At 38.5% G+C, this 57,671-nt stretch carries 55 protein-coding genes and 4 pseudogenes (2 of these 59 cut by a window edge); 28 read left to right on the top strand and 31 right to left on the bottom strand.

The genetic code is table 11. The features are described from left to right. From zwf to PUW25_RS27050, 12 genes are all read left to right on the top strand, one after another. Nucleotides 1–1,109: the 3' portion of a glucose-6-phosphate dehydrogenase gene (zwf, locus tag PUW25_RS26995; protein WP_066194379.1), read on the top strand. It extends 364 nt beyond the left edge of the window; the window shows 1,109 of its 1,473 coding nt (coding positions 365–1,473); its start codon lies beyond the left edge, outside the window; the stop codon is at nt 1,107–1,109. Nucleotides 1,110–1,307: 198 nt separating this feature from the next. Next, on the top strand, nt 1,308–2,201 hold the full coding sequence (gene gnd / locus PUW25_RS27000) for a phosphogluconate dehydrogenase (NAD(+)-dependent, decarboxylating) (protein WP_031538333.1): 894 nt from the start codon (nt 1,308–1,310) through the stop codon (nt 2,199–2,201). Nucleotides 2,202–2,547: 346 nt separating this feature from the next. Continuing rightward, nucleotides 2,548–3,039, top strand: coding sequence for a hypothetical protein (locus PUW25_RS27005; RefSeq protein ID WP_031538332.1), 492 nt, complete (start codon nt 2,548–2,550; stop codon nt 3,037–3,039). A 240-nt stretch (nt 3,040–3,279) separates the two neighbouring features. Continuing rightward, nucleotides 3,280–4,617, top strand: coding sequence for a glucose-6-phosphate isomerase (locus PUW25_RS27010; protein WP_066154493.1), 1,338 nt, complete (start codon nt 3,280–3,282; stop codon nt 4,615–4,617). Between the two features lie 204 nt (nt 4,618–4,821). Continuing rightward, the gene (locus PUW25_RS27015; RefSeq protein WP_066154495.1) at nt 4,822–5,388 is read left to right on the top strand and encodes a recombinase family protein; all 567 of its coding nucleotides are present in this window, start codon (nt 4,822–4,824) and stop codon (nt 5,386–5,388) included. Nucleotides 5,389–5,477: 89 nt separating this feature from the next. Further along, nucleotides 5,478–8,411 (top strand): Tn3 family transposase, encoded by a 2,934-nt coding sequence (locus tag PUW25_RS27020; RefSeq protein ID WP_274338791.1) that lies wholly within the window; start codon nt 5,478–5,480, stop codon nt 8,409–8,411. A 101-nt stretch (nt 8,412–8,512) separates the two neighbouring features. Then, complete coding sequence (locus PUW25_RS27025) at nt 8,513–9,235, top strand: ubiquitin-activating E1 family protein (RefSeq protein ID WP_274338792.1); 723 nt, start codon at nt 8,513–8,515, stop codon at nt 9,233–9,235. 394 nt (nt 9,236–9,629) lie between these two features. Further along, nucleotides 9,630–10,403: a phosphoadenosine phosphosulfate reductase domain-containing protein gene (locus PUW25_RS27030; protein ID WP_205055073.1), complete on the top strand. Its 774-nt coding sequence runs from the start codon at nt 9,630–9,632 to the stop codon at nt 10,401–10,403. A gap of 39 nt (nt 10,404–10,442) precedes the next feature. Then, nucleotides 10,443–10,823, top strand: a complete 381-nt coding sequence (locus tag PUW25_RS27035; protein ID WP_205055053.1) for a hypothetical protein — start codon at nt 10,443–10,445, stop codon at nt 10,821–10,823. 129 nt (nt 10,824–10,952) lie between these two features. Beyond that, nucleotides 10,953–11,198 carry a type II toxin-antitoxin system HicB family antitoxin gene (locus tag PUW25_RS27040; RefSeq protein WP_090728210.1) on the top strand — a complete coding sequence of 82 codons (246 nt, stop codon included), beginning with the start codon at nt 10,953–10,955 and terminating at the stop codon, nt 11,196–11,198. A gap of 155 nt (nt 11,199–11,353) precedes the next feature. Continuing rightward, nucleotides 11,354–11,641 carry a helix-turn-helix domain-containing protein gene (locus PUW25_RS27045; RefSeq protein ID WP_205055054.1) on the top strand — a complete coding sequence of 96 codons (288 nt, stop codon included), beginning with the start codon at nt 11,354–11,356 and terminating at the stop codon, nt 11,639–11,641. 66 nt (nt 11,642–11,707) lie between these two features. After that, the gene (locus PUW25_RS27050) at nt 11,708–12,010 is read left to right on the top strand and encodes a hypothetical protein (protein ID WP_205055055.1); all 303 of its coding nucleotides are present in this window, start codon (nt 11,708–11,710) and stop codon (nt 12,008–12,010) included. A gap of 165 nt (nt 12,011–12,175) precedes the next feature. On the opposite strand, the gene PUW25_RS27055 is transcribed toward PUW25_RS27050, so the two are convergent. Beyond that, a complete protein-coding gene (locus PUW25_RS27055) occupies nt 12,176–13,123 on the bottom strand; it encodes a tyrosine-type recombinase/integrase (protein WP_090728215.1) in 948 nt (315 codons plus the stop codon). A gap of 217 nt (nt 13,124–13,340) precedes the next feature. Between PUW25_RS27055 and PUW25_RS27060 the strand changes: the two genes are divergently transcribed. Both PUW25_RS27060 and PUW25_RS27065 read left to right on the top strand, forming a co-directional pair. After that, a complete protein-coding gene (locus tag PUW25_RS27060; protein WP_249436123.1) occupies nt 13,341–13,538 on the top strand; it encodes a hypothetical protein in 198 nt (65 codons plus the stop codon). A 152-nt stretch (nt 13,539–13,690) separates the two neighbouring features. Continuing rightward, nucleotides 13,691–14,419: an NPCBM/NEW2 domain-containing protein gene (locus PUW25_RS27065; protein WP_205055056.1), complete on the top strand. Its 729-nt coding sequence runs from the start codon at nt 13,691–13,693 to the stop codon at nt 14,417–14,419. A 680-nt stretch (nt 14,420–15,099) separates the two neighbouring features. On the opposite strand, the gene PUW25_RS27070 is transcribed toward PUW25_RS27065, so the two are convergent. Next, nucleotides 15,100–15,360 (bottom strand): hypothetical protein, encoded by a 261-nt coding sequence (locus tag PUW25_RS27070; protein ID WP_205055057.1) that lies wholly within the window; start codon nt 15,358–15,360, stop codon nt 15,100–15,102. A gap of 787 nt (nt 15,361–16,147) precedes the next feature. Between PUW25_RS27070 and PUW25_RS27075 the strand changes: the two are divergent. From PUW25_RS27075 to PUW25_RS27570, 4 genes and pseudogenes are all read left to right on the top strand, one after another. Beyond that, a pseudogene (locus PUW25_RS27075) lies at nt 16,148–16,313 on the top strand (family 1 glycosylhydrolase); the annotation flags it as partial. A gap of 514 nt (nt 16,314–16,827) precedes the next feature. Beyond that, entirely contained in the window at nt 16,828–17,301 is a 474-nt protein-coding gene (gene tnpA, locus PUW25_RS27080; protein WP_205055058.1) for an IS200/IS605 family transposase, read from the top strand. Nucleotides 17,302–17,681: 380 nt separating this feature from the next. Then, nucleotides 17,682–18,098, top strand: a complete 417-nt coding sequence (locus tag PUW25_RS27085; protein ID WP_249436124.1) for a GNAT family N-acetyltransferase — start codon at nt 17,682–17,684, stop codon at nt 18,096–18,098. Continuing rightward, nucleotides 18,023–18,193: an IS3 family transposase gene (locus tag PUW25_RS27570; RefSeq protein ID WP_397376447.1), complete on the top strand. Its 171-nt coding sequence runs from the start codon at nt 18,023–18,025 to the stop codon at nt 18,191–18,193. The genes PUW25_RS27085 and PUW25_RS27570 overlap by 76 nt, the downstream gene beginning before the upstream one ends. A gap of 179 nt (nt 18,194–18,372) precedes the next feature. Here the strand turns inward: PUW25_RS27570 and PUW25_RS27090 are convergent, their stop codons facing one another. After that, the gene (locus PUW25_RS27090) at nt 18,373–18,804 is read right to left on the bottom strand and encodes a hypothetical protein (RefSeq protein WP_205055060.1); all 432 of its coding nucleotides are present in this window, start codon (nt 18,802–18,804) and stop codon (nt 18,373–18,375) included. Nucleotides 18,805–19,224: 420 nt separating this feature from the next. Here PUW25_RS27090 and PUW25_RS27095 point away from each other — a divergent pair, with 420 nt between their 5' ends. Then, complete coding sequence (locus PUW25_RS27095) at nt 19,225–19,827, top strand: matrixin family metalloprotease (RefSeq protein WP_211750043.1); 603 nt, start codon at nt 19,225–19,227, stop codon at nt 19,825–19,827. Nucleotides 19,828–19,843: 16 nt separating this feature from the next. After that, the gene (locus tag PUW25_RS27100) at nt 19,844–20,467 is read left to right on the top strand and encodes a hypothetical protein (RefSeq protein ID WP_205055062.1); all 624 of its coding nucleotides are present in this window, start codon (nt 19,844–19,846) and stop codon (nt 20,465–20,467) included. A 331-nt stretch (nt 20,468–20,798) separates the two neighbouring features. Here PUW25_RS27100 and PUW25_RS27105 read toward each other — a convergent pair. From PUW25_RS27105 to PUW25_RS27130, 6 genes and pseudogenes are all read right to left on the bottom strand, one after another. Then, nucleotides 20,799–20,915: pseudogene (locus tag PUW25_RS27105) on the bottom strand (IS3 family transposase); the annotation flags it as partial. A gap of 599 nt (nt 20,916–21,514) precedes the next feature. Further along, nucleotides 21,515–21,664 (bottom strand): hypothetical protein, encoded by a 150-nt coding sequence (locus PUW25_RS27110; RefSeq protein WP_205055063.1) that lies wholly within the window; start codon nt 21,662–21,664, stop codon nt 21,515–21,517. Between the two features lie 209 nt (nt 21,665–21,873). Beyond that, nucleotides 21,874–22,419 carry a sugar O-acetyltransferase gene (locus PUW25_RS27115; RefSeq protein WP_205055064.1) on the bottom strand — a complete coding sequence of 182 codons (546 nt, stop codon included), beginning with the start codon at nt 22,417–22,419 and terminating at the stop codon, nt 21,874–21,876. 162 nt (nt 22,420–22,581) lie between these two features. Continuing rightward, nucleotides 22,582–23,142 carry a DUF4367 domain-containing protein gene (locus PUW25_RS27120; protein ID WP_205055065.1) on the bottom strand — a complete coding sequence of 187 codons (561 nt, stop codon included), beginning with the start codon at nt 23,140–23,142 and terminating at the stop codon, nt 22,582–22,584. Nucleotides 23,143–23,309: 167 nt separating this feature from the next. Next, entirely contained in the window at nt 23,310–24,602 is a 1,293-nt protein-coding gene (gene ltrA / locus PUW25_RS27125; protein ID WP_274338793.1) for a group II intron reverse transcriptase/maturase, read from the bottom strand. A gap of 663 nt (nt 24,603–25,265) precedes the next feature. Further along, nucleotides 25,266–26,168: an MORN repeat-containing protein gene (locus PUW25_RS27130; protein WP_205055338.1), complete on the bottom strand. Its 903-nt coding sequence runs from the start codon at nt 26,166–26,168 to the stop codon at nt 25,266–25,268. A 1,011-nt stretch (nt 26,169–27,179) separates the two neighbouring features. Between PUW25_RS27130 and PUW25_RS27135 the strand changes: the two genes are divergently transcribed. After that, complete coding sequence (locus tag PUW25_RS27135; RefSeq protein ID WP_205055337.1) at nt 27,180–27,356, top strand: hypothetical protein; 177 nt, start codon at nt 27,180–27,182, stop codon at nt 27,354–27,356. 109 nt (nt 27,357–27,465) lie between these two features. Here the strand turns inward: PUW25_RS27135 and PUW25_RS27140 are convergent, their stop codons facing one another. The 5 genes from PUW25_RS27140 to PUW25_RS27160 form a co-directional block, all read right to left on the bottom strand. Further along, nucleotides 27,466–28,338, bottom strand: a complete 873-nt coding sequence (locus PUW25_RS27140) for a M56 family metallopeptidase (protein WP_205055336.1) — start codon at nt 28,336–28,338, stop codon at nt 27,466–27,468. After that, entirely contained in the window at nt 28,331–28,753 is a 423-nt protein-coding gene (locus PUW25_RS27145; protein WP_205055335.1) for a BlaI/MecI/CopY family transcriptional regulator, read from the bottom strand. The genes PUW25_RS27140 and PUW25_RS27145 overlap by 8 nt, the downstream gene beginning before the upstream one ends. A 294-nt stretch (nt 28,754–29,047) precedes the next feature. Continuing rightward, complete coding sequence (locus tag PUW25_RS27150; protein WP_090727165.1) at nt 29,048–30,328, bottom strand: murein hydrolase activator EnvC family protein; 1,281 nt, start codon at nt 30,326–30,328, stop codon at nt 29,048–29,050. A gap of 525 nt (nt 30,329–30,853) precedes the next feature. Continuing rightward, nucleotides 30,854–31,189 (bottom strand): hypothetical protein, encoded by a 336-nt coding sequence (locus tag PUW25_RS27155; protein ID WP_205055334.1) that lies wholly within the window; start codon nt 31,187–31,189, stop codon nt 30,854–30,856. Nucleotides 31,190–31,212: 23 nt separating this feature from the next. After that, nucleotides 31,213–31,707 (bottom strand): hypothetical protein, encoded by a 495-nt coding sequence (locus PUW25_RS27160; RefSeq protein ID WP_205055333.1) that lies wholly within the window; start codon nt 31,705–31,707, stop codon nt 31,213–31,215. Between the two features lie 160 nt (nt 31,708–31,867). Here PUW25_RS27160 and PUW25_RS27165 point away from each other — a divergent pair, with 160 nt between their 5' ends. Together PUW25_RS27165 and PUW25_RS27170 are read left to right on the top strand one after the other, a co-directional pair. Then, nucleotides 31,868–32,824 (top strand): IS30 family transposase, encoded by a 957-nt coding sequence (locus tag PUW25_RS27165; protein WP_205055332.1) that lies wholly within the window; start codon nt 31,868–31,870, stop codon nt 32,822–32,824. 155 nt (nt 32,825–32,979) lie between these two features. Then, a pseudogene (locus PUW25_RS27170) lies at nt 32,980–33,157 on the top strand (ATP-dependent DNA ligase); the annotation flags it as partial. A 272-nt stretch (nt 33,158–33,429) separates the two neighbouring features. Here PUW25_RS27170 and PUW25_RS27175 read toward each other — a convergent pair. The 10 genes from PUW25_RS27175 to PUW25_RS27220 form a co-directional block, all read right to left on the bottom strand. Further along, nucleotides 33,430–34,500: a copper resistance D family protein gene (locus tag PUW25_RS27175; protein WP_205055331.1), complete on the bottom strand. Its 1,071-nt coding sequence runs from the start codon at nt 34,498–34,500 to the stop codon at nt 33,430–33,432. Continuing rightward, nucleotides 34,497–35,099 (bottom strand): copper resistance CopC family protein, encoded by a 603-nt coding sequence (locus PUW25_RS27180; RefSeq protein WP_205055330.1) that lies wholly within the window; start codon nt 35,097–35,099, stop codon nt 34,497–34,499. The genes PUW25_RS27175 and PUW25_RS27180 overlap by 4 nt, the downstream gene beginning before the upstream one ends. A gap of 238 nt (nt 35,100–35,337) precedes the next feature. Further along, the gene (locus PUW25_RS27185) at nt 35,338–37,512 is read right to left on the bottom strand and encodes a heavy metal translocating P-type ATPase (RefSeq protein WP_205055329.1); all 2,175 of its coding nucleotides are present in this window, start codon (nt 37,510–37,512) and stop codon (nt 35,338–35,340) included. Nucleotides 37,513–37,669: 157 nt separating this feature from the next. Then, a complete protein-coding gene (locus PUW25_RS27190) occupies nt 37,670–38,044 on the bottom strand; it encodes an ArsR/SmtB family transcription factor (RefSeq protein WP_205055328.1) in 375 nt (124 codons plus the stop codon). A gap of 111 nt (nt 38,045–38,155) precedes the next feature. Continuing rightward, complete coding sequence (locus PUW25_RS27195) at nt 38,156–39,211, bottom strand: flavin-containing monooxygenase (RefSeq protein WP_205055339.1); 1,056 nt, start codon at nt 39,209–39,211, stop codon at nt 38,156–38,158. Nucleotides 39,212–39,346: 135 nt separating this feature from the next. Further along, complete coding sequence (locus PUW25_RS27200; protein ID WP_205055327.1) at nt 39,347–39,757, bottom strand: disulfide oxidoreductase; 411 nt, start codon at nt 39,755–39,757, stop codon at nt 39,347–39,349. Between the two features lie 14 nt (nt 39,758–39,771). Continuing rightward, on the bottom strand, nt 39,772–40,455 hold the full coding sequence (locus PUW25_RS27205) for a thioredoxin domain-containing protein (protein ID WP_205055326.1): 684 nt from the start codon (nt 40,453–40,455) through the stop codon (nt 39,772–39,774). Between the two features lie 70 nt (nt 40,456–40,525). Continuing rightward, entirely contained in the window at nt 40,526–41,362 is an 837-nt protein-coding gene (locus PUW25_RS27210; RefSeq protein ID WP_205055325.1) for a cytochrome c oxidase assembly protein, read from the bottom strand. Nucleotides 41,363–41,526: 164 nt separating this feature from the next. Next, entirely contained in the window at nt 41,527–41,904 is a 378-nt protein-coding gene (locus tag PUW25_RS27215) for a hypothetical protein (RefSeq protein ID WP_205055324.1), read from the bottom strand. A 442-nt stretch (nt 41,905–42,346) separates the two neighbouring features. Further along, nucleotides 42,347–43,270 carry a cation diffusion facilitator family transporter gene (locus PUW25_RS27220; protein ID WP_205055323.1) on the bottom strand — a complete coding sequence of 308 codons (924 nt, stop codon included), beginning with the start codon at nt 43,268–43,270 and terminating at the stop codon, nt 42,347–42,349. Nucleotides 43,271–43,563: 293 nt separating this feature from the next. On the opposite strand from PUW25_RS27220, the gene PUW25_RS27225 reads away from it, so the two are divergent. The 3 genes from PUW25_RS27225 to PUW25_RS27235 all read left to right on the top strand — a co-directional run bounded on the left by PUW25_RS27225 (nt 43,564) and on the right by PUW25_RS27235 (nt 48,057). Then, nucleotides 43,564–44,958 carry an alkaline phosphatase gene (locus PUW25_RS27225; protein ID WP_205055322.1) on the top strand — a complete coding sequence of 465 codons (1,395 nt, stop codon included), beginning with the start codon at nt 43,564–43,566 and terminating at the stop codon, nt 44,956–44,958. Nucleotides 44,959–45,572: 614 nt separating this feature from the next. After that, nucleotides 45,573–45,941: an ArsR/SmtB family transcription factor gene (locus PUW25_RS27230; RefSeq protein WP_205055321.1), complete on the top strand. Its 369-nt coding sequence runs from the start codon at nt 45,573–45,575 to the stop codon at nt 45,939–45,941. After that, nucleotides 45,928–48,057 (top strand): heavy metal translocating P-type ATPase, encoded by a 2,130-nt coding sequence (locus PUW25_RS27235; RefSeq protein ID WP_205055320.1) that lies wholly within the window; start codon nt 45,928–45,930, stop codon nt 48,055–48,057. The genes PUW25_RS27230 and PUW25_RS27235 overlap by 14 nt, the downstream gene beginning before the upstream one ends. A 178-nt stretch (nt 48,058–48,235) precedes the next feature. On the opposite strand, the pseudogene ltrA (PUW25_RS27240) reads toward PUW25_RS27235, so the two are convergent. The 5 genes and pseudogenes from ltrA (PUW25_RS27240) to PUW25_RS27260 all read right to left on the bottom strand — a co-directional run bounded on the left by ltrA (PUW25_RS27240) (nt 48,236) and on the right by PUW25_RS27260 (nt 53,665). Beyond that, a pseudogene (ltrA, locus tag PUW25_RS27240) lies at nt 48,236–49,527 on the bottom strand (group II intron reverse transcriptase/maturase). A 560-nt stretch (nt 49,528–50,087) separates the two neighbouring features. Then, the gene (locus tag PUW25_RS27245) at nt 50,088–50,333 is read right to left on the bottom strand and encodes a glutaredoxin family protein (protein WP_205054954.1); all 246 of its coding nucleotides are present in this window, start codon (nt 50,331–50,333) and stop codon (nt 50,088–50,090) included. 29 nt (nt 50,334–50,362) lie between these two features. Further along, nucleotides 50,363–50,983, bottom strand: a complete 621-nt coding sequence (locus tag PUW25_RS27250; protein ID WP_205054955.1) for an NAD(P)/FAD-dependent oxidoreductase — start codon at nt 50,981–50,983, stop codon at nt 50,363–50,365. A gap of 28 nt (nt 50,984–51,011) precedes the next feature. Beyond that, complete coding sequence (locus tag PUW25_RS27255; protein ID WP_211750140.1) at nt 51,012–53,438, bottom strand: heavy metal translocating P-type ATPase; 2,427 nt, start codon at nt 53,436–53,438, stop codon at nt 51,012–51,014. A gap of 26 nt (nt 53,439–53,464) precedes the next feature. After that, entirely contained in the window at nt 53,465–53,665 is a 201-nt protein-coding gene (locus tag PUW25_RS27260) for a copper ion binding protein (protein ID WP_205054957.1), read from the bottom strand. Between the two features lie 317 nt (nt 53,666–53,982). Here PUW25_RS27260 and PUW25_RS27265 point away from each other — a divergent pair, with 317 nt between their 5' ends. Next, nucleotides 53,983–54,675 carry a response regulator transcription factor gene (locus PUW25_RS27265; RefSeq protein WP_205054958.1) on the top strand — a complete coding sequence of 231 codons (693 nt, stop codon included), beginning with the start codon at nt 53,983–53,985 and terminating at the stop codon, nt 54,673–54,675. A 57-nt stretch (nt 54,676–54,732) separates the two neighbouring features. On the opposite strand, the gene PUW25_RS27270 is transcribed toward PUW25_RS27265, so the two are convergent. Together PUW25_RS27270 and PUW25_RS27275 are read right to left on the bottom strand one after the other, a co-directional pair. Next, nucleotides 54,733–55,326 (bottom strand): YdhK family protein, encoded by a 594-nt coding sequence (locus tag PUW25_RS27270; protein WP_205054959.1) that lies wholly within the window; start codon nt 55,324–55,326, stop codon nt 54,733–54,735. A 224-nt stretch (nt 55,327–55,550) separates the two neighbouring features. Next, nucleotides 55,551–56,930, bottom strand: coding sequence for a sensor histidine kinase (locus PUW25_RS27275; RefSeq protein ID WP_205054960.1), 1,380 nt, complete (start codon nt 56,928–56,930; stop codon nt 55,551–55,553). A gap of 459 nt (nt 56,931–57,389) precedes the next feature. Between PUW25_RS27275 and PUW25_RS27280 the strand changes: the two genes are divergently transcribed. Further along, on the top strand, nt 57,390–57,671 hold the 5' portion of the coding sequence (locus PUW25_RS27280; RefSeq protein ID WP_205054961.1) for a four-helix bundle copper-binding protein. 48 nt of this gene lie beyond the right edge of the window; only the first 282 of its 330 coding nucleotides appear in the window; its start codon is at nt 57,390–57,392; its stop codon lies beyond the right edge, outside the window.

Below are 57,671 nucleotides of genomic sequence, written 5' to 3' on the forward strand. Positions count from 1 at the left end.
CTGAATTCTTTGATGTAATTGCTTTAAACATAAAGGAGAGTGGCTTAGGTTCGACAAAGGGATGGAAACGATTGATTATCGAAAAACCATTTGGGTATGACTTAAAATCTGCTGAAGATTTAAACGAAAAATTAAGCAAAGCTTTTGAAGAAGATGAAATTTTCCGGATTGACCATTATCTCGGAAAACCAATGGTTCAAAACCTTGAAGCCTTGGAATTTGCCAATCCTGTGCTGCAATCACTTTGGAACAATCGGTTTATTGCCAATGTGCAAATTACGGCTAGTGAAACGGTTGGTGTAGAAGAGAGGGCTGGTTATTATGACCAAGCAGGCGCTATTCGTGATATGGTTCAAAATCATATGCTACAGCTGTTGATGATGACAGCCATGCATCTCCCAAAACAGATTAGTGCAAAAGATATCCGTAATGAGAAAAGAAAAGTTATGGAATCTCTGCGACCATTACAGAAAAATACTGTAGGTATCCACGTCGTTCGTGGCCAATATGGATCAGGTGAAATAAACGGTACACCAGTAGTCAGATACTTAGAAGAACCTGGCGTTGATGCTTCTTCTAAAAACGATACATTCGTCGCTGCTCGTCTATGGATTGATAATTCCTTCTGGGACGGGGTCCCATTCTATATCCGGACAGGAAAAAGAATGACGGAAAAATTAACGCGGATTGTGATTGAATTCAAAAACCCATTAAAGAATTTGTATACCAATGAAATCCAAAATGCTGAACCCAATCTATTAGTTATTAATGTAAGTCCTAATGAAGGTGTTTCGTTGCAGTTAAATAGTAAAAACCCGATAAATGGAAAATTAGAACCTATTGTTGTTGATTTTTCAGCGAGTAAAAAAGACGTGCCCGAAGCATATGAACTCTTAATATTTGATGCTCTGCGTGGGGACTCTACCTTCTTTGCTCATTGGGACGAAGTTGAATTATCTTGGAAATGGGTACAGCCCGTTTTAGAGGCGTTTGAGGAAAATGCCCTTCCACTCCACCTATATCAAGCCGGTTCGATGGGGCCACAAGCTGCTTCGCAATTATTGGAGGAGGATGGTTTTAAATGGTGGGAAACTAGGGGGGGAGTTTAATCCGCACCTCCCTGGAAGGCTATTGGTATGAAGAGAGCAAACCGAGGTTGGATTTGACAGATAATTGTTACGCGATTTACCCAAGGAACTTAAAGTATTTGTTGAATCCTTATGGTTCCATAAGGAGACCATGAAGAACAACAAATGGGTAGCATAATAATACAGGCTATTTATTGTAATTTAAAGGAGGAAACTCAAGTGAAAGTAGGATTAATTGGATTAGGGAAAATGGGTATGAACTTAGGAAAAAACTTAATTGACAATAAACACCGTGTAATGGCGTTTGATCTAAATACAAATACTATTGAAGAAATTAAAAAATACGGAGTTGAAGGAGCATCCAGTTTACAAGATCTTGTTCAATCATTAGAAAAGCCACGAGTTGTTTGGATAATGGTCCCACACTCCGTCGTTGATTCAGTTATTAGTGAAATCACACCATTTCTAAGTGAAGGAGATATCGTCATTGAAGCTGGTAATTCGCATTATAAGGAATCCATTCGTCGTTACGAACAGTTGAAGAAAGTTGGAGTGAGCTTTATGGATGCCGGTACTTCTGGGGGGATGGAAGGTGCTCGCTATGGTGCTTGTTATATGATTGGTGGAGATCCTGAAGCATGGAGCATTGTCGAGCCGATTTTTAGAGATACAGCTGTAGATAATGGGTATTTATATGCTGGGAAATCTGGTAGTGGCCACTTCTTAAAAATGGTCCACAATGGAATAGAATACGGAATGATGGCCGCCATTGGTGAAGGATTCGAAGTCCTGGAAAAAAGCGATTTCGATTTTGACTATGAAAAAGTGGCACGGGTGTGGAATAACGGTTCTGTCATCCGCTCATGGCTCATGGAATTGACAGAACGCGCATTTTCTAAAGATGCAAAATTAGATGAAATTAAGGGCATTATGCATTCTTCTGGGGAAGGGAAATGGACAGTTGAAACCGCTTTGGATCTTCAAACAGCTACCCCTGTTATCGCTATGTCTTTACTAATGCGTTACCGTTCATTAGACAATGATACATTTACAGGTAAAGTGGTAGCTTCCCTTCGTAATGAATTTGGCGGACATGCTGTGGAAAAATCATAAAGTCATCTGCTGTATATGTCTTTCGTTAAAATGAGCCGGAAATTCATTGGATTTTTAGTTTGGTATATCCCAAAAATTGGTAGATTTACTTAAGTCGTTGATAGTGCTAACTATGTTGATTGAAGCGGAAGGAGCGAGACTCCTCGAAAATGCATTCACATTTTCTCGTGCGGTGCCTATTCACGGATGATGATTCAACGTCCTGCGGGAAAAACATGACAAGGGAGACCCCGCAGCCGCACAGCGCCGAGGAGGCTCCCGGCTCGCCCGCGGAAAGCGAGCACCTGGAGCCAACAGACAAGTTTAACAGAGCCAAAAAAATAAAACAATATTGAGGTGTGACATCATGAACGTATTGGATGCAAAAATCATTAACACACAATATGGTTTAGAAACCTATTTAGACATGGTGAAGAATATCGAAGTAAAAGAACTCCATTCTCCATCAGATAATGAGCCCTTTTATGAAATAGTATTAGGGATAGAGTATTTTCTTCTAAGGGACGGAAAATATTATGATAGTGAAAGGAATTATTTTCGGATTCAAATGAGCGAAGATTTTAATTCAATCACGTTAAGAGAGACAGATACCGAAAGTTTATTTGCTGTCAAAACCGAACACGAGAGAGACTCAACTAAGCTACTGGTTGGAGAATGGCTTATAAAAACCAATGCTTTCAAGCAAGTAATAAGTGAACTGATCCAACAAAAGAAAATGGAGAATGTTCAAAATGAGGGAGACACTCGAAAAGTATTAGGAACGATAAGATTCTTGGAAATATTACTTGAAATCAAAACAGAAGACATACTAAGTGCCGATGTAGAGAGGGACCATTGAGTTTTCTTAATACTAACTGTCTTTTAATGTACGCTATTGATAATTACACGGTCCCACTAAGGATTTTTCAAAATTGAAAAGGGGGAGTTTAAATGTGTTTTTAAAAACTTCCCTTATATACTGTAGAAAAGGAGAATGCACTAACATGAAACGTTTTACTATGCCGAGAGATCTTTTTTACGGAGAAGGATCTCCGATTGAAGCAGCTAAGCTAAATTTGATTGAAAGGGGAAGTAATGTATGACTATTTCGTTTGATTACTCCAATGCATTAGCATTTATGAAAAAGAGTGAAGTAGATAATCTAAGTGAATTTGTAAAAGTGGCTCATAAAATGCTACATGAAAAAACAGGCCCCGGCTCTGATTATCTTGGTTGGGTCGATTTGCCACTAAACTATGATAAGAGTGAATTTGAAAGAATTAAACAAGCTGCTGAAAGAATCAAGAAACATTCAGACGCAATGGTTGTAATTGGTATTGGTGGTTCGTATTTGGGTGCAAGATCAGCTATAGAAGCTTTGTCCCATAGCTTTCATAACCAAATGAACGATAAGACAAAAGTGTATTTTGCCGGTCACAATATCAGTTCTACTTATATATCTCATTTATTTGAACTATTAGAGGGGAAAGATATCTCTGTTAACGTCATTTCCAAATCAGGAACAACGACAGAGCCAGCCCTTGCTTTCCGTATTTTTCGTGACTATATGGAGAAAAAATACGGAAAAGAAGAGGCGAGAAAACGTATTTTTGCCACTACTGATCAGGAAAAAGGCGTATTAAAAAAGCTCGCGGACAAAGAAGGATATGAAACGTTTGTTATTCCGGATGATGTAGGTGGAAGGTATTCTGTGCTAACAGCAGTTGGTCTCTTACCAATTGCCGTAGCAGGACTTGATATTGATCATATGATGGAAGGGGCAGCAGCAGCAGCCCGTAAATACAACAATCCTGATTTATTGACAAATGAGAGCTATCAGTATGCTGCGGTCCGAAATGTACTCTACAATAAGGGAAAAGCAATTGAAGTGCTTGTTAACTATGAGCCCTCCCTTCACTACGTATCGGAATGGTGGAAGCAGCTGTTTGGGGAAAGTGAAGGAAAAGATCAAAAGGGGCTATTCCCTGCTTCCGTTGATTTTTCAACGGATTTGCATTCCATGGGGCAATATGTACAAGAAGGTCGACGAAACCTTTTAGAAACGGTTTTACAGATTAAGAAACCTCGAATTGAAGTGACTATTCAGGAGGATCCAGAAAATATTGATGGATTAAACTTCCTGGCAGGTAAGACGATGGATGAAGTCAACAAAAGTGCATTTCAGGGTACCCTTATGGCCCATATAGATGGAGAAGTACCTAATCTCGTGATTGAACTGGATGAAATGAATGAATACACTTACGGTGAGATGGTTTACTTTTTTGAGAAGGCATGTGGGATTAGTGGCCATCTATTAGGAGTTAACCCATTTGACCAGCCTGGAGTCGAAGCATACAAGAAGAATATGTTTGCTTTACTTGACAAACCTGGTTTTGAAGCAGAAAAAGCTACTCTCATGGAGCGTTTATCAAAATAATTATATCTGATTGGTTTTGTATTAATAAAAAGATTGTTACCAAAAACCATATTTTTTGTAACAATATTTATGAGAAATACTGATGCTTGATTTTACTAATTTTATAGGTTACCAAAAATAATTACCAAAAGTTTTACCAAATACTTTTACAAAAATGATGTCTCTTGTACAATTAGATTATTAAATTGTGCAGGAGGCTTCTTTATGATAATCGGTTATGCTCGAGTTTCGACAGTTGACCAAAATTTAGACCGACAAATTATATTACTTTCTGAGTACGGCTGTGAAAAAATGGTTCAAGAGAAATTTACTGGGACTACAAAGGATAGAGATGGACTTAACTCATTGCTAGATGTAATAAGGAAAGGTGATACCGTTGTAGTAGAAAGTATTTCACGCTTAGGGAGAAAAACACTTGATATTCTTTCTATTATTCAGCAATTCGAGGATACTGGTGTAAAGTTCGTTTCTATTAAGGAGAACATGGATACAAGAACATCAACGGGAAAAGCCATGTTTCAAATGATGTGTGTCATCGCAGAGTTAGAAAGAAATTTAATTGTAGAAAGAGTTAAAGAAGGGTTAGAAGCGAGTAAAAGAAGAGGAAAAAAACTAGGAAGGCCTAAAGTGGATCAAGGGAAAATTGAAATAGCCTTGAGGATGTATGACAGTAAAGAATACTCGGTAAAAGAAATTGTAGAAGGTACAGGACTTTCACAGGGATCATTATATCGAGCGATTAATAAAAGAAAACTAGTAGAAGCAAATTAATAATCTCTTATATTTTTAGGGAATTATGTGACGGACTAGGGCAGCTACTCTGTCACCACCCCCAACTTAATTTGAATGGAGTTGGTAATTTGGCATCTATAGAACGTACGGCTTATCCAAGATTTAAAAAACGTCCTACTTCAAAAGAACTTCGTGATGTTTACTCCCCTACACCTGAAGAAAACCAATTTGCGCATAAAGTTGCTAGAGGACCTGTTTCAGTTCTAAGTCTATTAGTTATGTTAAAGTCTTTCCAACGACTTGGTTACTTTCCTCGACCGAAAGATATTCCTGTAGAGATCATGATTCATATTCGGACCTGTTTGAATCTCTCTGCTAGTGTTGAACCGAATTACAATAGTAAATCAATTTACCGACATCAAAAAGCAATTAGAGATTACCTCAATGTACGTCCTTATGGAAAAGAAGCCTTACATATTGCAACTACTTCAATTTATAAGGCTACACAGGTAATGGACAATCCAGCCGATCTTATCAACGTATCCATTGAAATATTAATAAAAGAAAGGTGTGAATTACCTGCTTTTAGTACATTAGATCGATTGGCTCGTCGTATAAGAACATTAGTGAATCACCAGTTATTTAATTCAGTATTTTCAAAATTGACTCCTGAAATTGAGCGAAAATTAGATCAATTACTAGTTACTAAAAATGATAATCGGACTTCTGAATATAACTTATTAAAAGAAATTCCAAAAAGCGCAACACTTTCGCATATGAAAGAAATACAAAATAGGTTACTTCTGTTAACTGATTTTATAGAAGAAATTGATAGCTTACTAGAGGATATTCCAAATTTAAAAATTAAACACTTCGCTTTAGAAGCAAAAGCGCTTGATGCATCAGAATTAAAAGACTTTAATTTAGCTAAAAGATATATGCTGCTACTTTGTATGATTTATCGCTCAAAAATTTCAGCTATAGATAGTTTGGTAGAGATGTTTCTCAAAAGAGTCAGAACAATACATAACAAAGGCAAAGAGGAGCTAGAACTTCTTCGAGAAAAACATAGATCAAAAACTGAAAATCTTATATCTGTTTTGGCGGAAGTCTTAAATGCCACAAGTATAAATGAGAACGATACCTTGACTGGTCAGAAAATAAGGGAGTTATTAGGGAGAAGAGGTGGTATCGACGCATTAAAAGAAGATTGTGAATCAATTTCATCATATAATGGCAATAACTACCTTCCTCTTTTATGGAAGTTCTATAAAAGCCACAGGAAAACTCTTTTTAGATTGATTAGTATGATTGAAATTAATTCAACCACACAGGATCAATCACTTTTAGAAGCTTTACAATTTTTACGTGATAATGAGAACCGAAAAATTGAAAATCTACAAATAGATTTGGATCTTTCATTTGCTAGTGAACAGTGGAAAAAAACGATTTATGTACCTAAAGAAAATAACTTAATCCATCGTAAACACCTTGAAATCTGTATTTTTTCCTATCTTGCAAGCGATTTAAAAACGGGAGACCTTTGTGTAAAAGGATCAGAGAATTTTGCTGATTACCGTGAACAGCTCCTTTCTTGGGATGAGTGTAAACCTATGGTAGATGAATACTGTAAGGAACTTGGCTTTTCTTCAAATTCAGGGGATTTTGTTCAACAATTAAAGCTCTGGCTAGGAGATACTGCACAAAAAGTAGATTTAAACTACCCTGATAACGGCCAGGTAATCATTAATGAAAATGGAGAACCAACGTTGAGAAAAATAATGAGAAAAGAACAACCTCAGACAAGTAAGGCGTTAGAGGTAGTTATTTCTCAACGGTTACCTGAACGAAATGTCTTAGATATTCTTTGTAATGTAGAACATTGGACAAATTGGACACGGCATTTTGGACCATTATCTGGTTCAGATCCTAAGCTTGAAAATGCAATGGAACGTTATATCATTACTTCTTTTGGATACGGATGTAATTTAGGACCAACACAGACTTCTAAGCACATGAAAAAAGCAGTAACCCCACACATGATTTCATTTGTAAATCGGCGACATATTAATGCATCTAAAATAGACGAAGCTATTCGTAATATTTTAAATCAATACAATCAATTTAGTTTGCCTAGACTATGGGGTGATGGAAAAACGGCTGCTGCAGATGGAACAAAATTTGATCTCTACGAAGAAAACTTAATCTCTGAATACCACATTCGATACGGAGGTTATGGGGGGATTGCATATCATCATGTTTCAGATACTTATATTGCACTCTTTAGTCACTTCATTCCATGTGGAGTTTGGGAAGCAGTTTATATTATTGATGGTTTGCTGAAAAATAAATCAGACATTCAGCCCGATACGTTACATGCTGATACGCAAGGTCAATCAACGCCTGTTTTTGCACTTGCACATTTATTGGGGATTAATTTAATGCCTCGTATTCGAAATTGGAAGGATTTAAAATTTTACAGGGCTGATAAGGACACAAAATATCACCACATTGATCAGTTGTTTAGTGATACCGTTGACTGGGACCTAATTGAAACACACTGGCAAGATCTTTCTATAAAAGCTGGTAAAATATTACCCTCTACACTACTTAGAAAACTAAGTAACTATAGTAGAAAAAACCGATTATATCAAGCTTTTAGGGAATTAGGAAGGATTGTAAGAACTGTATTTTTGCTTAAATATATTTCTGATATAAAACTAAGAGAGCAAATTGGTGCTAGTACAAACAAAGTCGAAGCATATAACGGCTTTTCCAAATGGCTATTTTTTGGTGGCGATGGGATCATTTCAGAAAATGATCCAGAAGAACAAGAAAAGCGAATTAAATATAATGATTTAGTTGCCAACGCAGTAATATTCCAAAATGTATGTGATATAACACTTATTTTGTGGGAACTTTCTAAAGAAGGCTATGTATTTTCAAAAGAAGATATTGTCATGCTTAGCCCTTATCTGACTAGGCATATAAAACGTTTCGGAGACTATATGATCGATTTAGAAAATATTCCACAACCAATCGAGGGAGATATTCCTGTATAGTATATAAGAAAGTAAAGAGCAAGAAAGGGTTATAAATGGTAAACAATACCATACTATGACCCTTTTTTACATGTATCTCGGTCGTACCCCTAACTAAGATGATGAGTGCATTTAATAATGTTCCATCCTTTCTTATGATTGCTGATCCGGATACTGTAGAGGAAAAGAACATTCTGCGGCAGCCTTTTATCCCGTCTGATATTGGGCTCAAGAAATCCGAGGTATTAGCTAAGCGATATGGCGGTACATATGGATTAAAGATCGGTTCTTTCTCAGATTCATATATTGAGTCGGTAGAACAAATAGAAAAACTTTTTTCTCTGACGGATTACCGGCATAAGCCTGGACAATACATTCAAAAGGTACTTATAGGTGCTGTAGATAATGATTTTTCAAGAAACATCATGAATGATTACTTCAATCGGACGGATGATATCATTTATATTGATGCCGGCATCGAAGGGGTTTTCATGCCAAGTGAGCAGCCACAAGATCAGTGGTCTACCGAGGAACTAAAGGACCACATGGATAGTGGCTATTCCGGTCAGATTGTTGTAGGACTAAAAAAAGACGGGAAGGAGATCTTACCGCCTCTAAATGTGGTTTACCCTATAAATGCGGAAGATGCTATCCCTCCGTCTCACAACTGTGGGTTAGAGCCTTATCAACCACAACGGATGATCGCCAATGAATATGCTGCCATGCATATATCTACAGTTCTTAATGAGCTTTTTAGCTCAAATTCGATTCATATTCATATATCGAACTTCTCAGCAAGGAATGGTAGCTGCCGTCCTATTTATTTTGAAGAGGTACAGGAATAGCCGCCCAATTGTCACATTTAAAAAGGGGGCATAATAATTACCCCCTTTTTTCTACAATGAAACACTAGGCAATTGACGAATTTTGTCTTTTTTGCTATAACTAAAGTATTACATGAGTTATAAATTTTTCTTTATCGTTGACTATTCGATAAAGAGAGAGTTAAACCGATAATCGGCTAATAAATATTTTGGGCTTAATTTGCCATGGAGAACATAGACACCGGAGGTGTCTATTTGTGTTTCTATGGCTTTTTTTGTGCCTTACGGGAGGTCATACATAATTAACGAGTACAGAGATCCTTATCAAGTTAGTGATGAATTGTTGATCCCTGCAGAAGACTAGGTTGAAACGCTATGTGCCGAGCAATTTGTGCTTCCCACACTTCCACCAGAGATGTACGCTGTGGACCAGTATGACCACTATCATATTAACTTTTCAGGGGGTGCCGACTCACTTGCGCTCGCCTTGATTATGAAATATGGATACAAAATACCATCCGAAAAGATGGTTCTTGTCCATATGCGAGTTGATGGAAATCCGGAAGAGAAGCAGCAACTCTTTGATTGGCCGCAGACCGATGAATACTTGCGATACGCAAGTGAAAAGCTGGATATTCCATTGGTCGTTATTTGGGGTGACAAGTCACTTGAAGAACGTATTCGAGATCGCAAAATGTTTCCGGATAAAAGCTGCAGATTCTGCACTTCTTATACGAAGCGAGACGTTTACGCAAAGTGGGTTCGTCAGTTCGATGACTGTAAAATTCTAATGCTTACTGGGGAACGCTCAGAAGAATCATCTGATCGAGCGAAGGAGCCAATATTTGAGTATCATCCTGCCCATGCAACTAAAAGAAAGAATCGTGAAGTGCATTGGTTCCGACCGATCAAGAATATGCTTAAATCCCAGGTTAAGCAGCTGGCCGCCAATTACAGTATTGAACTACACCCTTGTTATCAATGGGTTTCACGTTGCAGCTGTCGTTTCTGTATCTTTAATACCGCTTCGGAAATGGAGCGTGTCGCTCAGCTCTACCCTGATGATTGGGAGTACTTAAAACGTATGGAGTTACATCTTGGCCATACCATGAAAACCAAAAGGGGTAAACCAGTCCTTCTTTCTGAATTTGTGAATGAATCTCAAGTCACCATATCAGACTTCATCTGAAGAGAATCGATAGAACTAACTATAAAGGAGGCAATAAACATGCAGACAATTTTCAAAGAAAATCATAAACAACGTATGAACCCGGAGCTTATTAACCAGATGGAATCTGTAGTTAAAAGCGTTATAGTTAACGAAAAATTTCATGCAGACTTTTATTTACATGACCTTAAAGTAATGGACTCTTCCAATGGAGGAATATTTGCCTGGTATGTCTATGATTGCGGTACTCATTTAATTCAACTGAGTAATTATGATGAAGTAATCGCATTTCAAAAGGAATGGATCCAAAGCATGCCTAGCATCCGTGATAAGCATTGGAGAGATTGTTTATATGTTTGTGATACCGCCAAAAGTGAACTCAAAATCGTTAAGAGTTTTAGCGAGGGTAACTTGGTAGAGCAGCTCAAATTAGTCGTCTGACTTTGGAGGGCCTTGAGAAGAGTGGAGGGTTAGCTGTCTGCAGCTAACACCTTCACTCCTCAATTAGGCTGTCCAGAGTGACACCTTTTTTAATTCATAACCCCCATACCGGAAGGAGAAATTTCAAAAATGTCGCAACAATTCCACAACCAAGGTTTTATTATTATGATTGAACAGGACGCAGCAGAAAAGGATTACACAGCATATATACCAGCACTTCGACTTGGAGCCAAAGGTCATACTCTTGAAGAAGTCCGTGACAATGCTCGAGACCTAATTCTTATGGAAGTCGAGGCAATGCAAAAAAGTGGAAAATCCATTCCATCTGACGACAACTGTATTGTAGAAACACTTTCAGTTTCCCTCACAGTGTAATTTTCGAAACAATAAAAGGAACGCCTTCATTCGATTGGAAGCGTTCCTTTTCAATGTTGAAATTCAAGAGTCTTGCTGCTGGTTCATCTGTGTTGTATTTCAACACAATAACTACTATACTATGGTTAAATTAAGTATAGAGGAGTAAGACAAGTATGTTATTCGGTGATTATATACGTGAACTACGAAAAGCAAGAGAACTTACACAAGACCAATTATCTAATTTAACAGGGATAAAAAAGCCTTATATTAGCCGTCTAGAAAATAATCACGATAATCCACCTAGCGAAGAGTTGTTGATTCGTCTTGCTGAAGCATTAGAAGTAGAAACGTATGAATTGATTCTTAAGGCCGGTAAAGTTCCAGAGGATTTCAAAAATCTTATAATTTATGATCCTGAGGTATATAGATTCCTGGTTAAAAAAATTAAACAAAGTAAATGAAAAAATATATAAAAAACAACCAGATAATAAGGTGCTTTTATCTGGTTGAAACATAAGGAGGCATTTATGCTGAAAAAGATAAACTTCAGAGGCTCAGATTATTTCATACATAAAATTAAATATCCGGACAATAAGAATACTTGTATCATCCTAGACCCTAATGAGCAGCTTATCAATAATGAAGATTTATACGTAGTCTCCGTTAACCTTGATTTAGGAGAACCATTTCTTGATTTTATCCCATTTGATGTTAATAAACTACCTATGTACTTGATGTCTGATCTTATTGAAATGGAAGTATTGGCAGCCCCAACTCACCAAGTGAAGTCCGGTTTTGTTACATACCCACTTTGTAAAGTATTAATTTAATTCAAACAGTGATTGTTACAATCACTGTTTACATGCATGCAGCGATCACGATCAGCTGCTATTCCCCTATAAATTGATCCTTGAAATGATGAAATCTGCATTTACTTGCGAAAGAGTAATAGACTTTGAAGTGAGAGCAACCTACTTATAGACCGGTTGCTCTTTCTAAACTTGCTTTTTTTCTTTTGATGTTATGATGGAAGGGATCGAAGGTTTTATTTTATGCATTGCTCTTTCCTTCACCTCATCCATAACGTGAGTATATATTTGAGTTGTAGAAATGGACTCATGACCAAGAAGATCCTGTACTGCACGAAGATCAGCCCCATTCCGTAAAAGATCCGTCGCGAATGAATGTCTAAATTTATGGGCAGATAATGACATTCCGGAAAACTGAGGATATTCTGCTATAAGTGCATCAAAAGTTTTTTCTGCGATAGTCTGCACCATTCGCTTGCTAATACGCCTGCGAAATTGAGAAACAAAGAAAGCAGGCTCCTTGCTATTCCAGGGAGTTATTCGTTCCGTCAAGTATAACTCTAACAGTTGATTTAACTCAGCTGGAAGAGGGATATATCTCCATTTCCCCCCTTTACCTAAGACACCAATATTTGAGTTATCTTTATCATAATTAACTATATCTAATCTAACTATCTCGCTTACACGAAGTCCAGCGTACGCCATTAAAGCGACGATCGTAATATCCCTTAATTGATGTCTTCCTTTAATGAGCTCCAGGGAGGCATCTAAAAACTGTTTTTGGAGGTAGGTAGGTTGCCTTTTCTTTTCAACTTTTGCTTTTTCAATGTCCAATGTAGGATTATGATCTATTACTCGGAATCTAACCATCACTTTATAAAATAATCGAATTGCTGACTGACACCGATTTCGGTAGCGTGCTCCTGCACCATTTTCTCTAACCTGGGTGAGATAGGTCATAATTTCAATATCCGTAACATCATTGATGGGTTTATCATCTAAACTTAGGAGAAAATGCTTTAAATCATGAAGATAAGCATTTTGGGTATCTTTCGAATATTCACGATCCTTCATATAGGAAACAAACAGCCTTACTTCTCGATCGTAACGCTCGAATATTTCTATATAACCCATTAACTCACATCCTAAAATTCGTTTTAAATCAAAATTGCATTAAATGCTTATTTAATGCAATTTTATTATAGCAAAAGTGCAGTCATTTACAAAGAAACAGAATAGCAGGAGCTATGGTGCTCTTAATAATATTAAAGGCGAAATATGTTTATTCATCCAAAATAGAGACTTGCCGATATATATTAGAAACACGCTATAAAAAGGAGGTATTGGTATTATGTCAATTCGTTTCATGAAGCCATTAAAATCTGATATTCAACTGCATACAGCAAAATTGGACCAGGAGCCAATATTAGTCTTTAATTCATATGAGCTTGTCGGTAGCGGCAGTATTGAAGAAATCACAGAGTATTCGGTCAAAGTTCGTGGAAATCGCTATTTTAAGGGAGTGCATACGTTCAAGTATGCTCAATAACAGTTGAAATTTGAGTAAGTTTAGCGAAAAATCTTATTTTTTCAAACATTAAAAGAAGTAGTTCAAAATAATTAACATTTAAAAAGGATTTTATAGGTAAATAGTCGAATGGATATATGAGATAAAATAACTACACGAGAGAGGTTAGGAACATGAAGGATAAGCTTAAAGGCATGGTTTTAGGAGTTTTAATTAGTTCATTAGTATTGGGTGGTACTGTGACATATGCTGCTACTAATACAAAGTTGAGTGTTGTTTTAGAAAATATAAAGTATATGTTTGACGGTGTCCATAAACAAACGACTCAGTCCATCATTTATAATGGGACATTGTATGTTCCAGCTAAGAAAGTAGCTCAAGGATTTGGAGAATCTTTTACATATGATGGAAAGAACAAGACAGCTTGGTACGGACAAAAGAACGGAACATTTAAATATCTAGATGAAATTAGTTATGCTAGAGTGGACGGGAAAAATCCAACTGGATCGATTAACTTTAAAAATTGGACGAATCCTGCTAACTTAAAATTTACAATCGCTGACCAACAATATCTTCATGGTATAGGATCAGTACTTGATCAAAATTATAGTAGTGGCGATTACCAAAACTCAATTGATTACAATTTAAATGGTAAATATAAAAAATTAACTGGCTTTATTGGAGTTGATGATTACACAAAAAATTCGGTTAATACAGGTACAATCACCATTATAGGTGATGGACAAGAATTGTTTAGACAAGAAAATCTAAAGGGTGGAGATATGCCATCTAAAATTAACGTAGACGTAAGTGGTGTATTAAAGCTTCAAATTAAATTTGAAAGTTCAGTTGATGAAGGTAAGCATATTGATTTAGTTATTGGAGATGCTAAATTGTATTGATAGATGGCTGTAGGTAGAGTTTCATGAAAATTAAGGTTAAATAGAAAGATTCTTTAATGAAAAAGCGGCAGTCGCTGAGACTGCCGTTATTTAATTTTTGATATGAACTTTGTAAAAGTAAATTTCTTATAGCGGAATCATAGAAAGCGAAAAATAGCTGTATAGGGATGCTACATTTGGATGGGGATCCAAACTGATGCAAACGGCCATATTTAAATCACATTGGGTTAAGCTGATGGGAAACGTTAGTCGAAAATAAATTGGAGCAATTTGCCGATTGGCAGCTGCTCCTTGCTCATTAAGCTAAGCTAGTTACGGGCAGGCTAATAAAATAAAAAACCTCTTATGAGGTCTTTATTCCTTAATGTTGCTCTTATAATGTTGGTATCGACTAATTCCTAAAAATACTGAAGCAATAATAAACATCCAAGATTGAAACATATCTTGCCTTCTGATTATGTCTTGAATTAATGAAGAAGCGGCAAGAAGTATTAGAGTTAATATAACTACATCGGCAAACAAAGGTATTCTTTTGAAGTACCACCTTAGAACTAGCCAACTTAAAGCTCCTAGGCCTAACAACCAATAAAGAAACATTGTTGCACCTCACAAAAATTAGATGTATTTTAAGGAAAACAAATAGCACCTTGTTGTTAGAAGGTCTGGCTTTGTAGATTGATTTAAGATTGAACAATGATTTTCTTTATTTCCTTATAACGACGGAATGCAAGTATAAGTGAAGTGATAATAGTCATGAGAGCAACAAAAGGGTCTGATTGGTATTTAAATAAAACCTCAAAGAGATATCCAACTCCAAGTAAAAATAGGGTTAGGATCATGGTATCCGTAAATGTTGGTTTTATATTCAAAAATTTTTTGAATGACCAATTTAGAATTAAGGAACTGATAACCCCTAAGCCAATAACCCAATATACGAACATGTCACACCTCCAGATTAAACTTAACACAATATACAGTATATGTAAATTACATCGAAAGACGATTTTTGTCGAGGGACAATAACTTGTACCGATTACCGGAATGGACATGAGCATGGGCCTATTACCGATTAGATAAATATCTAACTGAAATTCACAGCTATTTCATTAAGCTAACGGGCAGGTTAACGTCCGCCTACTCCACCAACTTTCTAATTAACTAACGCGCAGTCGCGAAAAAAAGAACCATTTGAATTTAATTGCAGCAGCAAAGCACAGAATAATTCATCCTTAATAAAAGACAATTTTCTTGTTTTAGTCAGAAGGGGGGGGTCTCAACTAACGCGTGAAGAATAATTGGAATGACTTTTGAAAGGAGATTCGAATTGAAAATTTGTAAAAGAGGCTGCAATTGTTGCTGTAGTGATCTTTATCTTTAATTTAATTTTGGAACTACTATTTGATATGAGCGATTTCTTTGAGAGTTTTGAAAAGGGATTTGTACTGGGAGTAGGGTATTACTTAATACTTCTTATATCAGTATTTTTAATAGTATTGATAATAATGGCTATATCTAGGATTATCTCTAAACTAAGGAGAACTAATAAAAAATGAGTTATACGTATGCAGGCTAAATGATTAGATTTAAAACAAAAAGACAGGTAGAAATTCTCGTATTAATTTTAGATCGTATCATTAAGCTAACGGGTAGGTTAGGTTAACATAACAAAGATGTAAAAATGCCCATAAATTCTACTACTTAAAAACGCGCTGATAAGCAATTTTCACGGGCTGTATTGATCTCGTCAGTGCCAGTACAGGGGAGTTGAGAAAAAGGTACGGGTTGATTTATGTGGATAAGGAGATGAAGGGAACGGAACATTGAAACGCAGCCGTAAGGACTCCTTTTACTGGTAAAAAAATGCATTGAATCAAACGGCCAGGAATTAAATTAGTATATATTTTAGACTCATTGAGTTTGTTAAAGGAAAAGACTGAGTCCATACGGAAACATGGACTCAGTCTTTTGCAATACCTTGCTTATTTTAAATAGTCAAGCATAAAGGGAATTTGACTTCTCTTCGGACCACCCCTTTATTTTCTTTGCCGTAAACGGAGCGCTAACCGGTCGATTAGAGTAATAGTTCCGCAATTGTTCAACGTACATTTCAATTCATTACTATCAATTGAAGTTGGATACTCATCTTCAAACATTACCAAGGATTGTGGCAGACGTGTACTGGGCACCGTTGGTTGCGATCGGATCATAAATTGTCGGGAGACAAGAACATATTCCCATTGAAGTCGCTAATTTAGCGGCTTTTTTGTTATGGCTTTAGCCAGTTGAGTGCGTGAAACGCGCGAAACAAAAAACCACCCGCTATGCGGGTGGAGGAATCAAAGGTTTGACCACCAAGACCATTCCGATAGAATTGAGATGTTCAGGCTCAAAGAAAGGAATGGTCTTAGATGGCAAACAAGAGCTACAGCCTAGCTCACACAAAGTGGATGTGCAAATACCACATTGTATTCACCCCGAAGTATAGACGGAAAGAGATCTATAATCAAGTAAGAAAAGATCTAATTGAAATATTCAAACGTTTATGTAAGTACAAAGGAGTAGAAATCATAGAAGGCCACATGATGCCAGATCACGTGCACATGTTGGTAGCAATCCCACCGAAAATTGCAGTCTCATCGTTCATGGGATATCTAAAAGGTAAAAGTTCTCTAATGATCTTTGAGAAACATGCCCAACTAAAATACAAATACGGAAATCGTAAATTCTGGGCAGAAGGATATTATGTAAGTACAGTGGGCTTAAATGAAGCGACGGTAAGAAAGTACATTCGTGAACAAGAAGCACATGACCAAGCAGTAGATAAACTGAGCGTAAAAGAATACGAAGATCCGTTCATCAGTAACAGGACCAAAAAGAAATAAACCAGTTTAACTGGTAAGTGAAAGTGACAAAAACACTGAGCCTGAACAGACTTGCTGTCAGGCTAGCGTCTTTAGGCGCAGTTTGGCAACAGGGGGTTATACCCCAAGAGCAAACCACCCGTTGGACGGGTGGTCCTGATTTTGATTTTATCGGTACAAGTTCTTGTCCCAAGCCAAGGACAAGAACTTGTACCGATTGCCGAAATGGACAAGAACATAGTCCGATTACCGATTAGATAAATATCTAACTGAAGTTTACAGCTAGTTCATTAAGCTAACGGGCATATTAGTTATAATTGTTTTCTACAGGCAATAGCGTGTTTTTATGGGTTATCATTGCTCATAGAAGATTAACCACAAATCTATAAAGGAGCCAAAACATGAGCAACGATACTCATTCATTATCTGAAGAAGATACTTTTACAATTGAGTGTAATGATATCATTCTAAGGGAATTTGTGTGTACTGATTTAGATGAGTTTCATTCCTTGACATGGCAACCCGAAATACATGAATATTTGCCGGGTTGGAACGTAACTAAAGAGCAACGAAAAAATTGGCTTATTAATTATGAAATCCTTGAAAACAAACAGTTTTTAATTGCCGTATCACAAGGTGGTGTCATTGGTGAGCTTCGACTTCGGATGGGAATCGAACTAAGGGAGTCAGGGGAGTTAATCGGTTGGTGCTGTACTGGAATCGATGCTTGGACAACCAACCGATTGAACGATTCTGGGGTACCTTTAAAGCAGAAAGCTATTATCTGGAGAAGTATGACACATACGATGATCTTCTAAAAAGTGTGAAAATCTACATGCGCTACTACAATAACAATCGGTATACCGAACGGCTCAACGGTTTATCTCCTAACGAATTTCGCCGAGCAGCTTAACTAAGGGAAAATAATCACCTCACTTTATAGCCGAGGTATTGAAGAGTGATAATCTTTTGTTTTTTAGACTGTCTACTTGACAGGGAGCACTTCACTTTTAGCCAGGCGCTTCTTTTTTCTTTCGCAAAGGGGCAACTGGCGGCCTTGACCGACTGCCAATCGCCGCGCCGTGTAAAGTTTTACTCAAGTTGATTTTTCTCCTCGACACCTAGCGGTTCAAAAGCTTCTCTAAGCTTATGTGCCATTGTAGTGTTCCCATCGTAATAATAGACGAGTATTCTGCCCATACCATAAGATCCGTTTGGGGGGGCAGCAGAGGCTGTTGGAAATGGGTCGCGTTGTACTTCTCTCCTTTGTGCAACGTCTGCGAAAAGGTATATCGTTAAGTTCCCTTGTTCGAGTTGATATAAGTGAATCTCAGCGCCTTCTCTTTGAGAATCATATACATTTTGGCTTTCAATCCTTTCAACGTATTGAATACCAGCTTCATTAAGAACAGTCAACACGCCGTTTAAAGTCACTCCCGCAAACTGTTCCTGCGTACCTGATTTACTGCCACAAGCACATAAAATAAAAACTATAACAATGAAGATAAATAAAGTCTTGTTCATACCCCTTCGCCTCCTTTTTAGTTAAGACGTAGAAAAAGTGTTAATGTTGCATTGCCCCATTAACTTGATATCTATTTCCCTTTTATAAACTATAATTTTTTTTTGCAGCTTTTTTGTAGTTAGAAATGCTACCTCTTTGTGTTTTAGCGTGTTCTACAAGTAAGTTCATTTTCTCGAATCCGGGGAGTCGTTTCCGCGCTCATTAAACAACGAAAAGCTGTATTGGCTTCGCTAACATCGGCGTTAGGCGGGAAACTGCGGTTTGATTAGGCCCAAGCAGTAACAGAAAAACGAATTATTAAATATAATTTTCTACAAATTACAACATGTTTTGGTATATATTTGGTATTTTTGATCTATATAGTATTTTTATGAATGACAATATAATTTAGAAGAAATATTATGAATTGGAGGTACGATATGAAAAAGTATTTATTGGTACTAAGTGCATTTCTTTGTTTGCTTTTGGTTAGTCAAGAAGTGGGTGCTTATGATTTCTACGGGAGCGGTTACAAGAACACCAACGCAACAACCGGAAGACATGCCAACCCAGCGTTGAACGGAGTTGTATACAACGGAACTACATACAACTTCAACACACATTATGTGAACGCTAGAAATCGATGGAATAATGCTACGGATGTAAACGTATCTTCTGGGACGACTGGTACTATTGCAATCAGGTCATTCCACGGCGATTACGGGAATAATGACCTATTCGGATGGGCAAGAATGTACAAGAGTGACGGGACGACGGTACAATCGTGTGCAACATGCGAACCTACAGCTAACTGGGCCTATTCGGATGTTTATTTAAATCAATTTCATATCCACAATGATGGCGAAGGCGGCGATCCATGGTCACCTATGTATATCGATGGTCTAGCTACACATGAGTTTGGGCATGCATATGGCTTAGCACATGAGGATGACGTCGAGTCGGTAATGCATTCCGGAAATCTGTATGAAGGGTATTTAACGCCAAGGCCGGATGATATTAGCGGAATGAACGCTTTACATTAAATTTTGGAGGTGCAAAATGAAGAAGACTATTATTATATTACTGTCATGTATAGCTATGGCGGCATGTTCGAATGTAGAAAAGCCATTAAATACTGCAACTGCTACTAATACTGCAACATCAAATATTGCGACCACGCAAATTGTAGACCAAACAGCTGGCTCAACTGCAACAATTCGGCTATATGAATCTCTAGAAGAACTGACTAATAGTTCAGATGTAGTTGCAGAGATTATACCTGGAGATTCCAAGAAACTAATAGAATACGAAAATGCTAAGTTCACACTAATTGACGCAAAAATTAAAGATGTTTTCGTTGGAGATAATTCGCTAAAAAATTCAACAATAAAGGTGCTTGAATTGGGAGACTACCAAGTTGGTGATACGCAACTTGTAAAGAGCAAGGAACGTTATTTAATCTTCTTGAGGAAGTATCAGGGGTCCGTTACCTCTGAAGAAGCTTATGTACCGGTAGGGGTCTATCAAGGGAAGTTAAAAATTAAAGATGATCAAACATTAGTTTTTGAAGGGGGAGGGGATATTCACGCAAAACAGAAAAAGATTTCCTTCCAACAGGAATTAGCATCCGTTGAATTAACTGAAGCAGTGGAGAAAATTAAAGCTAGTAAATCTAAAGAATAAAGCTCAGGCCAGTCCGGAATTGAAAGAGAAGCTCGAGAGGCTGGCGGCGGAAAGCGGCCTAGAGACGCAAGAGGTGTTCATCGAGCAACTGGCAGCGATCTACGAGCTGCAACAGCTCAAATAAGGCAATGGCAGCGGCTACGCGAAGCAGATCGAGGAACTGGAGCATCATTCGCGCCGGAACGTGGAGCTTTTCATCGGTCTGATCAACACGGAGGCGGCTGCGCGTCTCCAGCAGACGCAAGCGCATGATGACGTTCTCGCGGAACGGGCGCTGACGATCATCGCGCAGGAGCAAGAGCTGGCGGAGCAGCTGGAGGCCAACAAGCTTCTGCGTCTTATTACGTATGCCCAATTGTTCCATGACTTCTTTTACCGGTATACCGGCTAACCTCATCTCAATAGCTTTCATTTTGACTTCAACAGGATAACTAACTCTAGTTGCCAACGAAAAACACCTCCAAGATTGTCTCCATATCTTACGACATGGTTGCATTTTCTTGAAGGTGTTTTAATTTGTCTCACGTTATGGGGTCAGTAAAAAATATGAAGGAAGTCGGTTGTCATAATATATATTACGTAAACTATTTATTATACATTTAGTCAAAACTCGTATTTTGATCATATGTCTGGGACAAAAGAAAGAGCCATCCATACGGATGGCTCTCTTCTTCATATAGCGTTTCTTCTATTATATGTAAATTCTCTCCAATAGTCAATTTCACTTAACCCTTTTGATAAATTTATTCTCGAAAGAAACAAATAACAATTCTTCTTTTTCTTGGTCATTCTTTTCTCTAATTGAACCTAAAGTTTTACGCAAACCGATTTTCCAAATCAGACAAATAATTAAGGTCTTTCATTGTCACACCTCAATTCCGACTAAAACCACTCGAATTTAAAACACCGCCCTCTTTGTAGGCGGCGATCTAATTCAGTAATTTCTCATGGTGTATTATTATGATACCCTTATCACAGTCATTAAATACATAGTATGGAATATAATTTGTCAAACGTTGGACTATTTTGTAGCTCTATAGAGAATATCTAATGGTTTGCGAGCTGCATCCACTGCTGTTGTTCTCCTTTAGTCAGCTTTTCCTCAAGTATTACCCCATTTTCATCAGTGCTCTTCAGCTTTAGTTGCATCAGCTGCTTGCTTAGTTCAATATATTCCTTTAATTCGTCTTCAATCAAAATATCTCCTTATTAAAACCCCTAGTATTTTATCGGTTGTCGTAAATTCTTTAGGAAGACATAAGATGATATTTGAGTTTATTTAGTTCTGTTACATAATCCCGAAGTTAGTTTGAATTAAAATGGAGCAGCTACCAACCGGCAACTGCTCCATTCTGTTTTAAACTTACGTTTCCCGTTAGCTTAATCAATATCTGTAAAGTCCTTTATCATTCTGTAATGTGCTTGAGCACCTTGGCCGGATTACCCGCGACTATCGTGTTTGCTGGCACATCTTTCGTTACAATTGAACCAGCTGCCACAATGGAATTATCACCTATTGAAACACCTGGAAGAATTGCACAGTGCCCTCCAATCCAAACATTATTTCCAATCGTTACAGGAATACCGTAACCAGATTTATTTCGGTCCTTTGGATTAACATTATGACCAGCCGTGTAAATGCCGACATTAGGTGCTATCATGCAATCATCACCGATACGAACCTCTGCCATATCCAATATGGTGCAATTGTACCCTGCATAGAAGTAACGGCCAACATGAATGTTATAACCCAAATCACAGTGAAAATTATGATCGATACTAAAACCTTCACATACGCTGCCAAATAGTTCTCTAATCAATCGTTCTTTCTCTTGCTCATCTTCCGGATCGCAGTCATTATAAGCCTTCACAAGCTTTTGGGCTCTTATGCTTTTTTCTCGAAGTTCCACCGTTCCTCGTTCGTAATAGACCTTTTCTTTATTTTCTTTCATTGTTTTCCTCCAGGCAAAAACGGTTTTACTTATTATATACTAGCCAGCATCTACGTTGAAACTACCTGCCCGTTAGCTTAACGAAAAAGGAGCAACTGCCAACCGGCCAACTGCTCCATTGCTTTTTTGGTCTTCAATTTACCCGTCACCTTAAACACTGAATCATTTCATTGATATTGCTATCAAGATCATTTCCTCTTTAGTTAAATCTCCGCTTTGGATTTCAATGAAAGTACCATCTTGTATCCATCGTAGGTATCCTCCTGATTTATGGTTAGCCCATTGTTCAAATCGCCCTTCTATTCCATTCATGTTAATTTTCTCTCCATGTCCATTAAACTTAAATTCCTCGACTATAGTTCTTGTTGTACTTGATTGGTTGCGAAGATCGATGTTAGTGACAACCCGGTTCATTTTATATCCAACTGCCTTATGTTCTTCAATTCCAAACAGATATGTCTTTCCTGATTCATCAAAAAAATGAAGTCTAACTTTTGAGACTGATCGACTATGATCAAACGGATATGGTTCCTTAATTTCTAATTTATAGCTTTGAACGGAGGAAGACGGTGTAAAAAGTTTGAAATCAGCAATAGTTTTTAACTTATACAATTCAAAATCCGAAAAAGTTAGCGTAGGTTTAGTTGATGCGATGAGTAAGTTATTGTTGATTCCAACAGAAATCCAACAAATAAAAATCAATGAAATAATCCATCTAGACAAAAACATTCCCTCCATATTTTTTTGGGAATATTATGCCCTTGTTTAATTAAACTAACCTGCCCGTTACTAGAGTAAAGGGCTGGGTAAACCAGCCCCTCCTCATCAAACCGTACGTGAGGTTTTCCCTCATACGGCTTTCCGATGTTCGTCATTCATGTGCATACAGATTACAAAAGCGTTTTGAGTCCACATTGACTCGCCATGTTCCTCACTTCTTGGACTGCACTTTGCCACCGAGAACGTTGTCTTTTCTTTGCATACCACTTTGCCAAACGCAGCACAATGTACCAATCTAACTTCGCCATTTTTCGTTGGCTGTAGGACGTGTGGTAGTAATTGCGCCACCCCTGAATCTTCGGATTCAGCCAACCTATGTGCTCCGCGAGTGACTTGTGTCTTTGGCTGGACGGAGCTAAGCGCTCTTTTACCACTTCCCGGATGCGTTCCTCCGCTTTACTGCACAGCCACTGCTGCGTGGTGTAGTACACTCTTCCGGAGGATGTCTCAGCTTTCGTCTTGCGATGATGCATGCCTAGAAAATCAAACCCTTCTTCTCCTGTCCATAATCCTACGATCCGCGTTTTCGTCGGATGCAAGGTCAGTTCCAGACGCTCCATAATCGCACGTATGAGTGCATACGCCCGATCTGCATCTTTCTTCGTTTTGCATACGACAACGAAGTCATCCGCGTAACGCGTAAGTTCCCCATTTTCACTGCCATGTCGTTCCCACAGAATATCAAAATAATTCAAATAGATATTCGCTAGCAGGGGGGATATCACACCACCTTGTGGTGTACCCAGATCGGATCGCCTGATCTTTCCTTCCTCCATCACTCCCGCGTTCAGCCACTTCCTTACCAGCTTCAGGACGCGCCTGTCGCTGATTCGCATCTCTACCAGTTTCATCAGTTTCTCTTGGTTGATGTTGTCGAAGTAACCTTGGATGTCGACGTCGACCACCCAATTTCCTTTTCGGTTGCAGGCTTTTCGGATTCGGTCCAGTGCCCCTTTCGCACTTCGTTTTGGACGGAACCCAAATGAGGATTCCTGAAAGTCCGCTTCAAAGATCGGTTCCATGACCAGTTTCGCTGCCATCTGGATGACGCGGTCTCGGACGGTTGGGATGCCCAGCGGTCTTTGCTTCCCGTCTTTCTTCGGAATGTAGTGCCGGCGGACGGGCTGTGGATGGTATTTGTTTTCCTTCAAGTGTCGTTGGCATTCGTACAGGAAAAACGCTTCTCCCTTTTCCTCAATATCCGAAAATGTTTCTCCATCGACGCCAGCCGATCCTTTGTTAGCTCGTACTCTCCGCCAGGCTTCCTCTAATACATCCATTCGATAGACCTTGTCGTACAACGCGTGGAATCTGCGCTTTTTGTTTTCCTTGGCCGCATGACCTAGTTTCTTCTGGAGTTGTTGAACGTTTTCCTTTGGTGTCGTTAGCCGTTTGGCATTCACTAATTCGTACCTCCTAAAAAAAAACATGAACAAAGCAGGGCTCCTTCCCTCCTGCAGGTTGTGTTGTCCTGCAGTTCCTCAGTACTACGAGCCCCTCGGACTCCCTTCCTGCAAGTAGATCATTTCATCTTTTGGACTTATAGACCACTTTGTTACGGTTTCAAAAAAAAAAAAAAAAAAAATCCGTGCAGGGGAGGGTCTCCCCAGTTCACTGCATCTTCTTTCATATCATGCCGATCCCCTTACGCCGGAGGATTCTTCACTGCCGCTCCAAGTTCTTAGCAGTTTCCGTGGCCTTCACCCATTAAGCCGGGGTTCGGCTTCCCCTTGTCCCTCTTGCGAGGCCTCTTTGACGACGCGGCAGGATTCACTTGATGTTACGGCCTGAAATATTGCTCGCTCTGTCTCCGACAGATACTTTTGTCGATACGCTTCTACGCACAGTTTTCACCGTACATAGGTATCCTAGCTACACAGGGGCTTGGCCCCTCCTGTGACTGGACTTTCACCAGCTAGAAGATGCGTGCTTAGCTGGGCACGCGCTTAACGAAAAATGGAGCAGCTGCCAATCGGCAAACTGCTCCTTGTTTTTTTGGACTAACGTGTTTACCGTTAGTTCATTAAACGTACCATGTCTGTATAGTGATTAAATCACTTTCTTCACTAATCAGTGATTAAAGGCTTTCTTTGGTTAAGCTGATCTTTATTAAAGACTAACTCCCCACGTGTCCAAAATCCTTTTTGCACATATCCATCCCGATGAATTTTGGTCCCATAGCCATGTTCTAAATTATCTACCCAACCGCCTTCATAAACAGTACCATCATTCCATTTATATATTCCGTTTCCATCGTACAGCCCATCTTTCCATTCTCCACGATAAAAATCACCATTTGCGTATTCTTTAACACCAAAACCATATTCCTTATCATTAAACCATTGTCCTTCATATTTTGATCCATCTGACCAACGATACACCCCGGTTCCACATTTTAATCCGTTCATCATTTGCCCGAGGTAAGTTTCACCTGATTCATATTCAATACATATTTGATTCTCCTTTACACTTTCCCATACTCCTTCAACCCTTTTGTTGTCGATATGAATTACGGACTTTATCAAATTAGGTTTTGTCTCATGTTCAGATTGAGTAACTACTGTTCCTATTTGGGGTTCAAGCAACAAGGGGGGCGGTACAAATTGGTCGTTTACGAAGGTTTTGTAATACCAAGCTGTCAGATCGAAAATTTCTAAAATAAGTGTTCTCACTTTATTTTTTTCAATGAAAATAAAGCTTTCTCTAGTATCCAAGTATTCTAACTTCTTCAGCGTTGTCACCATGGAAAAAGGTAAAATTTCAATTTCCATTAGTGCAGATAAATTAATAAAAGGCTCAGAATCATCAATTTCTACATTCTCATTTAGTAGAATCTTTTTAACGATTAACCGTCCTATTTCTTTCAAATGATTTAAAGCTAAGATGTGGTCAAATTCTAATATATATTCAGCATGATATGCTAAAGAACAGACATCCGGCATTTCGTTTTCAAACACTTTAAAGCTCATTCTCCACCTCCATTTTTCCCGATACTATCCAAATAACTTCTACATATACTTTCAACTAACCTGCCCGTTAGCTTAACAAAAATGGAACAGCTGCCAACCGGCGAACTGCTCCATGCAGTTTTGATCTACCGTTTCCCGTTAGTTTAATCCTTAAGGGGCGACAGGTATAGGTTCTTTTCTACAGGTACTTTAAGAGGAGGCGAGGGGCGACAAACCCCATTTGGTACTTAAATATCCAGATCAAAAAAATTGGTTCAGTATTCCTTTCTCTGCATTCGAAGAAGTATCCAGAGTTCCTACAAGCGATAATGTCTTTTTGGCTTGTTGTCCTTTCCTTCTTTTCATCCTGTTTAAAAAAATAATTTTTATAAAAAAATAAAACGCATGCAACATTTTGTCTCTGAAAGTTGTTTGTAAATTTTAGCCTATTTTATCCAATATAAAAAGGAAACTACATGCCCAAGCTTTCTAAATTAAATTACTAACAACAGCTCTATTATCTTTTTCGGCTGCTACTCTCGTTTCTGGTGCAGTTTTCGCAGCAGATGAATATGTCACAAAACATACTCTCTCAAGCAGTTCTGTAGACAACAAAGAAATTAGATGGGATGGTTACACAAGGTATGAAACCGCATGGTCATTTGCAGTTAAACTCTAAAAAGATCAGGGAAGAGTCAACGTAGCTAAAGATACTTTAGCCCAAATTGAAGACCTCACACTCTTCGATTTTCATTATCCGTCAGAAACTTTCACTGCCATTTGGGTTCCTAGAACAGGTGCTGACGAAATTCATTTCAATATTGATAACATGGAGAAACCCGGAAGAACAGATAATCACAATAAGAAAACGGCATCTCACGAACTTGGCCACGCTTTAGGGGTTAGCGACCATTATGAAGACACGTACAGTACACAAATCATGTATGGGTTTGCTTCTAGTACAACAACACTTAAAACACACGAAATCAGCGATTACCGTTCTAAAAACCCTTAAACAAGGAGGAGAATGATATGATGAAGAAAGTCATTATTGCAGGTTCTGTACTGGCAGGCGTTCTATTCTGTACCTTTCTAGTTACTGAAATCATGCCAAAGCAGGAACCAGTGCATTTTAAGCTGCGACCTTTCTTCGTTACCTACCGTTATGATCCGTCTCGTTTACAGCGCTCACTGAACCAAACCGAATGAATTTATATCCTCAATAATCAGTCTAGCTTGCGGAGAAGATTATAATTCACATTTCTATCAATGATGACTTAAAGTCATTGATGTTACAAGCTTTCACTTAGATATATTTTTAGGTACAGTTGATAATCAGAATTATTATTCCCATAATTAATGGCGTGATCAAAGAGATAAGAATCGTATGTTTATCTAAAATAGGAATGATCAGCTTAGTATCAGGAGTGAGAATCTGTTGTAGACGATAATTTATAGCTACATGAGCAAGATGCACACCTTTAAATAGTGGTTCACTTTTATGCTCCTTGATCAAATTCAATAAAACGTTTCCTATCTGTCTTGTACTCTTCATCTGTTCTATTACATATTGATCTGCTTTTAATTCCATTTGGATTTCATAGTAGTTAACTAAACTTTTTATCACCGGTAGAAAAACATAACATTCAGAGAGTATTTTTAAAAGAACCGTATAAAAGGGATGTCGTTTAAAACAATGATAGTATTCGTGATAAATGATTGCCCTGATTTCCTCATCATTAAACTGATCTAACAGACTTGTGGAAAGGATAATGTCGGATTTGAAGAATCCAGCTGACATTGCTATTTTGTTTTGATTTGATATCACTTTTATTTTTATATTTAATGACTTGTATCTTTCTGAGTACTCAGTAGATAAATCCAACTCCTCCATTTGGAAAAAGAGTTCCTTCATACCCTTATAGCGAAAATATTGATTAAATACTTGATAACCAAGCGTAAAAACTGAAAAGGTGATAAAAGCATTAATGATCATTTCGGCAGTTACATGATTAACAAATACATCTGTAAATGTAGCTTGAAGCAATAGAATTATATTATGGTTACTTGGCACATCTTGAAGTTGATGGTATATAACATAGCCCATCTGAAAAAGAACCAAACTGCAAATAGCTATCCCTACTCCTACTGCCCGCTTTGGATCAAACAGTATTTTCGAATAACTATTCATTTTTCAGTTCCTTCAATTTGTTCTCTAATTGTTGAATTAAATCAGGATCCGCTTTGTCTAGACTATCAATTAAATTACGAACCATATATGAGCCAAAATCAGCAATTAGTCCATTAGTAACCGCTTGGGTTTGCTCCTGGATAAATTCTTCTTTTGTTGTGGGGGCAGAAAAATAAGTTAATCTTGTTCTGCCCCTGCCACTTGATTCCTTTATTAAATATTCTTTATCAGTTAGTCTTGTCATAACTGTCATGACTGCGTTCAGTGAGATAGGGGATTCAGCGTTTATTAATTCATGAACTTGTTTAATCGTCATTTTCCCGTTGCTCCACAATATCTCCATTATTTTAGCCTCTAACGAACCAAAAAATTTATTGATACCTTCTTCATCTAGATGGAATCTCTTTACTCGCATATTTTCGCTACCTCTTTCAGAAGAGTTTCATTTATTTCTAAATTAATGTTTCTAACTACAAACTATAGTTTAAACTATTTTAAGTCGTATGCCAATTTAACTTAGCAGCACAATACTATATAAGATCCATTTCCCAAATATAATAAAAGTGCGTTACAAGAGATCCCACTCTTGTAACGCACTTTATGACCTATACTGAGTAAAATAATTCCTACCTTTGATCCTATTAATACGAATCATTATTATACCAAGAAACTTTTTTTGGATTAATTTACGCTACTATTCCAACCTGCTCTATAAATAACTCAATGGATTTTGTGGAGTTCCATTTACACGTACTTCAAAGTGCAAATGTGGACCTGTTGAATTCCCAGTTGAGCCCACTTCAGCGATTTTTTGACCGCGGGATACAGATTCGCCTTCTTTTACTAGAGTACCATTCTCTCTGATGTGAGGATATAGTGTCCATAAACCATCTCCATGATCAACGATAACTGTATTACCATATCCACCATACCACTCTGCCATAATGACCACACCTTCTTCTGCTGCATAAATACTCGTACCCTGAGGGGCAGCGAAATCTGTCCCATTATGCATTTTCCCTACCTCACCTGTTATAGGGTGAACACGTGGACCAAAGTTAGAGGAAATGATTGCACCTTGAATCGGCATTCCTAGCACTCCACCTCCGTTGGAAGAACTGCTGGAGCTCGATTTAGTATTGGAGCTAGAAACCTTTTGCAGTGTTTTTTTTCTCTCTGCCTCTTCTGCAGCGGCTTTCGCCTTCGCAGCTCTTGCAGCCTGCTCTTCTTTCAACGCATTTTTTTCCTGAACCAGTTCCGACCGTTTTGACGCAATTTCAACCAACATTTGATCTTGCTTATCACTGAGTTCACTTTGTGTTTCAATCTCTTTCTCATATCCAGCAATCAGCTTCTGCTTTTCTTGCTCTTTACTAGCTAGCTCCGCTTTATGAGCTTTCTTCTCTGCGTATAGCCGTTTATGCTCTGTATACTGCTTATCAAGTTGCTGTTTCTTCTCTACAACAAGCTGCTTATCTTTCTTGTGTTCAACTAATAGATTTTGGTCTTGGTCTACTATCATTTTTAAAGAATCCATACGCTGTAGAAAATCGGTGAGGCTTGTAGATGATAACAATACATCCAAATAGGAAACTGTACCATCCGTGTACATCAAACGTACTCGGGATTCTAGTAAGTCCTCACGAGCAGCAATCCTCTCTTCTGCAGCTTGTAATTCTTTTTTTGTATTGCGTAAGTTTTCTTCCGTTGTTTCAATATTGTAGGAGACAGTTGCAAGCTCATTGCTTACGTTATCTATTTGCTTCATGATGCTCTTCAAATATGTTTCTTGCTTTTGCTTATAGTAAACGGCTTCCTGCTTTTTCTTTTCAGCTTTTTCCTGCTCTGATGTTGCCGAATTAGACTGTTGTTCGAGCTTTTCCAACTCATTATCAATATCACTGATGCTTGACGCTGCATGACTATAAGCAGGGCTAAGAATAGTGGCTGTAATCAAACTTATTGCAAGTGCAGTTGCTGTCTTTTTCAACTTAATTCCCATCCTTGTACATATTTTTAAATTCGAATTTTGTCTTTCATTGAGATAAATGGCCTTAAGATTAATAGAGAGATGACGCTACTTGTCCTAAATCGCCTCAAAGTTACTAAAACCCCTAAAATATTGCCATATATGTATTCGAGATATGGCGAATTATTAAAATTTTGTTACCTTACATAATGTAGTTTATTTCACTCTACCTTGTCAACTCTTGGAGACGACAAATAAAGAGAGATTATCAATTTATCTGACAGCAAAGAAGACTAAGAACGTTAAATTTCTTATTAGAGGCTCTCTATGTAGCTTCACTTTCAAAACCGCTCTTAGACACATTCCCTCCATTCAAAGGCGCCTTAAACACAAAAAAACCGTCGATCTTTTCATCAGATTAACGGCTTCAAAAATTCAATTTTTTAACATATGTTTCGACTGCTTTTTGGAGCATCTTATGCTTATCACTTGGATTGTTCATAATAAGCATCGCAACTTTTTGTGGTGAGTCATCGATTGATTTCTTTATTCTTTTAATTTAAATATCTTCATTTCTTTAGATGATTCATACTCTATTCCTAACTCACTATTGTCTAATTCATATATCTTTGTGCCAACATCAAATTCATTTGAAGAAAGATTGGAAGTTACCGGGCCTTCAGGTTTAGTTTTTTGCTGAACACTAGCAACTATTTTTTTGTTAGGGAAATTGGCAGAAGATTCAACTCTAGTTCCAATGTATTGTTTATCATTATAAATGAGTAAAGAAGCATTAGAAGAAGACTCATCTGCTCGATTAGAACAACTTATCATTAAGAGGAGTATGAATGTTAAAGGGTATAATAGTTTAGCGATTCTCATGAGGAACCCTCCCTTCTTATCAGTTAGTTATCTGATATTAAAACTTCAAGTACTTCAGTAATTAAATTATTTTGTGTTACAGAAGTGAAGCTCCTTGCACTCTCGTCGTACTCAAATTTTCCGCTAGGTCCTCCCACCATGATATAAGTATCCTCTATAGGCTCATCAAGAAATAAGATGTATTCATTTCCAATTTCCATAAGAGGATGATTATAATAGGAGTCTTCTAAGCGCCCGTCTTGTAAGACTTTTATATATTTCGCTGTAGAATCTTCATTACTCTTATAAACGTCTGTTACCTTAAATTGGAATTCAGTTATTGGTGTATCTTTGCCGTTCAGAAAAGTTCTGTTAACTTTATCAGGAACTCCTTTTACAATTAGAGAAGCCTTTTCTTCAACAGTATCTGTAGAAAAGGAAGGGAATGTAGCATGCTTTGTTACAGTTTCTTTTTCTACATTTTGAGTTTGTTTATTTATAGACTGGCCTGGTTGTTCCACTAGGATGTAAGATGTCAATAAAAAGGATAAACCAGTAGATATAAGTACTAATTTTTTATTGGTCGACAGATTGTAATATGAAGTGCGACACCTAGTTCAAAAAAAAATAAAAATGACCCATGGCCTGATTCGTGTAGAATAAAGTTACCACACCAAATTCACACAGGAGAATCAGTCCATGAGCTACTCACATCTTACCATAATAGAACGAAGTAAACTAGAAGCACTCAAGCAACTAGGGATGTCTGCTCGAGCCATTGCTCGTGAATTGGACCGACACCACTCTACGATCAGCCGAGAATTAAAACGAAATCAAAGTTCAGATGGTTATCAGGCGGTAGCTTCAGACGAGCGGTATCAGTGTCTTCGCCAAACCCAAAGTTCACGAGGGAAGTGGACGGAGACGCTTGGTGAAGAGATAGAGAAGCGACTTCATGAAACCTGGTCTCCTGAGCAAATTTCAATGAGCTATGCTCTAAAAGACAAGCCCATGGTTTCGTTCAAAACGATCTATCGGTGGCTCTATAAAGGTCGCTTGGCTCGTACGACAGTTCAACAGCTAAGGCACAAAGGCAAGAGACAGAAGCCTCAAGAAAGACGAGGTCGGTTCCTCGTAGGGACTTCTATCAAACAACGTCCCAAAGAGATTCGTTCCCGAGAAACCTTTGGTCACTGGGAACTGGATACGGTCGTGTCTAGCCGAGGGAAAAGCAAGGCTTGTGTGGCCACCTTTATCGAGCGAGAAACACGGTTGTACACCGCGATTAAAATGCCAGATCGTACCGCACTATCTATGGAAATCGCTGTAGGCGTAGCTACTGCGCAGCACCCTTTGGGCACCTTCCAAACGGCTACCGTTGACCGTGGTAAGGAGTTCGCATGCTTTCATGATCTGGAAGACACTCACGCCATGAAGGTGTATTTTGCAGATCCTTATTCCTCATGGCAACGAGGATCCAATGAGAATGGAAACGGCCTCCTTCGAGAGTTCTTCTCTAAAGGAAAGGACTTCGCAGAGGTATCTGAAGACGAGTTAGAACATGCTCTCCATCTCATTAACAACAGACCAAGAAAATGTTTAGGTTGGAAGACAGCTCACGAATCTTTTGAGAATGAAGTGTCGCACTTGGATTGACAATCTGTCGTATAAAAAAATTTTATAACTTGTACATTTATTTTACGAGATAAAAGTAGTATTCTATATAGAAGAATCATGAAAATTGCTGAGACCCATAACCTACCGCCTCACCTCGCGTTAGCCCTGCGCTAAATCGAGTGTGAGGTGTTTTTATGTTTATTAGTCCGATGTTACTCGAAAAAGCGGACGCGCCATTCTCGGATTCGCGCTACATATTTGAACCGAATATCGACGGCCAGCCACCGCTTAATATTTTCGCAACTTAACGGAGAAGTCCGCTTATATACGCGTCATAATAACGATTGCACGCGCCAATATCCCGAAATAGCCTGCGAATCGCCAATCGGATTATGTTCTTGTCCATTACGGTAATCGGTACAAGTTCTTGTCCTTGGCTTGGGACAAGAGCTTGTACCGATAAAATAAAAAAGCCGCTAAAATAGCGACTTCAATGGGAATATGTTCTTGTCCCCCGACACTTTCGATATAACGTTAGTAATATAAATCGTCTTAGACAAAGTCCTGTATACAAATTAAACAACCTTAGTCCGGCCCATCGCCCTGATCTAAGGTTGTTTTGAGTGTGAACAAAAGATGAATCTTTAAGAAACTAGTGTTAATGATCCAATAAAAGAAACAATAGCAAATATAAGCCCGCAGATAAGAGCAGCATACGCTGTATTGTTTTTTCTGAAAATAATATACATCCATACAATACTAACTAGAGCTATAACATAGAGAACTAAGGAAAATAGGCTTACATCAAAGTCAACGGGCACCTGTACCTCACCATCTGCTAACCAAAGGTACAATCTTGATGCTGACAAAGCCATCATTTGAGGATCTAGATCATGTGGTGCAACTTGTTGATTCATAAACCCTGTTACAGTAAAAATAAGCAAAATAAATATCCCCTCAACTGTTACCCACTTCCTCGGGTTGAAAGCAGAATTGTTCAATTTCTTTCTTATTAAAAAACCGTTAAAGAAAGCAATAAACAAAAGTGGAATGATCAAAAGATGCTTTAACAATAAGGATTGACCATAAGAAGTTACCCATGAATTAAAATAATTCGGATCCGTTCTGATATTTAATAAGAGTCCAGATATTATTATAATTAGCATGATTACGATAGCAAGAGGATGATACCATGACAGAAATGACTTCCATTCTTCAGCTTTATTTGACATGTACATACCAGCAATAATGAGAATACCTGCCCAAACAGCAACCGAAAATAAATGGATAAATTGTGGCCAGAAACCAACCGGTCCAAAATATGAGGAAGCATGGCTGGACCAAGATAATGCTCCTACAATAGATACTATTAATACAAATAGTAGTATATTGCTACTTGTACTGACTTTACCTTTCCTTGCTACCAATACACTGATTAACAGCACGGTTAATATCAAGGTCCATATATACGCTTTTCCTTCGGCAAAAGATAACATGACATTTTTAAAAATAAGGCCAAAACTTGCATCGTCTGAAAAAAAGAGAATGATCCTGAGTACGGGTAGAAATGAGAAAATAGCAACTCCTAAAGCTGCTAGGATAAACACTTTATTAGGTATTTTTACTGACTTATGAACTTGCGAAACAATGACTCCTCCAAATAAGACAGACAAACAACTATAGAGAAAGGGCTCTCCTAACCAATACCAGCTCATTGTTTCCTCCGTTTTATTTGTCTCATTAATGCTGCTATAACGATAATGAGGATAATCCCTGCCCCAACAAAATACCAGGTATTATTGTTACTCTCTTCTCCAGGGAGAGCCTCAATAGAGGCTGAGACTTCCTCCGTGTTTGGTGTAGTTTCGACATTTCCAGTGGTTTCAGTGGTATCAATATTCTCAGTTATTTTGGTTTCTGAGCTTGTCGCTGTTTGCTCTTCGGGCAGGTCCACTGTAAAGTTATAATCGCCTTCAATCGGGTGACCGTCCTTCCCGACTATTTTCCATTCAACCGTGTATTCACCGTTTTTAAGATCAGTTCCATCCGATATATGTCTCTCCATCTTATTCATATCCAGGGTTATATCATTTAAAGGGACCTCTTGGTTATTTTGATCAAATAACTTAAAGGAGCTTAACACTTCTATACTCGTATTAAACGTCAAAGTGATCTCACTAAATTCTGTGGTAACAACCTCACCATCTTTAGGAAAGGACTCCTCAATTTGAGTATGAGCAAGAGCAATTGATGGGAAGTAGAATAATAAAATACATACCAAAGCAATAATCACGAGTTGATAACTTTTTTTCATTTAGAACATTCCTTTCTAATCGAAATTAAATCTAGTTCAGACTAACACATGAAGATATGTTCATTCAATAATGTAAGCGATGTAATATTGTATTCTTTTAGAACTTTTGAAGGTGGAAGTAAAGAATGACTAAGAGTTGTTGTTCTAAAAATAACTCATAAAAAAACACCTTAAGTAAGAGACAAGTTCTAACCCTTGTCTGTTTACTTAAAGGTGTTTGATGAAAGCTTATGATGCCTTATGAGCTTTTCATTACTCGTACTGCATTTAATACAGCCAACAAAGTAACCCCAACGTCTGAGAATACCGCTTCCCACATCGTTGCAATGCCGAATGCACCTAGCAGTAAGAAAACTGCCTTCACTCCGAGAGCAAAAATGATATTTTGCCACACTATTTTTCTTGTCCTCTTCGCTATCCGAATAGCCGTTGTGATCTTTGATGGCTCATCGGTCATGATGACAATATCCGCTGCTTCAATGGCAGCATCAGAGCCAAGTCCGCCCATTGCAATTCCTACATCTGCCCTCGCCAATACCGGTGTATCATTAATTCCATCACCAACAAATACAATTTTCTCTTTAGATGTCTTTTCTTGATCTAATTTTTCTATTTCTTCTACTTTGTTCTGTGGGAGTAACTCTGCGTACACCTGGTCTAATCCAAGTTGGCGCCCAACCGCTTCTCCTACCGTTTTAGAATCTCCGGTGAGCATGACTGTCTTTTTGATTCCAAGCTCCTTCAATGATTGAATGGCTTCTAAGGAATCTTCTTTCACTTCATCAGAAATGACGATATACCCTGCATATTCCTTATTAATGCTCAGATGTACTATTGTTCCAAAGTCAGCTGGTTGATCATAACGAATATGTTCTTGATTCATTAGTTTTGCATTACCAGCAAGTACTTCTTTTCCATCAATCTTTACCTTGATACCATGCCCTGAAATCTCATTATAATCCTCTAACTCATTCTCATTTATACTTTCACCATAGGCAGTTCGAATAGATTCGGCGATGGGATGAGTTGAGTGAGCTTCTGCATAAGCAGCATACCTTAAAAGCTGCTCTTTAGAAATCTCCCCTTTAGGTTGAATGTTTGTAACGGTAAATGCTCCCTTTGTCAGTGTTCCGGTCTTATCAAAGACGACATATTTCACATCATTAAGGGCCTCCAGATAGTTACTTCCTTTAACCAACACTCCATTTTTTGAGGCTGCTCCAATCCCTCCAAAGAAGCCAAGTGGAATAGAGACCACTAATGCACACGGACAAGAGATAACTAAAAATATAAGTGCACGGTATATCCATTCTGAGAAAGTAGCTCCAGTTATAATAAGAGGAGGAACCACAGCAAGAAGCACAGCAATGATCACTACTACTGGAGTATAATAGCGGGCAAATTTTGTGATGAAATTCTCTGTTGGAGCTTTTTTACTGCTCGCATTCTGAACCAAATCCAGAATTTTTGATACAGTAGATTCACTAAATTCCTTAGCTACCTCCACGGTTAATACACCATTTTTATTTATAAAGCCACTGAGCACATCATGACCTGGCTCCACTTCTCTTGGAACAGATTCTCCGGTTAGAGCAGAGGTATCCATAGCAGATACACCGTCAATGACTTTGCCATCTAAAGGAACCCTTTCACCAGGCTTTACCAAAATGATATCTCCGATCTTCACTTCTTCAGGAGATACACGTTCTATCTCGTTACCTATTTTTAAATTTGCATAGTCTGGGCGAATATCCAGGAGTGAGCTGATCGATTTTCTAGAACGATTTACGGCGATGCTTTGGAACATCTCACCAACTTGATAAAATAACATGACGGCTACACCCTCGGGATACTCTTGAATTGCAAAAGCGCCCACCGTTGCAATGGTCATCAAAAAGTTTTCATCAAAAACTTGACCCCTAAAAAGATTTTTGACTGCTCTGAATACAATGTCGCCACCGATAATGATATAAGCTAATGCAAACAGCGAGAACTCTATATAGCCCGAAAAAGAAGAGAACCAAGCACCAGCAGCAATAAGGGCACCAATAATTAACCGGATTAACATACGTTTTGTGTTCTCATTTCCATGGTCGTGGGAATGATGGTGAGCATCTTCATGATTTTGATGTTCTTCTGTATCTTTGGAGCTACTTCTTGATGAAGATTTACCTTTTTCAATTACGCGTATATGAGGCTCTAATGTCTTCACCTTTTCTTTTGCTTTTGATACAATACTTTCTTCTCTTCCCTCTTCAGTCTCTAAAGTTAAAGTTTTAGTTACGAAATTTACTGAACAGGTACTAACTCCATCAATTTTCTTAACGCCGTTCTCAATCTTCATAGCACAGTTCGCGCAGTCTAATCCATCTAATATTAACTCTTTTCTAACCTTCTGTAGCTGTGCTTCCATGTAACCCCTCACTCCTCTCAAAAAGCTAAATTCAATATATGAACAAATACTCATATGTTTGTTTAAACACATTATACGCAAATGAAAATTTAATTGTCAATAATTTGTATGAGATCAAAATAAAAAAGCACCTGCCATAAGCAGATGCTTTTAATGTTTAATTTTCATGCATAGTATGCTGAAGGGTTTGCGTGAAAATTTGTTCAATATGAGTATCATCTAATGAATAAAAAACAGTCTTTCCCTCTTTCCGACGCTTAACGATTCTCATATTTCGTAAATAACGCAGCTGGTGAGAAATCGCGGACTGTCCCATTTCAAGAAGAACAGTAAGATCATGAACACATAGTTCTCTCTGTAATAAAGCATGAATTATTTTAACTCGAGTAGGGTCACTAAATGCCTTAAACCAGTCTGCTACTTGAACTGCCACATGTTCTTCAATCATTTCAGTCTTTACTTGTTTATAATCATCCTGAGAGCCAAGACATGTAGTATCACAATCTTCAATAAGGGGGGCTTTCTGCTCCATCTTATAAATCACCTTCCTATTCACCAATACTACTTATTTTATAGTAAAGGTCAAAAAAACGAAAGGATTACGATTAAGAGATATTACCTGATATCATATTAATGAATATAGTTAACTATTCTTATGATTAACAATATGATCAACAATTCTCTGAGCATCATATTTACCCCATCCAACAAGTGCAGATCCTCTACAGGTCTGCCATGGTAAACCAACGAAATATAGCCCCTCGACTACGGATACCCCCTCCGAGTGTTCAATCTCCCCTTCTTTAAACGCCTCAATAATATCTATCCATTGATCATCACGTTTAAAACCAGTAGCCCAAATAACATTATCAATATGTATTGGAGATTCTTCGTTCTCAAAGTAAACCTGATCTTTATATATCTTATTAGTTCTCAAATGTAGTTTAATTTTCTCTTGCCTTATTAGTAACTCTAATTCTTTCCCATAGATCTGTTCAGGTTGTTTGTATAACCATTTACCTAGCGTACTCTTTCGATGAGCTGTTAAGAAACCTAATTTGTTAAAATACCAGAAGATACTCTTCCCTAGTATATGTAAAGGTTTGTAATTTATTTTTCCACTTGCAGAGAGATGCACTTCATAGTTTGAAGCTAATTCGCATGCTATTTGAGCTCCGGAGTTTCCTGCACCTACAACTAGTACAACACCTTTCTTAAGTTGCTTCTCGTTTTTATATTGTGAGGAATGCAATTGTATTACTGAATTGCTAAGAGCTTTGCTGAATAACGGAATATGTGGCTTCTGGAAAGGGCCTGTAGCTACAATTACATTTTTAGTAACGAATTCTCCTTGAGTTGTAATGAGCTTGAATGTGCCCCCCTCCTTAGTTAAAGATAAAACTTGTGTATTTCCTTGAATAGGGAACTCTAAATGTTTAGCATAATCATTTAGATAATCTGCAAGTTCATCCTTATGCGGCAACCCCTGAGGATCACCTGCTAAATCCATACCTGGTAAGCTACTGTACATTCTAGGTGTGAACAGATGCAAGGAGTCATAACGACTTCTCCAAGTATCCCCAATCGACTTTTGACTATCTAAAATTAAGAAATTGATTGAATTTTGTTTTAGATAGTAAGCTGATACTAGTCCTGCTTGTCCTCCACCAATAATAATAACATCATACATTTTGGGAATTTCCTCCTAAACTAGTGATGTATTTAAATTATCATATGAGCAAGTATTCATCAATTGTCGGCATATAAATTTCCTCATAAAAAAAACAAGTTCAGATAACTTGTTTTTGCTTTACTATGACTGTATTAAAACACCTTACTTTGCCTTGGTTAGTATTAATAATAATGAAATGAAGGTAAAGGCGGTTAGCGCTAGGAAAGGGATTGTAATAAAGTTAAGCCAGTTGATGTACTGAATATTACATGGTACACCACTAGTACACGGTTTAATAGATGCAAAGCCAGGTAGCTTCTGCTGCAAATAGTGAAACAAGGATAGACAGGCACCAAAGATGGATAAGGGAAGTACATATTTTTTTATATTTTTGTCGCTGTAAAAAGCGGCAATTCCTAAAAGGATACTTAAAGGATACATAAGTATTCTTTGATACCAACACAATTCACAAGGAATAAATCCTCTTATTTCACTAAAATATAGACTCCCTAACGTAGCAGTCACTGCAACAATCCAAGCCAAGTATAATGTTTGGTCTCGTAAAACCACCATTTTCCCCTCCCAGTTTACTCCTTAAGTTGAGCGTTTATTAAGCTAGAAATCTCATCATAATCAAATGGGTTAGATACCATTACATTATTTATCATAATTGTAGGTGTTTGCTGTACGTTATATTTAAGTACTAGTTCATTATCTATATTAACTTGCTCCTGGATTTGCATACTTTTCATATCATTCTCCAGTTTCTGAAGATAAATTGTTGGCGTGAACTGCTTAGCAATTTCCAAAACTTTCTCTGATGTTAACCAAAGTTCATCATGCTGCTCTGTTTGTGGTTGTGCATTGAATAGCTCTTTATGAAATGTCCAATACGCTTCAGGATCTTGTATCCAAATAGCTTCTGCCGCAAGCGCTCCAGTCCTCGACTCTTCTTCATGAAAAAGAACATTTATGTATGAGAATGAAGCTTTACCTGTTTCGATAAAGTCCTTCGTAATTCTTGGCTTCATTTCCTCTTCCCATGCCTTGCAGGACGGACATTTAAAATCTCCAAACTCTACAATAGATACTTTAGATTCCTTACTCCCCAAAGTTGGTTGGTTCTCTGTCACAGGTGCGTCTTCGAATACCATTGCTGGATTTTCTGATTTTTGATTCATTTGGTTTATCAAAAATAATGAAAGTAATAAAATAATGATTAGTGAAGTGAAGATAACTAATTTTTTTGACAATTGACGTGTGTTATTCATTGTTCACCTCGAAATTTTGTTTGTTTTTTTGATTCTACGTATAGATTCTTGCATCATTTGAAAATGTCCTTTAAGTATTATGTTTAAATTCAGAAATCTCTAATGGGTCATCATGCTTCTCCTTTCGATACCATTTAGCTGTAATAATCCCAAGCACTGCAACAAAAGCTGCCTCTTGCGTCATCTTCATAATAATCCCACCTAATTGTTGATCATCTAATGGGCTCAAAATTGAAAATAGCTGAGGTGCATTTACATACGGTTCATAGAGTACTTTGTCAGAAAAAATAATAACAACACATGCTGGATAAAGGAGAACTGCGTTAGCTGCAATATAACCTAGCTTTTTGACATTGGATAGCCGATCTAGTTCCGGAATAGGACAGATAAGAGGCCACCACATTTGAAATGAGGTAATGACTAGAAATGTATGATATAGGATTCCAAGCAGAGGGTTCTCCATCAATATATTAAATATGACTGGAAAGTGGTATACGGAGAATCCGAAATTAAATAAAAGCATAGCTAGTATAGGTTGATTCCAAAATTTTCCCAGATTCCTAAAAAACTTTGTCTCTAATAAAGGACGTAACAACCAAGCTGGGGTCCCTAAGTAAATTAACAATGGCATTATGAAATATAATAAAGCTTGCTTCAGCATGTGAGCGCTAAACAAAACGTGATGACTAAGCGCATTAATTGGACTTCCAACAGCTAGATAGAGTGTTGCTAATCCGGATAAAAACAATATAATTTGTCTCAATTCCACTGGTTCACTTTGATTAAAACGATTACGAAATTTCTTAATAGATAGAATGTAAGCTATTGATAATAAAACTGCTATTACAATTACAATCGGTCTCCACATTTCTAAAAAATCAAAATGTTCTAGTACCATTTCGTTCATCGCTAATAACCCCTCTACTACCCATTATAGAATAAATACTACAATGAGTAGTATAATATAAAATTGAAGAATCTGGTAACAAAAATATTTATATACTCATGTTCAACTGAAAAATATCGAGAGGTGCTATTTCCCATACAGTAGGCACTTTGCTCAACTGTTAATTAGCTTTGAGGAATGTATTTTTTTGAAAAATGAATTCCGCTACCAGCATAAAAATGTCCAAATAATTCATAGGATCCTTGTTCTAAGTTTGCGGAATTAACTTTTGCAGCATAAACTCCATTGCCCTCATATTCACCTGGTATCCAGGTGGGACCTCCACCCTTACGAATTTCAAACATAAACCACGATTCCTGCGTAGTCGTCATGGCGTCATTTAAAGTTGCTGTTACTCGCACATTCTGTTCTTCATCTGTTTGAGCTTCAGATATAGCGATACTAATAGTTGATGCTTTATTATTAGAACCCTCTGAGCTGCAGCCTGTGAAAATATAAGTAGTCAACACTAAACCGACGATATATATTATTGCTTTCTTCATTTTTACCTCCGCAATCTGAATGCAAGACCGATTTCCACGATACTAAATTTTCAAATTTTCTAAACATACACCTTCTTTTTTCATTTCCATCTAACATAATCTTGTTTGGGTTACGATTACAGATGTGGTCTAGGTTAATAAGCATCACAATTATATACTACAATTTGTAGTTTTAATTAAAAAACTATAATTGTTCAAAATATTGACCAAACCTTATAGCTAAAGGATCGTAGCTAACTCCACTTTCATTAATATAAATCTCAGAGTATATAATCCCTTTGTTTCAAAGGAAGAATACTAAACACCAACACCTTTACATGCTGGAACTAGCATCAGACTCCATAACTAAAATACAGCCGGTCCTACTGACCGACTGTACTTCTTGAAATATAAAATTGGCTTTCGAATTGAGACATTGTAAATATGGGTTAGTGAGGATGTGCTAATTTTCTTTTACTTCACAAAAAATCGAGTTATCATGCTGATGTACCCGTGTCTCAAGTTGAATCGTGATGTGCATGATTCCTTTATTTTCAAGCAAATGTTCAATCTCACGTAATATTCGCTCACTTTCTCCGACGGTTAGCTGATCATCCACAACAGCATGGCAGGAAAGTGCATTTAGTCCACTAGTTATGGTCCATATGTGCAAATCATGTATGCTTTGAATTCCTTCTGTTTTTTCAATTGTCCGAGCCACATCCTCAACATGAACATTACTCGGTGTTCCTTCCATTAAAATATGAACCGCATCTTTAGTAACGTAAAAGCCACTTCTTAAAACAAGTATTGCAACAATAACACTTGCAAGTGGATCTGCCCACCCCCAACCAAAGAACATAATGAGTAAAGCAGCAACAATAGCACCAACAGATCCGAGCATATCACTTAGTACATGTAAAAAAGCTCCTCTCATGTTCAGATTTTCTTTTGTATCACCGCCACGCATCATTATCCATGCAACCAGAATATTAACCAACAATCCAATCGAACTGATAATGAGCATTCCGGTTGTAGCAACTTGAGGGGGATTTGCAAAGCGATCAATTGCTTCATAGAAAATAAACAACGCAATTAGAATGAGTGTAGCACCATTCAACACTGCTGCTAAAATTTCAAAGCGTCTATACCCGTAGGTCTTACTTCGACTCGCTACTTTTTGACCAAAAATAAAGGCAAGTAATGCAATTGCTAAGGAGATCGAATCGCTCAACATATGTCCTGCATCCGACAAAAGTGCAAGACTATTTGTAATAAAACCTCCAATAGCTTCAATAATCATGTAACATGTTATCAAAAGAAATGATATCCATAACACCTTTTTATTTGCACCATGTGTATGGTTGTGATCGTGGTTATGTGACAATTCAAATCCCTCCTCCTTGTTATGTATTCCGCTCAGATTAAAAAACTATTATGTGCATACTCAATTACTGTTGGCCATATTCGTTACGTATTCATGATTGATATTATGCCCTTTCTTTTGTAGAAGAAATATGGTTTTTGATCTACATTATAACTTCTGCAATCGCCTCCCTCTTTTTTTGATTATCTAACTTTTTCTTTTGTATACCTTTTACTCCACGTTTACATAATGCTTGGTGCTTTTTTACAGTCGAATGATAATCTTCATATTATTGAACAAATGAACAAAGATTCATGCATTCATCTGTAAGATTAAGAGGAGGAATTATCGTGAAATTATCAAAGAAAGCAATTCCTGCAGCAGCACTTAGCCTGGTCTTTGCCGCTTCTACAGTCTTGTCTGCCGGACAAGCAAATGCCGTACAGGCTGTCAGTGTAGAGAAAAAACAAATCAAGAATATTATCTTCCTCATAGGTGACGGCATGGGAACTTCTTATACTTCCGCTTACCGTTATATGAAGAATGATCCTTCTACGAAAGTGATGGAGAGAACCGTATTTGATCCCTACCTTGTCGGAACTCAAATGACATATCCGGATGACGACACGCAAAACGTGACGGATTCCGCTTCTGCGGCTACCGCAATGTCTGCTGGTGTTAAGACTTATAACGCTGCCATCGCTGTCGATAATGACGAATCGGAAGTCAAAACCGTATTGGAGCAGGCAAAGGAAAACGGGAAATCCACTGGGCTTGTTGCTACCTCGGAGATTACCCATGCCACACCGGCTGCATTCGGCGCTCATGACATCAGCCGGAGAAATATGGACGCGATCGCAGATGATTACTATGATGAATTGATCAATGGTGAGCACAAAGTTGATGTCTTATTAGGTGGAGGTAAATCTAATTTTGTACGTGAGGATCGTGACCTGACAAATGAGTTCCTAGAAGCTGGATTCAGTTATGTGACTGATCGCAGCGCCCTGCTCGCAGATACTAATGAGCAGATTCTCGGACTTTTTGCTGACGGAGGAATGGACAAGTTGATCGATCGTACTAGCGAAACACCTTCTCTAGCCGAAATGACTAATACAGCGATTGATCGTCTGAGCACAAACGAAAATGGTTTTTTCCTAATGGTTGAAGGCAGCCAGATTGACTGGGCAGGCCATGATAATGACATCGTTGGCTCTATGAGCGAAATGGAGGATTTTGCGGCAGCATTCCAGGCAGCTATTGATTTTGCTACAGAGAACGGCGAAACCCTTGTCGTAGCAACTGCAGACCATTCAACTGGCGGACTTACACTCGGAAAAGACGGAGAATATAACTTCTTCGTGGATCCGATCAAAGCTGCAGTACGGACTCCAGACTTCATGGCAGCTCGAATTGCGGAAGGTGCTTCCGTAGAAGAAACGCTTAAGAACTATCTAAAGCTTGAGCTAACAGCTGAGGAAATTCAATCTGTAAAAGACGTAGCTAAAGACGCAGATGTAACGACAATTGACAATGCCATCGAAACTATTATCGATAACCGTTCGTTCACTGGCTGGACTACAGGCGGACATACGGGTGAAGACGTGCCAGTCTATGCTTACGGTCCAGGAAGCCATCGCTTCTCCGGCCTGATCGACAATACAAATAACGCAGAGATCATCTTTGATATTTTAAAGAAACATAAATAATTAAATACTCATCAGAAGCCCATTCTCTTCTATCCATCAGGAATCAGAGAATGGGCTTCTTTTCATTTGCATCATAAAAAGATGCCACCTCGTGTCTTTTTATACAAAACATCCTCTCTCTAAGAGTTTATCCTGAAAATAAATTCATTCTCTCTTTGCATGTATTGTACCTGATCTCTAGATTCACCGACATTGGCCCTTGTGTTGCACTAAAGCCTTCGCTAAGGTCTTCAAACAAGGTCTTCAGCTGTTTGGGAAGCAAATCGTAGCCGTCTACATGTTTTTCCTTTCATGTAGTCCAGTACATAATACTCGAGAAAATTATTGATAGTAATTTCGGAGCGATCTTCCACGAATAGAATCATGAACAATGTACAGCCCGTTAGAGGAAAGGAAAAAATTTCGTCTGCCGCATCCATAATTAAGAAGCTTAAACCAGTCTGTTTAAGATAATACCCAGTAGCAAAACCAGCTTGTCCCGCTCCTATCACTAAAATACATCGTACATGCGTTAGCCCCTTCACTAAACAATCAAATAATGGTTTGATTGAATAATTATAATATGATATTCTGATAATAATCAAACGGTTATTTGAGTGAATGGAGGGTATAACATGAAAGATAGCTGTGAAATTTATTGTTATGACGAACCGAAAGTGCGTAAAGTACAAAATGATTTACAAAAACAAGACATTCCTACAATGGCGAAGATGTTTAAAGCTCTCGCAGATGAAACACGATTGAAGATTGCCTATGCTTTATGCGAAGAACAGGAACTTTGTGTATGTGATGTGGCAAATATTACTGGGTCCTCGTTAGCTACTGCATCCCATCATCTGCGCACACTAAAACAACTTGGTTTAGCAAAATATCGAAAAGAAGGAAAGCTTGCGTTCTATTCATTGGAAGATGATCATGTACGTCAATTAGTTCAACTAGCCTCGATGCATAGCAAGGAGTTGATGAGTCATGCAACAACATGAAGAGGAAAACAGTGAAAAACAAGTTTTCCGTATACAGGGTTTTACTTGCACTAATTGTGCAGGTAAATTTGAGAATAATGTAAGAAGTCTTCCCGGTGTATCGGATGCAAAGGTTAACTTCGGAGCAGCCAAAATAACCGTTTATGGAAATGCTACCGTGGAAGAGTTGGAAAAGGCCGGGTCTTTTGAAAACTTAAAGGTATCACCTGAAAAACAAAGAACCGTTGAAAAAAAGGAACCCTTCTGGAAAGAGAATTGGAATGTTATTCTTTCTATAATACTTATGGCTGCCGGCTACTTTTTTTCCTCTCGCTATGGAGAAGAAGGATTAATTCCTGCTTTAACATTTGGCGCTGCAATAATTATCGGCGGTTATGATCTATTTATAAAAGGAATTAAGAATCTATTTCGGTTTCAGTTTGACATGAATACACTTATGACAGTCGCTATTATTGGGGCTGCTGCTATCGGAGAATGGGGCGAAGGTGCTGTAGTTGTAGTCCTTTTTGCAATAAGTGAGGCGCTTGAGCGCTACTCAATGCAAAAGGCACGCCAATCTATTCGGTCCCTTATGGACATTGCCCCTAAAGAAGCTTTAATTCGACGCGGTTCTTCTGAAATAACGGTGAATGTAGATGATATTCAGGTTGGAGATGTAATGATCGTCAAGCCAGGACAAAAGCTTGCTATGGATGGTACTGTCATTAAAGGTACTTCGACGCTGAATCAAGCTGCAATTACGGGAGAATCAGTCCCTGTTACAAAAACTATTAATGATGAAGTATTTGCAGGTACGCTAAACGAAGAAGGCTTACTTGAAGTTAGAGTTACCAAACGAGTTGAAGATACAACTATTTCTAAAATAATTCACCTTGTTGAAGAAGCTCAAGCCGAACGAGCTCCTTCACAAGCGTTTGTGGACCGTTTCGCTAAATATTATACACCTGCGATAATGGCAATAGCTATTGGTATCGCCATCGTCCCACCTCTGTTTGGTGCTGATTGGGGAGATTGGATATATCGTGGTTTATCGCTCCTTGTAGTAGGTTGTCCTTGTGCTTTGGTTATTTCCACTCCGATTTCAATTGTCACCGCTATCGGCAATGCTGCCAAGAATGGAGTTTTGATCAAGGGTGGTATTCACCTAGAAGAAGTCGGGCGCATTTCAGCTGTAGCCTTTGACAAAACTGGCACCTTGACAAAAGGATTCCCAGAAGTAACAGATATCGCCCTATTTAACAGGAATGTTGAGAGCGAAGTTCTTTCGATTGCTGCATTAATTGAGAAAGGCTCACAACATCCGCTTGCCTCTGCTATTGTTCGGAAAGCGGAACAATTGGGTGCTGACCTTTCGCATTCCGTTGATGACTTTCAATCAATTACAGGTAAGGGTGTAAAAGCTTCGATTAATGGCCAGCTATACTTTATTGGGAGCCCTAATCTGTTTGAAGAACTTCACTCAAATATTATAGATACGGTACGCAAGCAAATTAGCACGCTGCAGACTCAAGGTAAAACTGTTATGGTACTGGGTACAAAGCAAGAAGTGATTGCCTTGATTGCAGTGGCCGATGCCGTTCGTGATTCCAGTAAATCAGTTATAGAAGAACTGCATTCTATCGGGGTTAAAAAGACGATTATGCTTACTGGGGATAACCAAGCCACAGCTAGAGCAATTGGAAGCCAGTTGGGCGTAGCCGAGGTCAAGGCAGAACTGTTACCCCAAGACAAGCTTAATTACATTAAAGAACTTCGGAAAAGCTATTCTCATGTAGCGATGGTTGGTGACGGAGTAAATGATGCACCTGCACTTGCTGCTTCCACCGTAGGCATTGCCATGGGCGGCGCAGGTACTGATACAGCTCTGGAAACAGCCGACATTGCTTTAATGGCAGATGATTTAAGAAAACTCCCGTACACAATTCGTCTAAGTAAAAAAACTCTTATGATTATTAAACAAAACGTAGCATTTTCTTTAGGAATCAAGTTGTTAGCATTAGTGCTTATTGTACCAGGATGGCTCACCCTATGGCTTGCTATTCTTGCGGATATGGGAGCAACACTGATTGTAACCCTAAACAGTCTAAGACTTCTAAAAGTAAAAAAAGAAAAATAGTATGAACAGACCGTCATGAAAGGCGGTCTTTTTTGTTTCTACTATACTTCTTTCACATTAAGCTAACCTGCCCGTTACTAGAGTAAAGGGCTGGGTAAACCAGCCCCTCCTCATCAAACCGTACGTGAGGTTTTCCCTCATACGGCTTTCCGATGTTCGTCATTCATGTGCATACAGATTACAAAAGCGTTTTGAGTCCACATTGACTCGCCATGTTCCTCACTTCTTGGACTGCACTTTGCCACCGAGAACGTTGTCTTTTCTTTGCATACCACTTTGCCAAACGCAGCACAATGTACCAATCTAACTTCGCCATTTTTCGTTGGCTGTAGGACGTGTGGTAGTAATTGCGCCACCCCTGAATCTTCGGATTCAGCCAACCTATGTGCTCCGCGAGTGACTTGTGTCTTTGGCTGGACGGAGCTAAGCGCTCTTTTACCACTTCCCGGATGCGTTCCTCCGCTTTACTGCACAGCCACTGCTGCGTGGTGTAGTACACTCTTCCGGAGGATGTCTCAGCTTTCGTCTTGCGATGATGCATGCCTAGAAAATCAAACCCTTCTTCTCCTGTCCATAATCCTACGATCCGCGTTTTCGTCGGATGCAAGGTCAGTTCCAGACGCTCCATAATCGCACGTATGAGTGCATACGCCCGATCTGCATCTTTCTTCGTTTTGCATACGACAACGAAGTCATCCGCGTAACGCGTAAGTTCCCCATTTTCACTGCCATGTCGTTCCCACAGAATATCAAAATAATTCAAATAGATATTCGCTAGCAGGGGGGATATCACACCACCTTGTGGTGTACCCAGATCGGATCGCCTGATCTTTCCTTCCTCCATCACTCCCGCGTTCAGCCACTTCCTTACCAGCTTCAGGACGCGCCTGTCGCTGATTCGCATCTCTACCAGTTTCATCAGTTTCTCTTGGTTGATGTTGTCGAAGTAACCTTGGATGTCGACGTCGACCACCCAATTTCCTTTTCGGTTGCAGGCTTTTCGGATTCGGTCCAGTGCCCCTTTCGCACTTCGTTTTGGACGGAACCCAAATGAGGATTCCTGAAAGTCCGCTTCAAAGATCGGTTCCATGACCAGTTTCGCTGCCATCTGGATGACGCGGTCTCGGACGGTTGGGATGCCCAGCGGTCTTTGCTTCCCGTCTTTCTTCGGAATGTAGTGCCGGCGGACGGGCTGTGGATGGTATTTGTTTTCCTTCAAGTGTCGTTGGCATTCGTACAGGAAAAACGCTTCTCCCTTTTCCTCAATATCCGAAAATGTTTCTCCATCGACGCCAGCCGATCCTTTGTTAGCTCGTACTCTCCGCCAGGCTTCCTCTAATACATCCATTCGATAGACCTTGTCGTACAACGCGTGGAATCTGCGCTTTTGTTTTCCTTGGCCGTATGACCTAGTTTCTTCTGGAGTTGTTGAACGTTTTCCTTTGGTGTCGTTAGCCGTTTGGTATTCACTAATTCGTACCTCCTAAAAAAACATGCACAAAGCAGGGCTCCTTCCCTCCTGCAGGTTGTGTTGTCCTGCAGTTCCTCAGTATTATGAGCCCCTCGGACTCCCTTCCTGCAAGTAGATCATTTCGTCTTTTGGACTTATAGACCACTTTGCTACGGTTTAGCCGGGGTTCGGCTTCCCCTTGTCCCTCTTGCGAGGCCTCTTTGACGACGCGGCAGGATTCACTTGATGTTACGGCCTGGTATGTTGCTCGCTCTGTCTCCGACAGATACTTTTGTCGATACGCTTCTACGCACAGTTTTCATCATACGTAGGTATCCTAGCTACACAGGGGCTTGGCCCCTCCCGTGACCGGACTTTCACCGGCTAGAAGATGCGTGCTTGGCTGGGCACGCGCTTAATAGAAGAAAAGCAGCATATCATGATGATCTGACCTGCTGCTCTTTAATGATGATTTAAATTTATTCTGTTGATAGAGAGGACACTGTGTACGGTGTATGGATTTTCCCCTTACTGTGATCTGCTTTCATTCCATTTAAAACAATTCCTATTTAGAAGGGAATTACTTATGCAGCCGATCACTTATTTCAGTAAGATTCTCAGCAAACCCCACGAATACTCTATCATCTATAACTATAGTTGGAACTATCTGCTTCCCCGTTAGTTTCCGAACCTCTTCTGCATACGTGGCATCCTCTTCGCAATTATATTCAGTAAAGGATACCTGATGTTCATTGAAAAATCGTTTAGCATAATTGCAATCACTACAAGTTGGAATCGTATAAATCTTAACAGAATTTCTACTCATCTCATCTCTCTCCTTCTTCTTTGTGTTGATTATCCAGCTACACGCTTTAGCTCATCAAGCGAGACCCGATTGACAAACTTACTGAACTTTTCTTTTCCTTTGGCATTAGCAATGTAATAATGAATAATGGCCTTAATAACCGGAACCAGCTGCTCTGCCACTAGTCCAGTTAGTAACTTAGTTGCAATGGAAGCTTTTAGTCCCTTCGGTTCACCACCGACATAAATATCGAATGCACTCTTCATCTTGACTACACTAATATCTTTTAACAATGGCTCACTTGTTCCGAGTCCGCAACCTGCATAACCAATTTTTATTGGTGTTGGTGTTTCAATTCCAGCTATCGCTTCATTTAACCTTAGTGCTGTATCTAAACCGGCATCTTCTGCTCCTTTGCAAAAATTACAAGCAATTAGACTTTTCACCACAAATCCAGACGGATAAACTTCTAATCCAGCTTCCCTTAGCTCTTTTGTAATTCTGTCTCTCTGATTGACCGGTACTTCCATGTAAAGCTGCTTGAATGGTGTCATTTCTAATTTTGTTTGACTATCTGCCAAAGTACCGATCTTTACTAACTGCTCAGGAGTGAAGAGGCTTCCGCCAACTTGTATTGGCGGATTGACAGCAATTTTAATGTTTTCTCCCATAACTAATCCCCCATGTAGATCATTAATGCTAGAGTTTCACACGTTGTAATCGCAAAGCATTTAGAACAACGGAAACTGAACTCAGTGCCATAGCTGCACCCGCGACCCAAGGCGCCAACAAACCGATAGCTGCGATCGGAATCCCAAGGGTATTGTAACCAAGAGCCCAGAAAAGATTTTGTTTGATGTTGCTCATTGTCTTACGACTCATATATATAGCGTCCGGAATGCTAGATAGATCCCCTCGCATTAACGTAACGTCCGCAGCTTCCATAGCAACATCTGTGCCAGTGCCGATTGCCATTCCGATATCAGCTGTAGCGAGTGCCGGAGCATCGTTAATTCCATCCCCCACCATAGCAACCTTTTTACCTTCTGTTTGAAGTTTTTTTACTTCCTCTGCTTTACCTTCTGGAAGTACTTCCGCACGAACATGGTCGATGCCGACTTCAGCGGCGATCGCTTTCGCAGTTCGTTCATTATCCCCAGTGATCATAATGACCTGAATTCCCATATCCTTCAATCGGCTAACCGCAGCTTTTGATGTCTCTTTGATAGTATCCGCTACTGCCACCATTCCGGCATACTGACCATCAATTGCAACTAGCATTGCAGTTTTTCCAGACTCCTCCAAGGTCGCCATGTTTTCAAAGGCTTCTTTCGCGCTCACGCTGTATTTATCCATCAGCCTACGTGTTCCGATCAGGACATTCTTTCCTTCTACGGAAGCCTTGATGCCAAAACCGGGAATAGCCTCAAACGCTTCGGTTGCTGGAATCTCAATATTTCGATCTTGAATACCTGCAACAATTGCTTCTGCAAGCGGGTGCTCTGAATTTTTTTCAGCGGCACCAACAAGTCTTAGAAACTCCACTTTATCTATATTTGTTATTACATCTGTAAGTTCTGGCTTCCCTTTAGTGACAGTCCCCGTTTTATCCAGAATGATGGTGTCAATTTTATGAGTTTGTTCTAGGTGTTCGCCACCTTTGAATAGAATACCGAATTCAGCTGCCCGTCCGGATCCTGCCATAATGGATGTCGGGGTCGCAAGACCAAGTGCGCAAGGACATGCAATAACAAGAATCGCAATTGCCTTTTCTAAAGATCCGGCAAAATCACTTGGAGTTATAAAGAAGTACCAAATTAAGAAGGCCAACACTGCGATACCAACAACGATTGGGACGAAAATGCCCGAGATCTTGTCGGCAATTCGTTGAATAGGAGCTTTCGAACCTTGAGCTTCCTCTACGACTTTCACGATCTGAGCTAATGCAGTTTCTTTGCCAACTTTCGTTGCTCGAACCCGAAGCATACCCTTTTTGTTAATCGTCGCTCCAATTACCGCATCGCCGGGTTTCTTTTCGACAGGTATGCTTTCTCCCGTCAACATGGATTCATCTATTGAAGATTCACCTTCAATGACTTCACCATCTACAGGCACTTTGTTTCCAGGACGTACAAGGATGATATCACCAACCAAAACCTCGTCTACTGGCATTGTTAATTCCTGGCCATCACGAATAACTAGAGCTGTCTTTGCCTGAAGTCCCATCAAGGATTTAATAGCTTCTGAAGTGCGTCCTTTAGCTTGGGCTTCAAACAATTTACCCATGACAACCAATGTAATGAGAACCGCACTTGTCTCAAAATACAAAGAAGGACCATGATGCATATCGCTGCCGCTTAAGTACCAATCCATTGTTAAATATAAACTGTAAAAATAAGCTGCAGAAGTACCTAGCGAGATTAGTACATCCATATTCGCACTGCCGTTACGAAGAGCTTTATAGGCGCCAACGTAAAAATGCCAACCTATATAAAATTGCACTGGTGTTGCAAGTATTAATTGAAACCATGGATTCATAAAGATCTCCGGCATGTAAATCCAGGATGTGAAGGAGAAATGGGCAACCATACTCCACAACAACGGCAATGATAGGATTGCTGAGATGAGTAACCGCTGTTTCTGACGCTTAGTTTCTTTTTCCCGGTGATCTTCAGCAGATTCGTTTTCATTCATTAAGATGGCTTTGTAGCCTAGCTGGTTGACTTTGTTTTGCATATCAGAAACTGATATTTCATCAGGAGAATACTCAACCCGTGCCGACTCTAAAGCAAAATTGACGGTTGCATTCGTTACGCCGGGCAACTTTCCTAGACCTTTCTCTATCCGGTTGGCACAGGCAGCACAGGTCATACCCTCAAGCTGAAATTGAGCGACTTCGCTTACCGTTTCGTAACCCAACTTACGGATGGTTTGCTCAAAATTCTCAATACTTATTTTAGTAGGATCATAATTAACACTTGCTTTTTCCAAAGCAAAGTTGACGTTTGCTGAAGTCACACCATCAAGTTTGCTCAATCCTTTTTCAATGCGATTTGCGCAGGCGGCACAAGTCATGCCGCTCACCCGCAAAGTTGTTTGTTTTATTGGAGTTGAACTTGTTTCCAATGTACTCACTCTCCGTCCATTAAAATTCACATAACATCATATCCTTGTTCTTCAATGGTTTCTTTAATTTGATCTAATGTTGTATTATCTTCGTTATAGGTTATCTCCACAGTATTGCTGTTCAAATCCACCTTTCCAGATACCCCTATACTTTTCAGTGCACCTTCGATGGAGTTCACACAATGCTGACAGCTCATTCCCTCAACTTGCAAAGTCATATTTTTCATTTAAAATTCTCCCTTCAATATCATTTTTTATAGTGTTTCCCTATAGATAAAATTAAATGAGTTTATATACCCCCCCACCGTATATAAAACCCCTTTTTAAAGGGCCTTGTTGAATGGGCCCTATATTACATAAATCACTTCTGTTTCAATTTACTATACCCCCAGGGGGTATGTCAAGACAAAAAGTTCAAATTTTCCAAAACTAGGTATCTGTTGATTTTAAGGCTTGAAGTTGTATCATTAGATCCTATAACATAAAAGATACTTCGTTATTTAAACATCTATTTCAATACAAAACACGAGGAGTAAATAGAATTATGATTACAGTATTAATAATAGACGATGAACAGAGAATGCTTGATCTATTGTCGCTTTATCTTACCCCCCTAGGGTATAAATGTATCAAAGTAAACTCAGCTGTAGATGCATTGATTTATTTGGAATCAAATCAAGTAGACATAATTTTATTAGATATAATGATGCCAGATATGAATGGTTGGGAAGCATGCGAAAAAATCAGAAAAACTTCGAACATTCCAATCATTATGCTTACCGCTCGCAGTGAAAAATCTGATATTGTAAAGGGTTTAAAGATCGGTGCTGACGATTATGTAATGAAGCCATTTGATGATACTGAATTGGTCGCAAGGATAGAAGCCGTACTTCGAAGGGGAAAGACTGAAGAAGAAATAAATGAGTTATCCTTTAAAGGCTTATCCTTAATAAAAGATTCGTTTGAAGCCCTTTATAAGAATATAAAGATTGAATTAACCCCCAAAGAGTTCTATATGGTCGATCTCTTCCTCAATAATCAAAACAGAGTTTTCTCAAGAGAACATCTAATCAGTAAGATTTGGGGATATGATGTTTTTATTGATGATCGTACCATTGATTCTCACGTTCGAAATATAAGAAAAAAACTTAGAGATGTAGATTTTCCTGCTGATGATTATTTACACACTGTATGGGGGGTAGGGTATAAATGGACAAGTGATAAAAATCAATCTTAGAATATAAAAGGCAGAAGAAGGCTTGTACGATGCTCTCTTCTGCTTTTTTAAGACAAATCACTTAGCAGCTGGTGCTAACTCATTTTCTGTTACCCATTTATGATTCTTAACTTCTTCGCCACCTGTAGTAGGGGTAAAATCAATCATATACACTGTTGTTCTTTCAGCAGAGTCAATTTTAACAGTCGCCCCCTTCATACCTTCCATATGAGAAGCTTCTGTTTGTACTTCATCCCCAGGCGCTAATGGTTCTTCACCTGCATCAACTAGTTCTTCATGAATTACCCATTTATGATTTTCTACGGGTTCTCCACCTGTAGTCGGGGTATAAGAAATCGCATAGGCTGTAGTATCATAAGCACCAACAATAGTTGCTTCAGCGCCTTTCATTCCCTCCATATGCCCTTCTTTAATAATAGCTTTAGTACCGACAGGATACTTAGGATTCTCTGCTTCCTTTAGATTCTCTGGTACTTCTCCTGAAGTCGAATGATTCATCTCAGAGTGATCCATCCCTGTATTTTCTTCTGTACCTTGATTCATGTCCGCATTTTCATTTTGATTTTCATCATTAGCGCCACCACACGCAGAAAGCATAAGCGCTGTGATTAGTGTAATAATACCGATCATCAATTTTTTGTTTTTGAACATAATTAATTCCTCCTTTATTTACACTCACTATAACCACTAAATTTGCAGAAAATATGGAGCAGTCAGACATATAAACCTTACAGACGACACATTTTAATCGTACAAATTCCAAAGTCATTTTAAATATTTCCTGGAAGGTGAACTTAATATACATAAAAAGTTATTTTGAAATAAGAATTTGCTTCTCAAAAATTAAGAAAAGAGCACTAGCAAAGTGCTCTTCTCTAATATTCCTTTTCTAAATACACTTCAAATCTTGTTCCTTTCCCTGCCTCACTAGATACACGAATAGATCCATTGTGTAACTCAACCAACATTTTCGTTATGGCAAGTCCTAGACCGGTTCCTCCATGTTCTCTCGACCTTGATTTCTCGACCCGGTAAAATCTTTCAAATAAGAAGGGGAGTTCTTCTTTTGAAATCCCTGATCCCGTATCTGTAACTGAAATACATACCATAGTATTATTAACTTGCTGTGCTGATATTTCTATAGAGCCCTCCTTCGTATACCGAATGGAGTTATCCAATAAGTTCAAAAAGATTTGTTCAAGTCGACCAGGATCACCATTAACTATCAACGCTAGGTCAATATGATTTTTAATTGTTATCCCTTTGTTCTCCGCTCTCATAGACACTTTACTGACAACTTGTTCTATAATTTTATTGATACATACCGCATCTTTATATATTGTCAATTTACCTTCTTCCATCTTGGATAAATCGAATAAATCAATAATCAAGCGATTAAGCCGTTTAGCTTCCTGTGATATGATGTCTAAGTATTTTTTCATATCTTCTTCAGTCTCATAAAGTCCCTTTGATATTACGTTTGCATAACCTTCAAGGTACATAATTGGCGTTTTAAGTTCGTGTGAGATATTAGCAAAAAACTCAGTACGTGTATCTTGATATCGTTGCAAGTCTTTTGCAAGATCATTTATTGCAGCTGCTAATGAACCAATTTCATCCCTAGTACTCACTTCTACTCTACTATCAAGATGACCAGCAGCTATTTTTCTAGTAGCTTTCTCCATCTGAACCAAAGGTCCAGACATCTTTCTTGATAAAAAAAATGAAACACCCACCGCTATGATAAAACCGATCAATCCAGTTAAACATAAGAGCTGTCTTACCTCCAGTATAGAGGAATTAACGATATCAAGTGAAGAAATCACAAGAACTCCACCCCCAATATCCAACAATGGTTTACCAGAGATTAGGTAGGATTCTCCATTCTCAGTACTATAGTTTATCATTAATGATTCTCCGTTAAGTAATCTATTGATTTCAGTTGCGGTAATGAAATTTACATGATGATTAGAGGCCTTACTTGATTTTCCTAATAATTCTCCTTGCCTATCTAAAACAAAGATCTCCACCTTCGAAAATTCTGCCATAGTGGATATCAAATCCGTAGGTATGCTCTTACTAGAATGTACCATTTCGACAAAATGGGATGACATTTCGGCCACATCTTGTTCTGATTTTTGATAATACATATTCGAAAAGATTTTATCAACGACAAATCCCAAGGAAAGCAGAACCGTTAACAGCAGAGATACGATAATAATTCCTAATTTAAAAGCTATTCGATTCATTCTCATATGTGACCACCGTTCTGTTAGTTATGTCTAAATCTATGACACTTATAATTCTCTGATATATGGAGTAGTGAGTGTCTCAGAAATACTATTGTGACCTCGTAACCAACGATCACCTTATAACCCAACATTATTCCTCCATTAGGAGGTTTATATTATTATACGCCTGAAATTTGAATATTTTGTGCATAAACACGACTAATCTATTTAAAGTTCTTAGTTCCGGCTATGGTAGAGAAATAGCTTTTCAAAGTGATTTTTATGCTTCAAGCTGATCATTAATCATCTTAGCTTTTGAAAAGATATCGAGAATTTTTTTTATTTTGACTCATTATCTCCATATATTCTGCACATTTTTGGTTTATTGAAATACAAGGCCTTGAGGAATCTGGTATGTATCGAGGACTAATTGTAAATAGTAATTACGTATGTAAAGAATTAATCACTGAAAGGAGAATGGAAATGTCACATGAACAGTATAAACAATGTATAGAGGAATGCTTACGATGTATGGTGACTTGTAATCACTGCTATGATGCTTGTTTAAAAGAAGAAGACACTAAAATGATGGCAGAATGTATCCGTTTAGATCGGCTTTGTGCTGACATCTGCTCTTTTGCTGCAACAGCAATGAGCAGTAATTCACCATTTATCAAAGAAATTTGCTCATTGTGTGCTGAGATTTGCCAAGCATGTGGTGATGAGTGCAAAAAACATAATCATGACCATTGTCAAAAATGTGCG

This window comes from Paenibacillus urinalis, assembly GCF_028747985.1.
In the GTDB taxonomy this organism is placed as follows: domain Bacteria; phylum Bacillota; class Bacilli; order Paenibacillales; family Paenibacillaceae; genus Paenibacillus; species Paenibacillus urinalis.

Excerpts from the sequence above, each read along its gene's own strand:
- PUW25_RS27005 (WP_031538332.1), top strand. The coding sequence starts at position 2,548 with ATGAACGTATTGGATGCAAAAATCATTAACACACAATATGGTTTAGAA.
- PUW25_RS27010 (WP_066154493.1), top strand. The coding sequence starts at position 3,280 with ATGACTATTTCGTTTGATTACTCCAATGCATTAGCATTTATGAAAAAG.
- PUW25_RS27015 (WP_066154495.1), top strand. The coding sequence starts at position 4,822 with ATGATAATCGGTTATGCTCGAGTTTCGACAGTTGACCAAAATTTAGAC.
- PUW25_RS27025 (WP_274338792.1), top strand. The coding sequence starts at position 8,513 with ATGAGTGCATTTAATAATGTTCCATCCTTTCTTATGATTGCTGATCCG.
- PUW25_RS27030 (WP_205055073.1), top strand. The coding sequence starts at position 9,630 with ATGTACGCTGTGGACCAGTATGACCACTATCATATTAACTTTTCAGGG.
- PUW25_RS27035 (WP_205055053.1), top strand. The coding sequence starts at position 10,443 with ATGCAGACAATTTTCAAAGAAAATCATAAACAACGTATGAACCCGGAG.
- PUW25_RS27040 (WP_090728210.1), top strand. The coding sequence starts at position 10,953 with ATGTCGCAACAATTCCACAACCAAGGTTTTATTATTATGATTGAACAG.
- PUW25_RS27045 (WP_205055054.1), top strand. The coding sequence starts at position 11,354 with ATGTTATTCGGTGATTATATACGTGAACTACGAAAAGCAAGAGAACTT.
- PUW25_RS27050 (WP_205055055.1), top strand. The coding sequence starts at position 11,708 with ATGCTGAAAAAGATAAACTTCAGAGGCTCAGATTATTTCATACATAAA.
- PUW25_RS27055 (WP_090728215.1), bottom strand. The coding sequence starts at position 13,123 with ATGGGTTATATAGAAATATTCGAGCGTTACGATCGAGAAGTAAGGCTG.
- PUW25_RS27060 (WP_249436123.1), top strand. The coding sequence starts at position 13,341 with ATGTCAATTCGTTTCATGAAGCCATTAAAATCTGATATTCAACTGCAT.
- PUW25_RS27065 (WP_205055056.1), top strand. The coding sequence starts at position 13,691 with ATGAAGGATAAGCTTAAAGGCATGGTTTTAGGAGTTTTAATTAGTTCA.
- PUW25_RS27070 (WP_205055057.1), bottom strand. The coding sequence starts at position 15,360 with ATGTTCGTATATTGGGTTATTGGCTTAGGGGTTATCAGTTCCTTAATT.
- tnpA (WP_205055058.1), top strand. The coding sequence starts at position 16,828 with ATGGCAAACAAGAGCTACAGCCTAGCTCACACAAAGTGGATGTGCAAA.
- PUW25_RS27085 (WP_249436124.1), top strand. The coding sequence starts at position 17,682 with ATGAGCAACGATACTCATTCATTATCTGAAGAAGATACTTTTACAATT.
- PUW25_RS27090 (WP_205055060.1), bottom strand. The coding sequence starts at position 18,804 with ATGAACAAGACTTTATTTATCTTCATTGTTATAGTTTTTATTTTATGT.
- PUW25_RS27095 (WP_211750043.1), top strand. The coding sequence starts at position 19,225 with ATGAAAAAGTATTTATTGGTACTAAGTGCATTTCTTTGTTTGCTTTTG.
- PUW25_RS27100 (WP_205055062.1), top strand. The coding sequence starts at position 19,844 with ATGAAGAAGACTATTATTATATTACTGTCATGTATAGCTATGGCGGCA.
- PUW25_RS27115 (WP_205055064.1), bottom strand. The coding sequence starts at position 22,419 with ATGAAAGAAAATAAAGAAAAGGTCTATTACGAACGAGGAACGGTGGAA.
- PUW25_RS27130 (WP_205055338.1), bottom strand. The coding sequence starts at position 26,168 with ATGAGCTTTAAAGTGTTTGAAAACGAAATGCCGGATGTCTGTTCTTTA.
- PUW25_RS27135 (WP_205055337.1), top strand. The coding sequence starts at position 27,180 with ATGATGAAGAAAGTCATTATTGCAGGTTCTGTACTGGCAGGCGTTCTA.
- PUW25_RS27140 (WP_205055336.1), bottom strand. The coding sequence starts at position 28,338 with ATGAATAGTTATTCGAAAATACTGTTTGATCCAAAGCGGGCAGTAGGA.
- PUW25_RS27145 (WP_205055335.1), bottom strand. The coding sequence starts at position 28,753 with ATGCGAGTAAAGAGATTCCATCTAGATGAAGAAGGTATCAATAAATTT.
- PUW25_RS27155 (WP_205055334.1), bottom strand. The coding sequence starts at position 31,189 with ATGAGAATCGCTAAACTATTATACCCTTTAACATTCATACTCCTCTTA.
- PUW25_RS27165 (WP_205055332.1), top strand. The coding sequence starts at position 31,868 with ATGAGCTACTCACATCTTACCATAATAGAACGAAGTAAACTAGAAGCA.
- PUW25_RS27175 (WP_205055331.1), bottom strand. The coding sequence starts at position 34,500 with ATGAGCTGGTATTGGTTAGGAGAGCCCTTTCTCTATAGTTGTTTGTCT.
- PUW25_RS27180 (WP_205055330.1), bottom strand. The coding sequence starts at position 35,099 with ATGAAAAAAAGTTATCAACTCGTGATTATTGCTTTGGTATGTATTTTA.
- PUW25_RS27185 (WP_205055329.1), bottom strand. The coding sequence starts at position 37,512 with ATGGAAGCACAGCTACAGAAGGTTAGAAAAGAGTTAATATTAGATGGA.
- PUW25_RS27190 (WP_205055328.1), bottom strand. The coding sequence starts at position 38,044 with ATGGAGCAGAAAGCCCCCCTTATTGAAGATTGTGATACTACATGTCTT.
- PUW25_RS27200 (WP_205055327.1), bottom strand. The coding sequence starts at position 39,757 with ATGGTGGTTTTACGAGACCAAACATTATACTTGGCTTGGATTGTTGCA.
- PUW25_RS27205 (WP_205055326.1), bottom strand. The coding sequence starts at position 40,455 with ATGAATAACACACGTCAATTGTCAAAAAAATTAGTTATCTTCACTTCA.
- PUW25_RS27210 (WP_205055325.1), bottom strand. The coding sequence starts at position 41,362 with ATGAACGAAATGGTACTAGAACATTTTGATTTTTTAGAAATGTGGAGA.
- PUW25_RS27215 (WP_205055324.1), bottom strand. The coding sequence starts at position 41,904 with ATGAAGAAAGCAATAATATATATCGTCGGTTTAGTGTTGACTACTTAT.
- PUW25_RS27225 (WP_205055322.1), top strand. The coding sequence starts at position 43,564 with ATGCATTCATCTGTAAGATTAAGAGGAGGAATTATCGTGAAATTATCA.
- PUW25_RS27230 (WP_205055321.1), top strand. The coding sequence starts at position 45,573 with ATGAAAGATAGCTGTGAAATTTATTGTTATGACGAACCGAAAGTGCGT.
- PUW25_RS27235 (WP_205055320.1), top strand. The coding sequence starts at position 45,928 with ATGCAACAACATGAAGAGGAAAACAGTGAAAAACAAGTTTTCCGTATA.
- PUW25_RS27245 (WP_205054954.1), bottom strand. The coding sequence starts at position 50,333 with ATGAGTAGAAATTCTGTTAAGATTTATACGATTCCAACTTGTAGTGAT.
- PUW25_RS27250 (WP_205054955.1), bottom strand. The coding sequence starts at position 50,983 with ATGGGAGAAAACATTAAAATTGCTGTCAATCCGCCAATACAAGTTGGC.
- PUW25_RS27260 (WP_205054957.1), bottom strand. The coding sequence starts at position 53,665 with ATGAAAAATATGACTTTGCAAGTTGAGGGAATGAGCTGTCAGCATTGT.
- PUW25_RS27265 (WP_205054958.1), top strand. The coding sequence starts at position 53,983 with ATGATTACAGTATTAATAATAGACGATGAACAGAGAATGCTTGATCTA.
- PUW25_RS27270 (WP_205054959.1), bottom strand. The coding sequence starts at position 55,326 with ATGTTCAAAAACAAAAAATTGATGATCGGTATTATTACACTAATCACA.
- PUW25_RS27275 (WP_205054960.1), bottom strand. The coding sequence starts at position 56,930 with ATGAGAATGAATCGAATAGCTTTTAAATTAGGAATTATTATCGTATCT.